The following is a 57,671-nucleotide window of genomic DNA, read 5'->3' on the forward strand; positions in this document are numbered from 1 at the left end:
CGCAGGTCGACTGGTCGGCCGGTGCGGTGCGGTTGCTCACCGAGACCCGCCCCTGGCACCCGCAGACCGACCGGCGACGGCGCGCGGGCGTGTCCTCATTCGGGTTCTCCGGCACCAACGCCCACCTGATTCTGGAAGAACCCCCGACCACCGAACCCACTGACCGCCCGACCACTCAGGCGGGCCCGATCCCGTGGCTCATCTCCGCCCGCAGCGACGACGCCCTGCGCGCACAGGCAACCCGACTCACCGACCACCTCGACCGACGCCCCACGGCCAACCCCGTCGACGTCGGTCACACCCTCGCGACGCACCGCGCCGCACTGCCGTACCGGGCTGTGTCGCTCGGCGCCGACCACCGCGCCGCCCTCGACGCGCTCGCGGCCGGCACCTCGACGGCCGGCCTGGTCGTCGGCGAGGTCTCCGACGGCAAGCTCGCGTTCGTCTTCTCCGGTCAGGGATCACAGCGACCCGGCATGGGCCTGGAACTGGCCGAGACCTACCCGGTCTTCGCCGAGGCATTCGACGCGGCCTGCGCCGAACTCGACATCCACCTGGACCGCCCGCTGCGCGACGTGATCACCGACGGCGTCGAGCTCGACCAGACCCTCTACACCCAGACGGCGCTGTTCGCCTACGAGGTCGCCCTCTACCGCCTGGTCGAGTCGTTCGGGGTCACCCCGGACCACCTGGTGGGGCACTCGATCGGTGAGATCGCCGCCGCGCACGTCGCCGGGGTGCTGTCCCTCGCCGACGCGACGACGTTGGTCGCGGCCCGAGGACGCCTGATGCAGGAGCTGCCGGCCGGTGGTGTCATGGTCGCCGTACGGGCCACCGAGGCCGAGGTGCTGCCACTGCTGACCGAGGGCGTGGACATCGCCGCGATCAACGGACCCCGCTCGGTGGTGCTGTCCGGGGTGGAAGGCGAGGTCGCCGCGGTTGCCGCCCACTTCGAGAAGTCCAAGCGGCTGCGGGTCAGCCACGCCTTCCACTCCTTGCTGATGGAGCCGATGCTGGGCGCCTTCGCCCAGGTGGCCGGCGGACTGACCTACCACCCGCCGCGCATCCCGGTCGTCTCCAACATCACCGGACAGGTCGCGACGGCGCAGGACGCGGACTACTGGGTGCGGCACGTCCGCGAGGCGGTGCGCTTCGCCGACGGCATTGCGACGCTGGAGGCCGACGGCGTCACCACCTTCCTCGAAATCGGCCCGGACGGCGTACTCGCCGCCATGGGAGCGGACTGCGTGACCGGGGCGGTGCTCGTCCCCCTTCAGCGCGCGACCCCCGACCAGGTGCTGACCTTCCTCACCGGCCTGGCCCGAGCCTTCGTTCGCGGTGTCCCGGTGGACTGGGCGCAGTGCTACCCCGGCGGTCGCCTCATCGACCTGCCCACCTACGCCTTCCGGCACCGCGACTACTGGCCGAGCGCCACCCTGGCCGACGTCTTCTCCGGCGTCGACGGCGGGGCATCCGGCGCCAGCGTGCACGACGACGACTTCTGGGCAGCCGTCCAGGACGGCGACCTGGACCGGCTCGGCATCACCGTGGACAGCGCCGGTGATCTGCTCCCGGCCCTGGTCGAGTGGCACCGCAAGCGCCAGGACGGCCACCTCCTCGACGACCGGCGCTACCGCGTCGAGTGGCGCTCGGCGACCGGGGACGCAGCGGCAGCCCTGACCGGCTCCTGGCTGGTCATCGGCCCCACCGGCACCGGCGCGGGCATCACCACCACCCTGGCGGGCGCCGGAGCGGACGTCATCAGCGTCGAACTGGCCCCGACCGCCGACCGGGCTGTCATCGCCGCCGTCCTCAACGACCTGCCGGAGGACCTGACCGGCGTCGTCTCACTCTTCGCCCTGGAGACCGGGCTCACCGACCCGGCCGAACTCACCCTCGCCCTGGTGCAGGAACTGGTGCGGGCTGGCGTTGTCGCTCCGCTGTGGGTGGTGACCACCGGCGGTGCACCCGTGGGCCGCGCCGACGCCGTCACCCCGGAAGCGTCGGCGGTCTGGGGTGTGGGTCGCGTGGTGGGTCTGGAGATGCCGCATCTGTGGGGTGGTCTGGTCGATGTCCCCGCCGGCTGGGATACGCGGGTGGGTGCCCGACTGGTGCGGGTGTTGGCCGGTGGCTTTGGTGCCGAGGATCAGGTGGCGGTGCGGTCCTCGGGTGTGTACGTGCGGCGGTTGGTCCGTTCGGCCGCCGTGACCGGTGAGCAGCCGGGGTGGACGCCCTCGGGCACGGTCCTGGTGACCGGTGGCACGGGCTCGCTGGGTGGTCGGGTCGCGGTCTGGGCCGCCGAGCAGGGTGCCGAGCACCTCGTGCTGGTGTCGCGGCGAGGTCCGCAGGCTGCCGGCGCGGCGGACGTCGTCGCCGCCGTCGAGGCGGCCGGAGCGCGTGCCACGGTCGCCGCCTGTGACATGGCCGATCGGGACGCGGTCGCCGCGCTGTTGCAGAACCTGGACACACCGGTGCGAGCCGTGGTGCACGCCGCAGGTGTGGAGCGGACGGCGTTGCTGACGGAACTCACGCCCCAGGTGTGGGACGAGGTGGTCAGTGGGAAGGTCGCGGGTGCGGTTCATCTGGATGAGCTGCTGGGTGATGACCTGGACGCGTTCGTGGTGTTCTCGTCGATCTCCGGTATTTGGGGTTCGGGTGGTCAGGGTGCCTATGCGGCGGCGAATGCGTTCCTGGACGGTCTGATCGCGGCGCGTCGGGCTCGTGGTGTGGTGGGTACGGCGCTGTCCTGGGGTCCGTGGGCTGGCGGCGGGATGGTCGCCGCGGCCGGCGATGACGTGCAGTTGCGTCGTCGGGGGTTGCCGCCGATGCCGGCGGAGTTGGCGATGGCCGCGTTCGCGCAGGTGGTGGGCTCGGGGGAGCGGGCGGTCACGATCGCCGACGTCGAGTGGGAGCGGTTCGGCGCGTCGTTCACCTCGGCCCGGTCGCGTCCGTTGCTCGATGAGGTGTACACCCCGGTCGAGGACGTGACCGCAGCGCAGAGCACCTTCCTCGACGGGCTCAGTGCCACCGAACGCGCGAAGCGACTCCTCGACGTGGTCCGCACCGAGGCGGCCGCGGTCCTCGGGTTGGGTGGCGTCGCCGACATCGGCACCGACCGACCCTTCCGCGAACTCGGCTTCGACTCACTCACCGCGGTGGAGTTGCGGAATCGGTTGGTCACCACGACCGGTCTGCAGTTGCCGTCCAGCGTCGTCTTCGACTACCCGAACGCCGCAACGCTCGCCGGCCACCTGGCCGCCCTGCTCGGCTCCGACGACGGTGCCACCGCGGAAACGCGGGTGACGGCCGCCGCCAACGAACCGATCGCCATCGTCGGCATGGCCTGCCGCTACCCCGGTGGGGTCGGTTCGCCGGAGGACCTGTGGCGACTGGTCGACACCGGCACCGATGCCGTTTCGAGTCTGCCCGCCGACCGAGGCTGGGACCTGGACGCCCTCTACGACGCCGACCCCGACGCCCGCGGCACCTCGTACGCCGCAGCCGGCGGCTTCCTCGACGGCGTGGCCGACTTCGACGCCCGGTTCTTCGGCATCTCGCCCCGCGAGGCGCTCGCCATGGACCCGCAGCAGCGCCTGCTGCTGGAGACGTCCTGGGAGGCGGTGGAGCGGGCCGGCATCGACCCGGTCGCCCTGCGCGGCACCCACACCGGCGTCTTCACCGGCACCAACAGCCACGACTACCCGACCCTGCTGATGGCGGCGCCGGACGCCGTGGAGGGCTACCTGGCCACCGGCAACGCCGCAAGCGTCATCTCCGGCCGGGTGTCCTACGCGCTGGGTCTGGAAGGGCCGTCCGTCTCCGTGGACACCGCCTGCTCGTCGTCGCTCGTCGCGTTGCACCTGGCCGCGCAGGCACTGCGGTCCGGTGAGTGCGATCTCGCCCTCGCCGGCGGCGCGATCGTGATGGCCACACCGGGCACGTTCACCGAGTTCTCCCGCCAGCGTGGCCTCGCCGCCGACGGCCGGTGCAAGTCGTTCGCCGCGGGCGCCGACGGCACCGGCTGGGCCGAGGGCGTGGGCGTCCTGCTGGTGGAACGCCTCTCCGACGCCCGACGCAACGGCCACCAGGTCCTCGCCCTGGTCCGCGGCAGCGCAATCAACCAGGACGGCGCCTCCAACGGCCTGACCGCCCCGAACGGCCCCGCGCAACAACGGGTGATCCGGGCGGCTCTCGCCGCCGCCGACCTCACGACCGCCGACGTCGACGCGGTGGAGGCACACGGCACCGGCACCGTGCTCGGCGACCCGATCGAGGCACAGGCGCTGCTCGCCACCTACGGCCAGGACCGCCCGAAGGACCAGCCGCTCTGGCTCGGCTCGATCAAGTCGAACATCGGCCACTCGCAGGCCGCCGCTGGCGTCGCCGGGATCATCAAGATGGTCGAGGCGATGCGACACGAGACCCTCCCGCGAACCCTGCACGTGGACGAGCCGACCCCGCACGTGGACTGGTCCGCCGGCTCGGTGGAACTCCTCACCGAAGCGCGACCGTGGCCGGCCGTCGACCACCCGCGCCGCGCCGCCATCTCCTCGTTCGGCATGTCCGGCACCAACGCTCACGTGATCATCGAGGAGCCACCTGCCGTCGACGCCGCTCCGCCGGCCCGGCACCGGCCGCAGGCGGGCATCGTGCCGTGGACGCTCTCCGCACGCAGCCCCGGCGCGCTGCGCGACCAGGCCGCGCGCCTGCTGACCTGGGTCACCGGCGGGGAGCAGCCGGACGTGATCGACGTCGGGCACTCGCTGGCCACCACCCGCGCGGCGCTGACCGAACGCCTGGTGGTTCTCGGCCCCCAGCACGGCGACGCCCTGGCGGCGGCAGCGGCCGGTAAGCCGGCCGCCGGCCTGGTGACCGGCGAGATCTCCGACGGCAAGCTGGCTTTCGTCTTCTCCGGTCAGGGTTCGCAGCGGCCCGGCATGGGCCTGGACCTGGTCGAGGCCTTCCCGGTGTACGCGGACGCGTTCGACGCGGCCTGCGCCGAGCTGGACCTCCACCTCGACCGGCCGATCCGCGACGTGATCGCCGACGACGCGGAGGCCCTGGATCAGACGGTCCACACGCAGGCGGCGCTGTTCGCGGTCGAGGTGGCGTTGTTCCGCCTGGTCGAGTCGTTCGGTGTCACCCCGGATTACCTGGTGGGGCATTCGATCGGTGAGATCGCCGCCGCGCACGTTTCCGGGGTGCTGTCCCTGGCCGACGCGGCGAAGCTGGTCGCCGCCCGAGGCCGCCTGATGCAGGCCCTGCCGTCCGCTGGCGTGATGGTGGCGGTTCGCGCCACCGAGGCCGAGGTGCTGCCGCTGCTGACCGACGGGGTATCGGTCGCGGCGATCAACGGTCCCCGCTCGGTTGTGCTGTCCGGCACGGAGGACGAGGTGTCCGCTGTCGCCGCCCACTTCGAGAAGTCCAAGCGTCTGCGGGTCAGTCACGCGTTCCACTCGGTGCTGATGGAGCCGATGCTCGCCGACTTCGCACAGGTCGCCGAAGCGTTGACCTACGCGCAGCCCCGGATCCCGGTGGTGTCCAACGTGACCGGGCAGATCGCCGGGATGCAGGACGCCGGCTACTGGGTGCGGCACGTGCGGGAGGCCGTCCGGTTCGCCGACGGCATCGCCACCCTGGAGGGCCTGGGGGTCAGCACCTTTGTGGAGATCGGCCCCGACGGGGTCCTGTCCGCCATGGGCGCTGACTGCGTCACCGACGCGGTGTTCGTACCCGTGCAACGCTCTGACCGTGACCAACCGACCGCCCTGCTCACCGCCCTGGCCCAGGTCTTCGTGCGCGGCGTCGCGGTCGACTGGACCCGGTGCTACCCCGGCGCGCGGCGCGTCGACCTGCCCACCTACGCCTTCCAGCACGAGCGCTACTGGCCGGACACCGTGCGGCCCACCGCCCGCGGCGAGCACCCCACCGACGCCCGCTTCTGGGACGCCGTCGAACGCGCCGACCTCGACCTGATCGCCGGTGACCTCGACAATGCGGCCCGCGAGGCGCTCGACGCCGCCCTGCCGGTCCTCTCCACCTGGCGGCAGCGCAGCAGGCAGCACGACACCGTCCGCAACTGGCGCTACCGGGTCACCTGGAAGCCGTTCACCTCCGGGGCGACACCCGCCCTCACCGGCACCTGGCTGCTGGTGTCGCCAACCGACGACACGCGATGGGTGCGCACCGCCCTGGAGGAGCACGGCGCGCACGTCATCACCACGACCGTCGACGACACCCTCGCCGATCGGGGCGTGCTCACCGACCAGCTCTGGCAGATCGTCTCGGAGACCCCCGACCTGGCCGGTGTCGTCTCCCTCCAGGCCCTCGGCGACGACGGCACCGACCCCGCACTGTCGACGTTGCGCCTGCTGCAGGCGCTCGGCGACAGCGGCGGTGCGGGCGCCCCACTCTGGTGCCTGACCCGGGGTGCGGTCACCGTCGACCGCACCGACCCGCTGCGGCGGCCGTCGCAGGCGACCGTCTGGGGCTTCGGCCGGGCCGTCGCCCTCGACCACCCACGGCGTTGGGGAGGGCTCGTCGACCTGCCCGAGCAGATCGAGGAGCGTACCGCCGGGGACCTGGTCGCGATCCTCGCCGCCGGCGGCGAGGACCAGGTGGCCATCCGCCGCACCGGTACGCACGGACGCCGCCTCGTGCGGGTCACCTCCGACGCCGACGGCACCTCCTGGCAGCCGACCGGCACCGTCCTGATCACCGGCGGCACCGGCGGTCTCGGCGCGCACGTCGCCCGCTGGGCCGCCCGGTCCGGCGCGGAACACCTGGTCCTGACCAGCCGGCGCGGAACGGCGGCGCCCGGCGCCGCGGAACTCTCCGCCGAACTGCAGAGCCTCGGCGCCCGGGTGACCATCGCGGCGGTCGACGTCACCGACCGGTCCACGGTCGCCGACCTGCTCCTCGAAGTACACGCCGATCCCACCCCGCTGCGGGCCGTCGTGCACGCGGCCGGCGTCGACCACCCCACCTCGCTGGACGACTGCACCGCCGAGGAGTTCGCGGCGGTCACCCGCGTGAAGGTGGACGGCGCGACGCACCTCGACGAGCTGCTCGCCGGCCACGACCTCGACGCGTTCGTGTTGTTCTCCTCGATCGCCGGGATCTGGGGCAGCGGCGGTCAGAGCGGCTACGCGGCGGCCAACTCCTACCTGGACGCTCTCGCCGAGCACCGGCGCGCCACCGGGCTCCCGGCCACCGCGGTCTCCTGGGGGCCCTGGGCCGGGGCGGGCATGGCCGACGACCCCGCGGTCGAGGACCGCCTGCGCCGACGCGGACTGCTGCCACTCGACCCGGAGGCGGCGATCGCGGCCCTGGCCCGGGTGGTCGGCGGCACCGACGCCACCACCACTGTCGCCGACGTCGACTGGGCGAAGTTCACCCCGGCGTACACCATGGCCCGGCACAGCAGCCTGCTCGCCGACCTGCCGGAGGCCCGCGACGCCCTGGCCGGGGCGGAGGGCGACGGCCCGCAGGCGGGCACCGACACGGTGACGGCACTGCGCGACCACCTCACGGCCCTGGGCGAGCAGGACCGGGAGAAGCACCTGCTGGAACTGGTACGCACGGCGGCGGCGACAGTGCTCGGCCACTCCTCGGCGGACAGCATCCCGCCGACCCGGGCGTTCCGGGAACTCGGCTTCGACTCGCTCGCCGCCGTCGAGGTCCGCAACCACCTGGGCCGGGAAACCGGCCTCAAACTGCCCGCCACGCTGGTCTTCGACCGGCCCACCGCGACCGTGCTCGCGCGGTACCTCAAGAACGAACTCCTGCCCGACACCGCGACGATCCTGCCCACCGCGGCCGAACTCGACCGGCTCGAACTGGCGCTGACCAGCCGCGACGGCGACGACAGCGGCCGAGCCCGCATCGTCCTGCGCCTGCAGAGCCTGCTGGCGAAGCTGAACACCGGCGGGGCCGAGACCGACGGCGTCCCGGACGCCCTCGCCGACGCCTCCGACGACGAGTTGTTTGACCTGGTCGACAACGACCTCGGTCTGTAACGCCGGACATCCTGCCCCGCCGGCCCGATCAAGGAGCGTTCTGATGGCGGACGAACTACGCCTGCGCGAATCCCTCAAAAAGGTGATCAACGAACTGCAGCGCACCCGCGACCAGGTGCGCGACCTCGAAGCCGCGGACCGCGAGCCGATCGCGATCGTCGGGATGGCCTGCCGCTACCCGGGCGGGATCAGCACCCCGGCGGACCTCTGGCGGATCGTCGCCGACGGCGCCGACGTGGTCTCGGGGCTGCCCGACGACCGTGGCTGGGACCTGGCCGCCCTGGCCGGCGACCCGGACGACCGTGGCTCGTCGCACACCGCGCAGGGCGGCTTCGTCGACGCCGTCGCCGACTTCGACGCCGCGTTCTTCGGGATCAGCCCTCGCGAGGCCCTGGCGATGGACCCGCAGCAGCGGCTCCTGCTGGAGGTGTCGTGGGAGGCCATCGAGCGGGCCGGCATCGACCCGGCGTCGCTGTCCGGGTCGCGGACCGGTGTGTTCGCGGGCACCAACTCACACGACTACTCGACGCTGCTGATGGGCGCCGCCGACGACGGCCTCGACGGTTACCTGGCCACCGGCAACGCGGCCAGCGTCGCGTCCGGGCGGGTCGCCTACACGCTGGGCCTGGAAGGGCCGGCGGTCACCGTCGACACGGCCTGCTCGTCGTCGCTGGTGGCACTGCACCTGGCCGCACAGGCACTGCGACGTGGTGAGTGCACCCTCGCGCTGGCCGGCGGCGCGGTCGTGATGGCCACCCCCGGCACGTTCGTCGAGTTCTCCCGCCAGGGCGGCCTCGCCGGTGACGGCCGGTGCAAGGCGTTCGCCGCCGCCGCCGACGGCACCGGCTGGGCCGAGGGCGCCGGCATGCTGCTGGTGGAGCGACTCTCCGACGCGGTCCGCAACGGGCACCGGGTGCTCGCCGTGGTCCGGGGCACCGCGGTCAACCAGGACGGCGCCTCGAACGGACTGACCGCGCCCAACGGGCCCGCTCAGGAACGGGTGATCCTCCAGGCGCTCGCCGCCGCCGGGCTCTCCGCGGCCGACGTGGACATGGTGGAGGCGCACGGCACCGGCACCACCCTCGGTGACCCGATCGAGGCGCAGGCGCTGCTGGCGACCTACGGTCAGGAGCGGGCCGCCGACCAGCCGCTGTGGCTCGGCTCGATCAAGTCGAACATGGGTCACGCGCAGGCCGCCGCCGGTGTCGCCGGCATCATCAAGGTCGTCCACGCCATGCGGCACGAGACGATGCCCCGCACCCTGCACGTCGACGAGCCGACGCCCGACGTGGACTGGTCGGCGGGCGCGGTGGAGCTGCTCGTGGACGCGCGGCCGTGGCCGGCGGGGGAGCGCCCGCGCCGGGCCGGGGTGTCGTCGTTCGGCATGTCCGGCACCAACGCCCACGTGATCATCGAGGAGCCGCCCGCCGCGCCGACTGTCGCACCGGTAGAGGTGACGGGGTCGGTTGCGCCGTGGCTGCTGTCGGGGCGTACGGCAGCGGCGGTCGCTGATCAGGCCGCGCGGTTGTCGACAGTGGCGGCGGACGCGTCGTCGGTGGCGTACTCGTTGCTGTCGTCCCGGTCGGTGTTCGATCACCGGGCGGTGGTGCTGGGTCCGGACGTTGCCGGTGGCGTGCAGGCGCTGGCGGATGGTGTCCCGTCGGGCTCGGTGGTTTCCGGCGCGGCGGCTCCCGACTCCGGTGTGGTGTTCGTCTTCCCGGGTCAGGGTTCGCAGTGGGTGGGCATGGCCGTGGGGTTGTTGGATGCGGAGCCGGTGTTCGCGGCTCGGATTGCGGAGTGCGCGGCGGCGTTGGATCCGTTCGTGGACTGGAATCTGTTGGAGGTGTTGCGCTCCGACGATCCGTTGGAGCGGGTGGATGTGGTGCAGCCGGTGTTGTGGGCGGTGCACGTGTCTCTGGCGGAGGTGTGGCGGGCCAGGGGTGTGATGCCGGATGCGGTGATCGGTCATTCGCAGGGGGAGATCGCTGCGGCTTGTGTGGCCGGGGTGCTGTCGCTCAGTGACGCGGCGAGGGTCGTGGCGTTGCGTAGCCAAGCGCTGCTCGCGTTGTCGGGCACTGGTGGGATGGTGTCGGTCAACGCCGGCCTGGACGTGGTCACCCCGTTGTTGACCGAGGGTGTGAGCGTCGCGGTGGTCAACGGTCCGACCAGCGTCGCCGTCGCGGGTGCGGACCTGGATGCGTTCCTGGCGGCTGCGGAGGCGGCCGGGGTGCGGGCGAAGCGGGTGAAGGTGGATTACGCCTCGCACTGCGCTCTGGTCGAGCCGGTGGAGGCGGAGCTGGCCCGTGTCCTGGACGGGGTGCAACCGCTGGCCGGCGCGGTGCCCGTGTTCTCCACGGTGGAGGACGGCGGTCAGATGGACGCTGGCTACTGGTATCGGAACCTGCGTCAGCCGGTGCGCCTCGACCTGGCCGTCGAGGCGGCGCAGGCGGCCGGGCACCGGATCTTCATCGAGGTCTCCGCGCACCCGGTGTTGACCGGTGCGATCGCCGACACCGCCGAGGTGGCCACGGTGGGCACGTTGCGTCGTGGTGAGGGCGGGCCCGAGCAGCTGCTCCGGTCGCTGGCCGAGGCGTGGGTGCGCGGCGCACCCGTCGACTGGCACACCGTCATCCAGGCAGCCCCCGTCGTGGAAATGCCCACGTACGCCTTCCAGCACCAGCGCTACTGGCCGCGCCCCAGCACCCGGCCGCACGGCGACGCCTCGGCCTTCGGCCTGGCCCCCGTCACCCACCCGGTCCTCGGCGCGGCCCTCGGACTCGCCGGGGCCGACGGCACGATCTTCGCCGGGCGGCTCTCCCTCACCACGCACCCGTGGCTCGCCGACCACCGCGTCTCCGGCCGCCTGGTGGTCCCCGGCACCGCCCTGCTCGACCTGGCCATCCGGATCGGCGACCAGCTCGGCTGCGCGATCGTCGCCGACCTCACCCTGGAACGGCCGCTGATCGTGCCCGACCAGGCCGGTCTGGCACTACAGGCGGTGGTCGACGCCGCCGGGGACGGGCCGGACCGCACGTTCACCCTCTACGCTCGGCCGGACACCGCCGACGCCGAACAGCAGTGGACCCGGCACGCGACAGGTCTGCTCAGCACCACCCGACCGGAAGCCCCGGAGCCTCTCCCGGTCTGGCCGCCCGCCGGCGCGCAGCCCGTGCCGGTGGACAGCTTCTACCCCGACCTGGAAGCCCGTGGCTACGGCTACGGACCGGCGTTCCAGGGACTGCGGGCGATCTGGCGCTCCGACGACGACGTGTACGCCGAGGTCGCGCTGCCCCGGGGGACCGACGCCGACGCGTACGGGCTGCACCCCGCGCTGCTCGACGCGGCACTGCACCCGATCGGCCTGGCCCTCGGACCGGCCGGCCCGGAACAGGGCGGGCTGCTGCCGTTCTCCTGGACCGACGTGGACCTGTTCGCGACCGGCGCGGAGGTGCTGCGCGTCCGGCTGCGTCCGCTGGGCGCCGACACCGTCTCGGTGCTCGCCGCCGACCAGACCGGGAGCCCGGTCCTGTCGATCGCCTCGCTCGTGCTGCGCCCGATCGCCGCAGGCGCCCTGGAAGCGGCCGACGACCCGGCCCGGGACTCTTTGTTCCGTCTCGACTGGACCCCGCTGACCCTTCCCGCCGACAGTGCTCCGGCCCTCGTCGCGATCCTCGGCGCCGACGAGATCGGCGTGTCCGCTGCCCTCGCGGAGGCCGGGCACGACGTCGTGGCGTACGCCGATGTCGCCGACGACGCGAGCCGGCGCCCCGACCTGGTCATCGCGCCCCGCGGCCCGGGCGGCATCGCGGGTGCCGTCGCCACGGCCGCGACCAGCGCGACGCACTCCTTCCTCGCCCTGTTGCAGGACTGGCTCGCCGGCCCGGACGCCCGGCTCGTGGTGGTGACCCGCCATGCCGTGTCGACCGGCCCCGAGGACCCGATCGAGGACCTGGTGCACGCTCCCCTGTGGGGTCTGGTCCGCGCCGCGCAGGCGGAGAACCCGGACCGGCTCCAACTTGCCGACGTGGACGGCGATGCCGCCTCGGCGGCCGCGCTGGTCACCGCGACCGGCACCGGGGAACCGCAGGTCGCGCTGCGGGGTGGCACCGCGCACGCGCTGCGCCTGGCCCGCGCCGCGACCACCTCGGCCCTGGTCCTGCCGGACGGCGACGAGCCGTGGCGCCTCGACGTACGCGAGCGGGGCACCTTCGACAACCTGGAGCTGCTGCCCTGCCCGGAGATCGGCTGGGACCTGCCGGACGGTCACGTGCGCGTCCGCATCCACGCCAGTGGCCTGAACTTCCGGGACGTGGTGCTGACCCTCGGCATGGTTCCCGACCAGCAGGTGCTCGGCAACGAGGCGGCCGGTGAGATCGTCGAGGTGGGGCCGGGTGTGAGCGGCTACGCCGTCGGCGACCGGGTGATGGGCCTCTTCTCCGGCTCGATGGCACCGATCGGCGTCACCGACCACCGGATGATCGCCAAGGTCCCCGACGACTGGTCGTACCCGGTCGCCGCCACCGTGCCGGTCGCGTTCCTCACCGCCTACTACGGCCTGGTCGACGCCGGCCACCTGCGCGCCGGGCAGTCGGTGCTGGTGCACGCCGCGACCGGCGGCGTCGGAATGGCCGCCGTCCAACTCGCCCGGCACTTCGGCGCCGACGTGTTCGGCACCGCCAGCCCCGGCAAGTGGGACGTGCTGCGCGCCAACGGCTTCGCCGACGACCGGATCGCCTCGTCGCGCAGCCTCGACTTCGAGCAGCGCATCCTCGCGGCAACCGACGGTCGCGGCGTCGACGTGGTCCTCGACTCCCTGGCCGGTGAGTTCATCGACGCGTCGCTGCGGCTGCTGCCCCGCGGCGGCCGGTTCGTCGAGATGGGCAAGACCGACATCCGCAACGCCGACACCGTGGCCGCCGAGCACCCCGGCGTCGGCTACCAGGCGTTCGACCTCATCGAGGCCGGCGGCGAGCGGATCCGCGAGATCTGGACCGACCTGATCGCACTCTTCGCGGCCGGGCACCTGCGCCCGATGCCGCTGCGCACCTGGGACCTGCGTCGCGCGCCGGAGGCGTTCCGCTTCCTCAGCCAGGCCCGGCACATCGGCAAGATCGCCCTCACCCTGCCACCCCGGCCGAACCCCGAGGGCACCGTGCTGATCACCGGCGGCACCGGCACGCTCGGCGCGCTGATGGCCCGGCACTTCGCCCGACAGGGCCGCCGGCACCTGCTGCTCACCAGCCGGCGCGGTCCGCAGGCTCCCGGCGCCGCCGAGCTGTGCGCGGAACTCGCCGAGCTGGGTGCCCAGGCCCAGGTCGTCGCCTGCGACACCGCTGACCGGGAAGCTCTGGCCGGGCTGCTCGCCGGCATTCCGGTGGAGCACCCGCTCAGCACTGTGGTGCACGCGGCCGGCGTCCTCGCCGACGGTGTGGTCGGCTCGCTGACACCGGAGCGCCTGGACGAGGTGATGCGGCCCAAGGTGGACGCCGCCTGGCATCTGCACGAGCTGACCCGCTCGGCGCCGGTCGCCGAGTTCGTCCTCTTCTCCGCCGGCGCCGGCACGTTCGGCGGCGCCGGGCAGGCCAACTACGCGGCGGCGAACACGTTCCTCGACGCCCTCGCCCAGCACCGGCGCGACCAGGGACTACCCGCGGTGGCGCTGGCCTGGGGCCTGTGGGCCGACGCCAGTGGAATGACCGGTCACCTGGACGCGACCGACCACGCCCGGATGGCCCGCGGTGGGATGGCCCCGCTCACCGCCGGGCAGGGGCTCGCCCTGCTGGACGCGGCACTACGGCACGACGAGGCGATCCTGGTCCCGGCGAACATCGACACCGGGATCCTGCGCGGGCAGGGCGGCGCGGTGGCGCCACTGCTGCGTGGCCTGGTGCGGGCCCCGGCCCGCCGGGCAGCGGCCGCCGCCGCCGAGACCGGCGACGACCTGGGTCGGCGGCTGGCCGGGCTGGGCGCGGCGGACCAGCAGCGGATCCTGCTCGATCTGGTACGCGGGCACGCCACAGTGGTCCTCGGCCGCCCCGCCTCGGAGCCGATCGAAGCCACCCGCGCCTTCAAGGAACTCGGCTTCGACTCGCTGACCGCCGTCGAGCTGCGTAACCGGCTCAACGGCGCGACCGGGCTGCGGCTGCCCGCCACGCTCGTCTTCGACTACCCGAACGCCCAGGCGCTCGCCGAGCACCTGGGCAAGGAACTCACCACCGGCGCCGAGCCGGACGGCAACGCCGTGCACGTCGCGTTCGACCGGCTGACCGGCGCCATCTCGGCGCTGGACGCCGAGGCGCTGGCCGGCACCGGCATCACGGCCCGGCTGCGGGAACTTCTCGCCGCCGTGGAACCGGCCTCGGTCGTGCCCGCCGCGGCGACGTCCGACGACGCCGACCTCGACAGCGCCTCCGCCGAGGACATCTTCGACCTGATCGACAACGAACTCGAATTCCCGTGATCCACCACTTCCGTCCTAGGGGAGGGCCGAACGATGGCCGATGAGCAGCAGCTTCTCGACTACCTCAAGAAGGTCACCGCTGATCTGCGGCGCACCAAGCGTCAGCTGCAGGCCGTCGAGTCACGCGACCAGGAGCCCATCGCGATCGTCGCGATGAGCTGCCGCTTCCCGGGCGGTGTGAACAGCCCGGAACAGCTGTGGCGGATGCTCGCCGACGGCCGGGACGGCATCACCGAGTTCCCCGCCGACCGGGGATGGAACGTGGAGGAGCTCTACGACCCCGACCCGGAGCACCGCGGCACCACGTACACCAGGCATGGCGGGTTCATCGACGACGTCGGCGAGTTCGACGCCGCGTTCTTCGGGATCTCGCCGCGCGAGGCGCTCACCATGGACCCGCAGCAGCGACTGCTGCTCGAGTCGGCGTGGGAGACCTTCGAACGCGCCGGGATCGACCCGCTGTCGCTGCGCGGCACCAGCACCGGTGTCTACGCGGGCGTCACCATGCAGGACTACAGCGCCCGGGTGCTGATGAGCGCGCCGGACGCCATCGAGGGGCAGTTGCTCACCGGCAGCTCGACCAGCGTGGTGTCCGGGCGGATCGCGTACTCCCTCGGCCTGGAGGGGCCGGCCGTCACGATCGACACCGCCTGCTCGTCGTCGCTGGTCGCCGTGCACCTGGCCGCCCAGGCGCTGCGCCGCGACGAGTGTTCCCTGGCCCTCGCCGGTGGCGTCGCGATCATGTCGACGCCGACCCCGTTCGTGGAGTTCAGCCGGCAGCGTGGCCTGGCCCGCGACGGCCGCTGCAAGCCCTTCGCCGCGTCCGCCGACGGCACCGGCTGGGCCGAGGGCGTCGGCCTGGTGCTGCTGGAGAAGCTCTCCGACGCGCAGCGCCGGGGCCACCCGGTCATCGCTGTGGTCCGCGGCAGCGCCCTCAACCAGGACGGCGCGTCCAACGGTCTCACCGCCCCGAACGGCCCCGCCCAGCAGCGCATGATCCGTCAGGCGCTCGCCGACGCGAAGCTGACCGCAGCGCAGGTCGACGTGGTCGAGACCCACGGCACCGGCACCACCCTCGGCGACCCGATCGAGGCACAGGCCCTGATCGCCACCTACGGCAAGCAGCGCGCCGCCGAGCGGCCCCTGCTGATCGGATCGGTCAAGTCGAACATCGGCCACACCCAGGCCGCCGCCGGCATTGCCGGCATGATGAAGATGGCTTTGGCCATCCAGCACGGCGTGGTCCCGCCCACCCTGCACGTCGACGAGCCCACACCGCAGGTCGACTGGTCGGCGGGAACTGTCGCGTTGGCCACCGAACGCCTGCCGTGGCCGGACACCGGGCTGCCCCGGCGCGGTGGTGTGTCGGCCTTCGGGGTCAGCGGCACCAACGCGCACGTGATCCTGGAGGAGGCCCCCGCCCCGTCGTCGGAGCCGGTGACCCCGGCGCCGGCCGGAGCGGCCCTGCCCTGGGTGCTGTCCGGGCGTACCGAGGCGGCGTTGCGCGACCAGGCCAGCCGCCTCGCCACCCACCTGGACACCGCCGGACCCGTCGATCCGGCGGACGTCGGTTTCTCCCTGGCCACCACCCGTGCCGCCCTGGAACACCGGGCCGTGCTGGTCGGCCGCGACCTGGCGAGCCTGCGCCAGCGCCTCGACGCGCTCGCCGACCAGGGGCCGGACACCGCGGACGCGTACGCCTCCCGGGGTGAGGCGACCGGCGCGGTGCTGGTCTTCCCCGGCCAGGGCTCCCAGTGGGTGGGGATGGCCGCCGAGCTGATGGAGACCGCGCCGGTGTTCGCCGCGCGGATCGAGCAGTGCGCCGCGGCTCTGCGGCCGCACACCGAGTGGTCCCTGCTCGACGTGCTGCGCTCCACCGACCCGGCCGTGCTGAAGCCTGTCGACGTGGTGCAGCCCGCGCTCTGGGCGGTCATGGTCTCGCTCGCCGAGCTGTGGCGCTCGTACGGTGTCACCCCGGCCGCGGTCGTCGGCCACTCCCAGGGCGAGATCGCGGCCGCGGTCGTCGCCGGCGCACTGTCCCTGGAGGACGGCGCGAAGGTCGTCGCACTGCGCAGCCAGGCCCTGTCGGCGCTGTCCGGGCTCGGCGGCATGGTCTCGGTCGCGGCTCCCGCCGAGGCGGTGCGGCGACGGCTGGAGACCTACCCCGGTCGGATCAGCGTCGCCGCGGTCAACGGGCCGGCGTCGGTGGTCGTGGCCGGCGACGCGGACGCCCTGGACGAGCTGCTCGCCGAGTGCGAGCGCGACGGCGTACGAGCCCGGCGGATCAACGTGGACTACGCCTCGCACTCCGCCCACGTGGAGCGGATCCGCGACGCCGTGCTGGCCGCCCTGGAAGGGCTCACGCCCGGCCCGGCGGCCATCCCGTTCTACTCCACTGTCACCGGTGAGCCGCTGGACACCACGATGCTGGACGGCGACTACTGGTTCCGCAACCTGCGCCAGCAGGTCCTCTTCGCGCAGACCGTGGAACGCCTGCGCGCCGACGGGCACACCGTCTTCATCGAGTGCAGCCCGCACCCCGTCCTGACCGGCGGGCTCACCGAACTGCTCGGCGGCACTGACGACGACGCCGCCGCGGTCATCGGCAGTCTGCGCCGGGACGAGGGCGGCCTCGACCGTTTCACCCGGTCACTGGCCGAGGCCCACGTGCACGGCGTCCGACTGGACTGGCCGGCGGTGTTCCCCGGCGCGCGTACCGTCGCCCTGCCCACCTACCCGTTCCAGCACCAGCGCTTCTGGCTGGAGGTGGAGTTCGGCGCCGCCGACCCGAGCACCGGCACCGGCAGCGGCACCCCGGCCGAGGCCGGCTTCTGGGCGGCCGTGGACCGCGCCGACGTCGACGCGCTCACCGCCACCCTCGGGGTCGGAGGTGAGGTGGTCGAGCCGATCCTGCCCAGCCTCACCTCGTGGCACCGGGGCAGTCGCGACCAGGCGACCGTCGACTCCTGGCGGTACCACATCGCGTGGCGCCCGCACCCGGGAGGCGCCGACGGCGCCCCCGCCGGCACCTGGCTGGTCCTGGTGCCCGCCGGGCGGCGCGACGACGACCGGGTCACCGCGGCCCTCGACGCCCTCGGCCAGCACGCCGCCGGGGTCATCGCCGTCGAGGTCGACACCCGCACCGCCGACCGGGACTCGCTGGCCGACACCCTGCGCGGCGCGCAGCCCGGAGGCATCCTCTCCCTGCTCGCCCTGGACGAGCAACCGCTGCCGGACCACCCGGACGTGCCGGCCGGCTTCGCCGCCACTGTCGCGCTCACCCAGGCACTCGGGATCGCCGACCTCGGTGCGCCCCTGTGGTGCGCCACCTCGGGGGCGGTGTCGGTCGGTCGTACCGACCCGGTCACCAACCCGGCCCAGGCCCTGGTCTGGGGCTTCGGGCGGGTCGCCGCGCTGGAGCACCCGGACCGGTGGGGTGGGCTCGTCGACGTCCCGGCCGAACTGGACGACCGCACCCGACGACTGCTCGCCACAGTCGTCTCCGGCGCCACCGGCGAGGACCAGGTTGCACTGCGCAGCAGCGGCGTCTTCGGCCGCCGCCTGGTCCGCGCGCCGCTCGCCGAGACGACCCCGACCCGCCGCTGGAACCCCGAGGGCACCGTCCTGATCACCGGCGGCACCGGCGCGCTGGGTGGCCACATCGCCCGCTGGCTGGCCCGCTCCGGAGCCGGGCACCTGCTGCTGCTCAGCCGCCGTGGACCGGACGCGCCGGGCGCCGCCGACCTCGCCGCCGAACTCACCGGACTGGGCACCACGGTCTCCGTGGTGGCCTGCGACGCCGGCGACCGGGACGCGCTGGCCCGGGTCCTCGCGGACGTGCCGGCCGCGCACCCGTTGACCGCCGTCGTGCACACCGCCGCCGCCATCGACGACACCGTCGTCGACGCCCTCGACGTCGACCGGATGTCGCGTGCCCTGCACGCCAAGATGACCGCCGCGACAAACCTGGACGAGCTGACCCGTGAGCTGGACCTCGCCGTCTTCATGCTCTGCTCGTCGGTGGCCGGCACCCTCGCCAGCTCCGGCGTGGGCAACTACGCCCCGGCCAACGCCTACCTCGACGCGCTCGCCCAGCAGCGTCGCGCCACCGGCCGGCACGCCCTCTCGGTGGCCTGGGGCGCCTGGGACGGCGGCGGCCTCGCCGACGGCCGATTCGGCGACCTGCTCGACCGGCACGGGATGCCCGGCATGCAACCAGCGCTCGCCATCGAGGCGCTGCGCGGCGCGGTCGACCACGACGAGACGTACCTGACCATCGCCGACATCGCCTGGGAGCGGTACTTCGTCGCCTTCACCGCCACCCGGGCGGCCCCGCTGCTCGACGTGGTGCCCGAGGTGCGGGAACTGCTGTCGCGCGCCGCGACGACCGCGGCCGACGACCCGGCCGCGACACCCACCAACGGGTACGCCCGGCAGCTCGCCGGCCAGTCCGAGGCGGACCAGCGGCGCACGCTGCTCGACCTGGTCCGCGCCCAGGTGGCCGCGGTGCTCAGCTACCCGTCACCGGAGGCGGTCGAGCCGCGCCGCACCTTCCAGGAACTCGGCTTCGACTCGGTGACCGGCGTCGAGCTGCGCAACCGGCTGGCCCGCGCCACCGGCCTGCGCCTGCCGGCCACCATGGTCTTCGACCACCCGTCGCCGCACGCCCTCAGCGCCCGTCTGCGGGAACAGCTAGTGGACACCGACCCGGGACCAGCCACCCCGACCCCGACGACCCCGGTGGCGGTCGACGAGCCGATCGCCATCGTCGGCATGAGCTGCCGCTACCCGGGCGGCGTCGGCTCGCCGGAGGACCTGTGGCGGCTGGTCAGCGCGGACGGCGACGGCATGGGCGCGTTTCCTACGGATCGGGGCTGGGATTTAGGGGTGTTGTTCGATCCCGATCCCGACAACGCTGGGACCACATACACCCGGAATGGCGGGTTCCTCTACGACGTAGGTGAGTTCGATGCCGAATTCTTTGGTGTCAATCCGCGTGAGGCATTAGCGATGGATCCTCAGCAGCGGCTGTTGTTGGAAGCCTCGTGGGAGGCCGTCGAGCGCGCCGGAATCGACCCGGCGGCACTCGCCGGTTCGCGTACGGGCGTCTTCGCCGGCACCAACGGCTCCGACTATTCGGCCGTGCTGTTCGGCGCCTCCGAAGGCTTGGAGGGCTACCTGGCCACCGGCAACGCCGGCGCGGTCCTGTCCGGCCGGGTGTCCTACGTCCTGGGCCTGGAGGGCCCTGCGGTCACCGTCGACACGGCCTGCTCGTCGTCGCTGGTGGCGCTGCATCTCGCTGCGCAGGCCCTGCGCAGCGGCGAGTGCGATCTCGCCCTGGCCGGTGGTGTGACAGTGATGGCCACCCCGTCGTTGTTCGTCGGTTTCTCCCGTCAGCGGGGCCTGGCCGCCGACGGGCGCTGCAAGGCCTTCGCGGGTGCCGCCGACGGCACCGGATTCTCCGAGGGCGTCGGAATGCTTCTCGTGGAGAGGCTTTCCGACGCGCGCCGAAACGGTCACCGCGTACTCGCTGTGGTCCGCGGTTCCGCTGTCAATCAGGACGGTGCCTCGAATGGTCTGACCGCGCCGAACGGGCCCTCCCAACAACGCGTCATCCGGGCCGCTCTCGCCAATTCCGGATTGTCCGCCGCGGATGTCGACGTGGTCGAGGCGCACGGCACCGGCACCCGGCTCGGCGACCCGATCGAGGCCCAGGCGCTGCTCGCCACCTACGGTCAGGAACGTCCCGCCGACCAGCCGCTGTGGCTCGGGTCGGTCAAGTCGAACATCGGGCACACCCAGGCCGCCGCCGGTGTCGCCGGCATCATCAAGATGGTCGAGGCGCTGCGCCACGGGACCCTGCCGCGGACGTTGCACGTGGACGAGCCGACGCCGCAGGTGGACTGGTCCGACGGCGCGGTGGAGCTGCTCACCGAGGCGCGGCCGTGGAGTGCGGGCGAGCGCCCGCGTCGGGCCGGTGTCTCCTCGTTCGGCGTCTCCGGCACCAACGCCCACGTGATCATCGAGGAAGCGCCGACCGTGGACGCCGACGAGGTCACCGCGACGACGTCGGACGTGCCGTGGCTGCTGACCGGGCGCACCGCGAAGGCGATCGCCGACCAGGCCCAGCGGCTCGCCGCGCTGGACGCCGCACCCGGAGAGGTGGCCTACTCGCTGGCCGCGACCCGCTCGGCGTTCAGCCAGCGGGCCGTCGTGCTCGGCCCGGACCACGCGCCCGGTCTGGACGCCCTGGTCGACGGTCTGCCGTCGAGCACAGTCATCTCCGGGTCGACGTACCCCGACGCGGAGGTCGTCTTCGTCTTCCCCGGCCAGGGTTCACAGTGGATCGGCATGGCGGTGGGCCTGCTCGACGCCGAGCCGGTCTTCGCGGCCCGGATCGCCGAGTGCGCCGCGGCCCTGGACGCGTTCGTCGACTGGAACCTGCTCGACGTCCTGCGCTCCGACGACCCGCGGTGGCTGGAGCGGGTGGACGTCGTGCAGCCCGTCCTCTGGGCGGTCAACGTCGCCCTCGCCGACGTCTGGCGGGCCAGGGGTGTCGTACCGGACGCGGTGATCGGTCACTCGCAGGGTGAGATCGCGGCGGCCTGTGTCGCCGGGGTCCTCTCCCTCGGCGACGCCGCAAAGGTGGTCGCGCTGCGCAGCAGGGCGCTGCTGACGATCGCCGGCACGGGCGGCATGGTCTCGGTCAACGCCGGCCTGGACGTGGTCACCAGGTTGCTTCCCGACGGCGTGAGCGTCGCGGCCGTCAACGGCCCCACCAGCGTGGTCGTCGCCGGGGTTCCGGAAAGCCTCGACGTCTTCCTGGCCGTCGCGGAGGCAGCCGGCGTACGCGCCAGGCGGGTGAAGGTCGACTACGCCTCGCACTGCGCCCTGGTCGAGCCGGTCGAGGCCGAGCTGGCCCGACTGCTCGACGGTGTCACGCCGCTGGCCGGCGAGGTGCCGGTGTTCTCCTCCGTTCAGGACGGCGCCACGATGGACGCCGCCTACTGGTACCGCAACCTACGCCAGCCGGTGCGCCTGGACCTGGCCGTCGAGGCCGCGTACGCCGCCGGTCACCGGATCTTCATCGAGGTCAGCGCCCACCCGGTGCTCACCGGCGCGATCGCCGACACTGTGGACGCGGCCACGATCGGCACCCTGCGCCGCGACGCCGGTGGCACCGACCAGGTCGTACGGTCGCTGGCCGAGGCCTGGGTGCAGGGAGCCCCGGTTGACTGGAGCACCGTCATCCCGGCCACCCGGGTCGTCGACCTGCCCACCTACCCGTTCCAGCACCAGCGCTACTGGCCCTCTGGCGGAGGCGCGATGAGCGCCATCGACCCGGTGGACAGCGAGTTCTGGAAGGCCGTCGAGGACGGCGACCTCAGCCCACTGGGCATCACCGGCGACGGCGGCGACCTGCTGCCCGCACTCGCCACCTGGCGGCGCGCCCGCAGGGAGAGGGACACCACCGACACCTGGCGCCACACCGTCGGCTGGACCCCCATCCCGGACGCCGGCACACCGCCCCGGCTCGACGGCACCTGGCTGCTCGTCGTACCGGACACCACCGACCAGCACCGGATCGCCACCGACTGCGCCGCCGCCCTGCGCGAGCACGGCGCGGAGGTCCTGGAGATCGCACCCGCCACCACCGAGCGCGCCGAGCTGGCCAGTTTGCTCAACCGGCTCTCCGACATCGACATCCCGCTCGCCGGCGTCCTGTCGCTGCTCGCGCTCGACCAACGTCCGGATCGAGAGAACCCGCAGATCACCACCGGGACGACCGCCACGCTGACGCTGCTGCAGACGCTCGGCGACATCGGTTCCCCGGCGAAACTGTGGTGCGTCACCCGTGGGGCGGTTGCCGTCGCCCCCGGCGAGGACGTGCCGCATCCGGCCCAGGCGATGCTCTGGGGCCTTGGACCCGTACTCGAGGCCGAGGACCCGCAGCGCTTCGGCGGGCTGATCGATCTGCCCGACACTCTCGACCCGGTGGCCGGAACCCGGCTCGCCGTCACCCTTCGCGGCGAGCCGGGTTCAACCGGCGAGAACCAGGTGGCCATCCGGTCCGCGGGGGCGGTCGCCCGCCGCCTGCGACCGGCGCCGCTCAACGCCCCGGCACCGACGACCGGATGGGCACCGACCGGCACCACACTGATCACCGGTGGCACCGGCGCGATCGGCGCACACGTGGCCCGCTGGCTGGCCGGACGTGGCGCCGAGCACCTGGTGCTCACCAGCCGCCGGGGCCCGGACGCCCCCGGCGCCGGTGACCTGCGCACCGAGTTGGAACAGCTCGGCGCCCGGGTGACCATCGCCGCCTGCGACGTCGCCGACCGCGACGCGGTACGCGGACTGCTCGACGGCATCGACGACCTGACCGCCGTCTTCCACCTCGCGGGGACCCGCGACTCGGGCCTGCTGACCGGACTCACCGGTGCGCGTCTGGCCGCCGTCGCCGCCGGCCGGGCGACCGGCGCCCGTCACCTGCACGAGCTGACCCGCGATCACGACCTGACCGCGTTCGTGCTGTTCTCGGCGCTCGCCGGGACTCTCGGCAGCACCGGGCAGGGCGCGTACGCCGCCACGAACGCGTACCTCGACGCCCTGGCTGACCGGCGCACCGCCGCCGGCCTTCCCGCCACCTCGATCGCCTGGAGCGGATGGGCGCAGAGCGAGGCCACCGACGGCCCCGCGACCACCCCGCTGCCCACCCCGGCCGCCCTGACCGCGCTGGGTCAGGTCCTCGACCACGCCGACACCCGGATCGTGGTGGCCGACATCGCCTGGGACCGCTTCACCGAACAGCACCCGGCCGGCCCGCCGCGCCTGGTCAGCGACCTGCCTGCGGTGCGTGCCGCGGTGGCCGCCGGCACCGGCGACCCGTCGAGCGCGCCCTGGCTGCGCCGGATCGACGGTCTGGACCCGGCCGAGCGGGACGCCGTCCTGCTCGACCTGGTCCGCGCCCAGGCGGCCTCGGTGCTCGGCCACCCGGACAGCACGGCGGTCGAGCCGGACCGGGCGTTCAAGGAACTGGGCTTCGACTCGCTGACGGCGGTGCAGCTGCGCAACCAGATCAGCGTGGTGACCGGCGTCAAGCTCCCGGCGACGCTGGCCTTCGACCACCCCAACGCCCGGGCCCTCACCGCACACCTGGTGGGCCGGATCGTCGGTGACTCGGCTGCCGAGCTGCCGCTGTTGGCCGAGGTGGACCGGCTCGCCGGGCTGATCGCCGGGCGAACCCTCGACAAGGGCGCGCGGTCGCAGCTCACCGCGCGGCTCCAGACACTCCTGGCCGACCTGCACGGAACCACCGAACACAGCGGCGACACCGTCACCGAGAAGCTCCAGTCGGCCAGCGCCGACGAGATCTTCGACTTCATCGACACGCAACTTTCGGTGTCCTGACCGAACGATGCGCGCATCCGGAGGGGTTGGCAAGCGATGCTGACTGAAGACAAGCTCCTCGACTATCTGAAGCGGGTCACCGCCGACCTGCACCAGACGCGGCAACGGCTGCGCGAGGTCGAGGCGGGCGAGCAGGAGCCCATCGCCATCATCGGCATGGGCTGCCGCTTCCCCGGCGACGTGCGTGCCCCCGAGGACCTGTGGCAACTGCTGCTCGACGGACGCGACGCGATGGCCGAGTTCCCGGACGACCGGGGCTGGGACCTGGACGCGCTGTTCGGCGACGGCGCGGCGGGCACCTCCGCCGCCCGCCAGGCCGGCTTCGTCTACGACGCGGCCGACTTCGACGCGGCCTTCTTCGGCATCTCGCCGCGCGAGGCCACCGCAATGGACCCGCAGCAGCGGATGCTGCTGGAGGTCACCTGGGAGGCCCTGGAGGACGCCGGGATCGACCCGTCGACGTTGAAGGGCAGCCAGACCGGTGTCTTCGCCGGCACCGCCGGTCAGGACTACGGCACGCTGCTGCTGGGCGCCTCCGAAGGACTGGAAGGGCACCTGCTCACCGGCAACGCCGCCGCTGTCGTCTCCGGGCGGGTCTCGTACTGCCTCGGGCTGGAGGGCCCGGCGGTCACCGTCGACACCGCGTGCTCGTCGTCGCTGGTGGCGCTGCACCTCGCCGCACAGGCCCTACGCCAGCAGGAATGCGGGCTCGCGCTGGCCGGAGGCGCCACCGTGATGGCCACCCCCGGCGCGTTCCTGGAGTTCTCCCGCCAGGGCGGGCTGTCCGGCGACGGGCGGTGCAAGGCGTTCGCCGCCGCGGCCGACGGCACCGGCTGGGCGGAGGGCGCCGGCGTGCTCGTCCTGGAGCGGCTCAGTGACGCGCAACGCAACGGCCACCCGATCCTCGCCGTGATCCGCGGCTCGGCGGTCAACCAGGACGGCGCATCCAACGGGCTCAGCGCGCCGAACGGCCCGGCGCAGCAGCGCGTCATCCAACGGGCACTGGCCAACGCCGGCCTCACCCCGGCACAGATCGACACGGTCGAGGCGCACGGCACCGGCACCAGCCTCGGCGACCCCATCGAGGCGCAGGCCCTCATCGCCACCTACGGGAAGGACCGCGACCCGGAGCGTCCGCTGTGGCTCGGCTCGATCAAGTCCAACCTCGGGCACACGCAGGCCGCCGCCGGGGTCGCCGGCATCATCAAGATGGTCCTGGCGATGCGCGCCGGTGTCCTGCCGCAGACGCTGCACGTCGACGAGCCGACCCCGCAGGTCGACTGGTCCGAGGGCGCCGTCGAGCTGCTCACCAGCCGGCGGCCGTGGCCGCGGACCGGGGAGCCCCGCCGCTCGGCGGTCTCCTCCTTCGGGGTCAGCGGCACCAACGTGCACGTCGTCCTCGAACAGGCCCCGGAGGTAGCGGACGACACCGCGCCCGCACCGGCGGTCAGCTCGACGCCGGACGGACCGTGGTTGCTGTCCGGGCGTACCGAACGGGCACTGCGGGCGCAGGCGGCGAAACTGCTCGCCCGGGTGGCCGGCGACGACCGGGTCGACCTGCGCGACCTGGCGTACGCCCTGACGACCGCCCGCGGCACGTTCGACCACCGGGCTGTGCTCCTGCCCGGTGACCGCGCCGACCTGGTGCACCGGCTCGCGGCGCTGGCGGAGGGGCGCCTCGACACCGGAGTGCTCGTCGGCCAGCGGGGGACAGCGCGTACCGCCTTTCTCTTCTCCGGTCAGGGCTCCCAGCGCGCCGGCATGGGCACCGAGCTGGCCGCCGCGTACCCCGCCTTCGCGGCGGCGTTCGACGAGGTCTGCGACGCGCTCCAGCCGCACCTGGAGCAGCCGCTGCGCCAGGTGATCGCGGAGAACCCGGACGGCCTGCTGGACCAGACCGCCTACACCCAGGCCGGTCTCTTCGCCGTCGAGGTGGCGTTGTACCGGCTGATCGAGTCCTGGGGCATCGTCCCCGACCACCTGATCGGTCACTCCGTCGGTGAGCTGGCCGCGGCGCATGTCGCCGGGGTGCTGTCCCTGGCCGACGCCGCGACCCTGGTCGCCGCTCGCGGCACGCTGATGCAGGCGCTGCCCTCGGGCGGGGCGATGATCGCGGTTCGGGCCACCGAGGCCGAGGTGCTGCCGCTGCTGACCGAGGGCGTGTCGATCGCGGCGGTCAACGGCCCGCGCTCCATCGTGCTCTCCGGCCGGCAGGACGCGGTCGAGGCCGTCGCCGCGCACTTCGGCAAGGCCAAGCGGCTGACCGTGAGCCACGCCTTCCACTCGGCGCTGATGGAGCCGATGCTCGACGACTTCCGCCGGGTCGCCGAGAGCATCACCTATCACGAACCGCGAATCCCGATCGTCTCCAACGTCACCGGCCGGCTCGACGAGCGACAGGACGCCGCCTACTGGGTGCGGCACGTCCGGGACGCGGTCCGCTTCGCCGACGGCATCACCGCGCTGGCGGACGCCGGCGTCACCACCCTGCTGGAGATCGGCCCGGGCGGCGTCCTCACCGCTCTGGCCGAGGACTGCCTGACCGACGGTCAGGTGGTGGTCGCCGCGCTGCGCAAGGACCGCCCCGAACCGGTTGCCCTGCTCGCCGCGGTCGGCCGCCTGCACGTGCACGGTGTGTCCCCGGACTGGCGTGCCGTGCTCCCCGCCGGCCGGCCGGTGCACCTGCCCACCTACGCCTTCCAACACGAGCGCTACTGGCCGGACACCTCCCGCCGATGGACCGGCGACCTGACCAACGTGGGCGTACGCCCGGCCGGGCACCCGCTGCTCGGCGCGGCCGTCGCGCTCGCCGACGGCGGCGGCTTCCTCTACACCGGCCGTCTCAGCCTGGAGCAGCACTCCTGGCTCGCCGACCACGCCGTGCAGGGCACCGTGCTGGTGCCCGGCACCGGTTTCGTGGAACTCGCGCTGCGCGCCGGTGAGCAGGTCGGCTGCGGTCATCTGCGGGAACTCACCCTCCAGGCGCCGCTGGTGCTGGCCGAGCGCGGCGACACCGAACTTCAGGTGTGGGTCGGCCCGGCCGAGGACGACGGCTCCCGCGCGGTGACCGTCCACTCCCGAGCGGTCGACGTCACCGACCCGGACAAGCCGTGGACCTGCCACGCCGCCGGGACGGTCCAGGCCGCCGAGGCGTCCACCGCCGACTGGCGGGACTTCACCAACTGGCCGCCGGCCGGGGCACACCCCGCCGACCTGACCGGCTTCTACGACAGGCTCGCCGCGCAGGGCTTCACCTACGGACCCGCGTTCCAGGCGCTCCAGCGGGCCTGGGTGGCCGGCGAGTACGCGTACGCCGAGGTGCGTATCCCGGACGGCAGCGGCACCGACCCGGCGGACTTCGGTCTGCACCCGGCGCTGCTCGACGCGGCCATGCACGCCACCGGCCTGCTGCCGGCCCGCACGACCGAGCAGGGCAACCGGCTCCCGTTCGCCTGGAACGACGTCGCCCTGCACTCGGCCGGCGCCACCGACCTGCGGGTCCGGGTGCGGATCGCGGAGAACGCCGACGTGAGCGTCGCCGTCGCGGACGCCACCGGCGCGCCGGTCGCCGAGGTGCGGGTGCTCACGCTGCGGCCCATCTCCGCCGAACAACTCGCCACCACCGACGACACGCTCTTCCACGTCGACTGGCCGGCCGTCACGACCACCGCCGTCGACCCGGGCCGGATCGTGATCCTCGGCGACGATCTGCCCGAACTCGACGCTCGCGGCGTCGACCGCTACCCGGACCTCGCGGCCCTCGGTGTCGCTGTGGCCGGTGGGGCGGACCGCCCGGACCTGGTCCTGGCCGACTGCTCCGGGACGGACCCGGACCCGCGATCCACCCACACCACCACCATCGCCGCGCTGGTCACCGCGCAGCACTGGCTGGACGACCCGGCCTTCGACGGGGCCCGGCTGGTCCTGGTCACCCACGGGGCGATCGCCGCCGGCCCGGACGAGGACGTCACCGACCTGTCCGCCGCCCCGGTCTGGGGCCTGATCCGCTCGGCCCAGTCGGAGAACCCGGAGCGCTTCGTCCTGGCCGACCTGGACGCGCACCCGGAGAGCGCGGGCCGGCTGATCGAGGCGGTCACCTCCGGCGAACCGCAGGTCGCCGTCCGGCGCGGCACGGTACGGGTGCCCCGGCTGGCCCGGCTCGCCCCGGCCCGCGAGCCGCACCGCTCGCTCGACCCGGACGGCACCGTCCTGATCACCGGTGCCACCGGCACCCTGGGCGGCCTGCTCGCCCGGCACCTCGTCACCCTGCACGGCGCGCGGCACCTGCTGCTCACCAGTCGCCGGGGCGGCGCCGCCGAAGGCACCGCCGAGCTGTGCGCCGAACTGACCAGGCTGGGCGCCGCGGTGACCCTGGAGGCCTGCGACACCGCCGACCGGGACGCGGTCGCCGCGCTGCTCGCCTCGGTGCCCGCCGAGCATCCCCTGACCGCCGTGGTGCACGTCGCCGGGGTCTCCGACGACGGCGTGGTCAGCGCGCTCACCCCGGACCGGGTCGGCGCGGTGCTGCGGCCCAAGGTCGATGCGGCCCACCACCTGCACGAGCTGACCCGGGACGCGGACCTGAGCGCGTTCGTCCTGTTCTCCTCGCTCGCCGCGACCCTCGGCGGTGGCGGTCAGGGCAACTACGCGGCGGCGAACGCCTACCTGGACGCGCTCGCCCAGCACCGGCGGGCCGCCGGGCTGCCCGCGGTGTCGCTGGTCTGGGGCCTGTGGGACGCCCGCAGCGGCATGTCCGAGCACCTGGACGACACCCACTTCTCCCGCATCGCCCGCGGCGGCATCGTCTCGATGCCGTCCGACGACGCGCTCGCGCTCTTCGACAGGGCGATCGCCGCCTCCGTACCGGTGGTCGCGCCGGCCCGGCTGGACTTCGCCGCGCTGCGCGCTCAGGCCGTCCAGGGCGGCGTCCCGGTGCTGCTGCGCGGTCTGGTCCGGCTGCCGGGTGGCAGGCCGGGCACCAAGACCCGCGCCGGCAACGCGTTCCTCACCCACCTCGCCGCCCTCGCCGAGGCGGACCGGGAGCGCGCACTGCTCGATCTCGTACGCGGACAGGCAGCCGCCGTCCTGGGCCACTCCGGTCCGGCGGCCGTCCCGCCGCAGCAACCCCTCTCCGAACTCGGCGTCGACTCGCTGACCGCCGTGGAGATCCGCAACCAGTTGGGCGGTGCGACCGGGCTGCGCCTGCCGGCCACTCTCATCTTCGACTACCCGACCCCGCAGGCTCTCGCCGGATACCTGCACGACCAGCTGATCGGCATCGAGGCACCGGCACCGGCGAGCCCCGAGGCCGCGCCGATCGCCGCGGACGAGCCGATCGCCATCGTGGGCATGGCCTGCCGCTACCCCGGCGGTGTGCGCACGCCCGAGGACCTGTGGCACCTGGTCGACCTGGGCAGCGACGGGATCACCGGGGTCCCGGAGGACCGGGGCTGGGACATCGCGGGTCTCTACGACCCGGACGCGGACCGACCGGGCGGCTTCTACGTCCGGGAGGGCGGCTTCCTCGACGGGGCCACCGACTTCGACGCCGCGTTCTTCGGGATCAGCCCCCGCGAGGCCGTCGCCATGGACCCGCAGCAGCGGGTGCTCCTGGAGGTCTCCTGGGAGGCGATCGAGCGGGCCGGCATCGACCCGGTGTCGTTGCGCGGCAGCCGGACCGGCGTGTTCGCCGGCACCAGCGGCCAGGACTACGGCGGCGTGCTCGGCCGTGACCCGTCCAGCGTGGGCGGTTTCGGCCTGACCAGTACCACCGCCAGCGTCATCTCCGGTCGTGTCTCGTACGCGCTCGGGTTGGAGGGGCCGTCGCTGTCGGTGGACACCGCCTGCTCCTCGTCGCTGGTCGCCCTGCACCTCGCGGCCCAGGCGCTGCGGCAGGGGGAGTGCTCCCTCGCGCTGGTCGGTGGCGTGATGGTGATGGCGACCCCGGCCGCGTTCGTCGCGTTCAGCCAGCAGCGCGGGCTGGCCCCGGACGGTCGGTGCAAGTCGTTCGCCGGGTCCGCCGACGGGATCGGCTGGGCCGAGGGCGCCGGCGTCCTGGTGGTCGAACGGCTCTCCGACGCGCGGCGCAACGGCCACCAGGTCCTCGCCGTGGTCCGGGGCAGCGCGATCAACCAGGACGGCGCCTCCAACGGGCTGACCGCCCCGAACGGCCCCTCTCAGCAGCGCGTCATCCGGGCCGCCCTGGCCAACGCGGGCCTGGGCGCCGCCGACGTCGACGTGGTCGAGGCGCACGGCACCGGGACGGTGCTGGGCGACCCGATCGAGGCACAGGCGCTGCTCGCCACCTACGGTCAGGCCCGGCCCGCCGACCGGCCGCTGCGGCTCGGGTCGATCAAGTCGAACATCGGGCACGCGCAGGCCGCCGCCGGCGTCGCCGGGATCATCAAGATGGTCGCGGCGATCCGCAACGAGACGATGCCGCGCACCCTGCACGTGGACGAGCCCACCCCCGAGGTGGACTGGTCGGCCGGCGCGGTCGAGCTGCTCACCGACGCCCGGCCGTGGGAGGCGTACGGGCGTCCGCGCCGGGCCGGCGTCTCGTCGTTCGGTGTCTCCGGCACCAACGCGCACGTGATCATCGAGGAGGCGCCGGCAGCGCCGGTCGACGAGCCGGCCGTGGTGTCGCAGGACGTGCCGTGGGTGCTGTCCGGGCGTACCGCCAAGGCTGTCGCCGACCAGGCCCGCCGGCTCACCGACCTTGGTTCGGCCCCGGCCGAGATCGCTCACTCGCTGGTGGCCCGATCCCAGTTCCTCCAGCGGGCGGTGGTGCTCGGTCCGGATCACCGCGGTGGCCTCGTGGCCTTGGCCGACGGGTTGCCGTCCAGCACTGTGGTTTCCGGTGCCGCGCGCTCGGCCGGTGTGGTGTTCGTGTTCCCGGGTCAGGGTTCGCAGTGGGTCGGTATGGCCACTGAGTTGTTGGATGCGGAGCCGGTGTTCGCGGCGCGGATCGCGGAGTGCGCGGCGGCGCTGGATCCGTTCGTGGACTGGAATCTGTTGGAGGTGTTGCGCTCGGACGATCCGTTGGAGCGGGTGGATGTGGTGCAGCCGGTCCTGTGGGCGGTGCACGTGTCTCTCGCGGAGGTGTGGCGGGCGAAGGGTGTGACTCCGGATGCGGTGATCGGTCATTCGCAGGGGGAGATCGCGGCGGCCTGTGTGGCCGGGGTGCTGTCGCTCAGTGACGCGGCGAGGGTCGTGGCGTTGCGGAGCAAGGCTCTGCTGTCGATCGCGGGCACTGGTGGGATGGTGTCGGTCAACGCCGGCCTGGACGTGGTCACCCCGTTGTTGACCGACGGTGTGAGTGTTGCGGTGGTCAATGGTCCGACGAGTGTCGCCGTGGCCGGTGCCGATCTGGATGCGTTCCTGGCGGCTGCGGAGGCGGCCGGGGTGCGGGCCAGGCGGGTCAAGGTCGATTACGCCTCACACTGCGCTCTGGTCGAGCCGGTGGAAGCGGAACTGGCCCGTGTCCTCGACGGTGTGCGAGCGCAGCCCGGTGCGGTGCCGGTGTTCTCCACGCTGGAGGACGGCGGCGTGATGGACGCCGGCTACTGGTATCAGAATCTGCGTCAACCGGTGCGTCTCGACCTGGCCGTCGAGGCGGCGCAGGCGGCCGGGCACCGGATCTTCATCGAGGTCAGCGCGCACCCGGTGCTCACCGGCGCGATCGCCGACACCGCCGACGTTCCCGCCGTCGGCACGCTACGCCGAGGCGAAGGTGGCCCCCGGCAGGTGGTGCGGGCCCTCGCCGAGGCCTGGGTGCAGGGCGCCCCAGTCGACTGGAGCACCGTCGTCCCGCCGACCCGGACCGTCGACCTGCCCACCTACCCGTTCCAGCACCAGCGGTTCTGGGTCGACGAGGTCAACCTCCCGGTCACCGCCGACATCGCCACCGCCGGACTCAGCGCCGCCAACCACCCGATGCTCGGCGCCGCCATCCCGCTGCTCGACTCCGACGGGGTCCTCTTCACCGGCCTGCTCTCCGTCGAGGCCCACCCATGGCTCGGCGAGCACAAGGTGATGGGCGCCAACGTCATGCCCGGCACCGCCTTCGTCGAACTGGCCCTGCACGTCGCCAACCAGACCGGATGCCGGCGGCTGGAAGAACTCACCCTGCTCACCCCGCTGATCGTGCCCGAGCGCGGCGCCCGCCAACTACAGCTCTGGGTGGGCCCACCGGACGGCAACGGCCGGCGTGCCTTCAACGTCCGCTCCCGCTCCGACGACGGAGAGCCCGCCGACGCGCTCAGCCCCACCGGCTGGATCCACCACGCCACCGGCGCGATCAGCACCGCCGCCGATCCGGCCGCACCGACCGACCTCACCACCTGGCCACCGCCCGGCGCCCGGCCGGTCGACCTCACCGAGTTCTACGAGGCCGTCAGCCGGACCGCGTTCGACTACGGACCGATGTTCCAGGGCCTGCGCGCCGCCTGGGTCACCGAGGACGACGTCTACGCGGAACTGTCCCTGCCCGAGTCGGGCAGGGCCGCCGCAGGCGCGTACGGCATGCACCCGGCCCTGCTCGACGCCGGGCTCCAGGCCATGTCGCTCAACAACTTCCTGACCCGGATGGGCGACGGTGAACCCGCCGAACGGAGCCGCCTGCCGTTCGTCTGGAGTGGCATCTCGCTGCACGCCACCGGCTCCTCCAGCTTCCGGATCCGGCTCAAGCCGGCCGGCGCCGTCGGTGTCTCGTTCACCGTCGCCGACAGCACCGGCGCCCCGGTCGCCGAGATCGACTCGCTGATCATGCGGCCGGTCTCGGCGGACCGGCTGGCCAGTGCCCGTGGCGGCGACCACGAGTCGCTGTACCGGCTGGACTGGACTCCGGTGCTGCCCGCAACCGCGCCGGCTACCGCCGTTGTCGGCGCCGACCCGTACCAGCTCACCGGTGTCGCCGGGACCGGGTACCCGGACCTGGCCGCGCTGGCGAACGCGCCGGCCGTACCCGAGCTGGTCTTCGTGACGCTCGAAGCGGATCCACTGCGGACGGCCGAACCCGGCGTCGGCGCCCGGCACAGCACCACGCTCGCGCTCGACCTGGTGCAGCGATGGCTCGCGGAGCCGGCCTTCGGCGCGTCGCGCTTGGTCGTCGTCACCCGCGGCGCGGTCGCGGCGAACACCGACGATGCGGCCGGTGACCTGGCCGCGGCCGCCGCGTGGGGCCTGATCCGCACCGCCCAGGCCGAGAACCCGGACCGGTTCGTCCTGCTCGACCTCGACGACGATCCCACCTCACTCGCGGTGGCCGTCCCGGCGGTCGCCTCCGGCGAGCCGCAGGTGGTCGTCCGCGCCGGCCGTCCGCTGGCACCACGCCTGGCGCCGGTCCCGGTCGCCCCGGAACCGCGCGCGGACATCACGCCCGGCGACCCGGACGGCACCGTGCTGATCAACGGCGGCACCGGCACCCTCGGCGGGTTGCTCGCCCGGCATCTCGTCACCGAGCACGGCGCCCGGCGGCTGGTGCTGACCGGACGTCGCGGACGCTCCGCCGACGGGGTGGACGACCTGGTCACCGACCTGACCGACCTTGGCGCCGAGGTCACAGTGGAGGCCTGCGATGCCACCGACCGGGACGCCCTCGCGGCGGTCCTGGACCGGATACCGGCTGACTGGCCACTGACCGTCGTGCACGCTGCGGGCGCACTCGACGACGGTGTCGTCACCGCGCTGACCCCGGAGCGCATCGACGCCGTACTGGCGCCGAAGACCGACGCCGCGTGGAACCTGCACGTGCTGACCCGGGACCGCAAGATCGCCCGGTTCGTGCTCTTCTCCTCGGCGGCCGGCGTGCTGGGCGGCGCGGGGCAGGGCAACTACGCGGCGGCAAACGCCTTCCTGGATGAGCTGGCCCGCCACCGCAGGGCGCTCGGCCTGCCCGCCGAATCCCTGGCCTGGGGCCTGTGGGAGCAGGCCAGCGGCATGACCGGGCACCTGGACGGTGCCGACCTGCGCCGGGTGGCGCGCGGCGGGGTCCGGCGACTGCCGACCGCCCGGGCGCTCGCCCTGTTCGACACGGCAGGTGTGCTGGACGAGCCGTTGCTGATCCCCGCCGACCTGGACCTGGCCGGGCTGCGCAACCAGCCGGTGGAGACAGTGCCGGCGCTGCTGCGCGGACTCGTCCGTGGCGCCACCCGGCCGGTCGCCGAACCGGCCGGTGGCCCGTCGGTCGTGGGCCTGGCCCAGCGGCTCGCCGGTCTCGCCGACGAGGACGCCGACGCCCTGGTCCTCCAGGTGGTACGCGCCAACGTCGCCGCTGTCCTCGGCTACCCGAGCCCGGACGAGGTGGACCCGACCCTGCCGTTCAAGGAGCTGGGCTTCGACTCGCTGACCGCCGTCGAGCTGCGCAACCGGCTCAACGTCGCGACCGGCCTGCGGCTGCGCGCCACCCTCGTCTTCGACTACCCGAACGCCCACTCGCTCGCCGCGTACCTGCGGGCGCAGGTGGTGCCGGACGAGGTCGGGGCGGCCGAGCCGCTGCTGGCCGAGTTGAGTCGGATCGAAGCCGCCGTGGCCACGCTGCCCGGCGACGGACCGGTCCGCGAGCAGGTGACCAGTCGCCTGCGGGACCTGCTGGCCGGGCTGGAGCCCACCGGCGCCGCGGACGTGGCGCAGGACCTCGAGTCGGCCACCGACGACGAAATGTTCGAGTTCATCACCCGAGAGTTCGGAGTGTCGTGATGGCAGACGACGAGAAGCTTCGCCATTTCCTCAAGAAGGTCACCACCAGCCTTCAGGAGACCCGGCAGCAGCTGCACGAGGCCGAGAACCGTGACCGGGAGCCGATCGCGATCGTCTCGATGAGCTGCCGGTTCCCCGGAGGCGTACGCGGGCCGGAAGACCTCTGGCAGATGCTGGTCGGCGGGCGCGACGCGCTCGGCCCGCTCCCCGCCGACCGTGGCTGGGACCTGGAGTCGCTCTACAGCCCGGACGCGGACGCACCCGGCCAGAGCTACGTCCGGGAGGGCTCGTTCCTGACCGACGCCGCCGACTTCGACGCCGCGTTCTTCGGGATCAGCCCGCACGAGGCGCTCGCCATGGACCCACAGCAGCGGCTGCTGCTGGAGGCGTCCTGGGAGGCGATCGAGCGGGCCGGTGTCAACCCGCAGAGCCTGCGCGGCAGCCAGACCGGCGTGTTCGTCGGCATCACCCAGCAGAACTACGGCACCGCGCTGCACGAGGCGCCCGAGGGCGTCGACATGTACCTCGGCACCGGCACCACCACCAGCGTCGCGTCCGGCCGGATCGCGTACAGCCTGGGCTTCGGTGGCCCGGCCGTCACGGTGGACACGGCCTGCTCGTCGTCGCTGGTCGCGATGCACTGGGCGGTCCAGTCGCTGCGGTCGCGCGAGTGTGACCTGGCCCTGGTCGGCGGCGTCACGATCATGGCGGCGCCGGGTGCGTTCATCCTGTTCAGCAGGCAGAAGGGGCTGGCCGCGGACGGCCGGTGCAAGCCCTTCGCCGAGGCCGCCGACGGCACCGCCTGGGGAGAGGGCGTCGGCATCATCATGGCCGAGCGGCTCTCCGACGCGCAGCGCAACGGCCACCCGATCCTGGCGATCGTGCGCGGCAGCGCGACCAACCAGGACGGTGCCTCCAACGGCCTGACCGCGCCGAACGGGCCGGCCCAGGAGCGGGTCATCCGCGCCGCGCTCGCCAACGCTCGGCTCACCCCGGACCAGGTCGACACCGTCGAGTCACATGGCACCGGCACCACCCTCGGCGACCCGATCGAGGCGCAGGCGCTGCTGGAGACGTACGGCCGGGGCCGTCCGGCGGAGCACCCGCTCTGGATCACCTCGGTCAAGTCGAACATCGGGCACACCCAGTCGGCGGCCGGCATCGCCGGGCTGATCAAGGCGGTGCTCTCCATCCAGCACGGGGTCCTGCCGAAGACACTCAACGTCGACGCGCCCACCTCGCACGTGGACTGGTCGGCGGGCGCCGCGCAGGTGCTCACCGAGACGATCCCGTGGCCGGAGACCGGGCACCCGCGCCGGGCCGGGGTGTCGTCGTTCGGCGTCTCCGGCACGAACGGGCACATCATCCTGGAGCAGCCACCGGCCGAGCCCCCTGTCGATGCCACCGACGGCAGCGACGGCCAGCTCGCCGCGTGGCCGATCTCGGCACGTACCGAGGCCGGCCTCGTCGAGCAGGCCCGGCGCCTGCACGACCACCTGACCCGGCACCCCTCGCTCACACCGACGGACGTCGGCCACTCGTTGTGGAAGACCCGGGCCACCTTCGACCACCGCGCCGTCGTCGTCGGCTCCAACCGCAGGGAGATGCTGCAGATCCTCGCCGAGTTCCCCGACGGCAGCGCCCCCCGGGCCGACCGGCAGCTCGGCGGCAGGCCACTCTTCGTCTTCCCCGGCCAGGGCTCGCAGTGGCTCGGCATGGCGACCGAACTGCTCGACCAGGAGCCGGTCTTCGCCGCCCGGATCGCCGAGTGTGCCGCCGCCCTCGACCCGTACGTCGACTGGTCGCTGCTCGACGTGCTGCGCTCCACCGACCCGGCCGCGTTGAACCGGGTCGACGTGGTGCAGCCCGCGCTCTGGGCGGTGATGGTGTCGCTCGCCGAAACCTGGATCTCCCGTGGCGTACGACCCGGCGCGGTCATCGGCCACTCCCAGGGCGAGATCGCCGCCGCCTGTGTGGCCGGCGCGCTGTCGCTGACCGACGCCGCCAAGGTGGTCGCCCTGCGCAGCCGCGCGCTGCTGGCCCTGTCCGGCACCGGCGGCATGGTGTCGGTCAACGCCCCGCTCTCGGCGGTAGAACCGCTGCTCACCGACGGCATCGCCGTCGCCGCCGTGAACGGCCCGTCCAGCGTGGTCGTGGCCGGCGCCGACGTCGCAGGCTTCCTGGCCGCGGCCCAGGCGGCCGGTGTCCGCGCCCGGCAGGTCCAGGTGGACTACGCCTCGCACTGCGCCCAGGTCGAGCCGATCGAGGACGAGCTGGCCCGGCTCCTGGACGGGATCACGCCGACCGCCGGCACCGTCCCGATCATCTCCACGGTCACCGGCGAGCCGATCGACGGCTCCGCGATGAACGCCGGCTACTGGTACGACAACCTGCGCAACCCGGTCCGCCTCGACCGGGCGGTCCGCACCGCCCTGGGCGCCGGTCACGCCCTGATCGTCGAGATCAGCCCGCACCCGGTGCTGATCGCCGGGCTCACCGGCCTCGCCGAGGAGGCCGGCGGCGACGCCGTGGTCCTCGGCACGCTGCGCCGCGGCGACGGGGGGCTCCGCCGGTTCACCCAGTCGCTGGCCGCGGCGTACGTGCACGGTGCCGCTGTCGACTTCGCGACGGTCCAGCCGCAGGGGCGCATCGTGCCGCTGCCGACCTTCGCCTTCCAGCGCCGGCCGTACTGGCTGGGCGGCCAGCGGCCTCCGGCTCCCGCCGCCGCGGCCCCGGGCACCGACGACGCGGTCTTCTGGAACGCCGTCGAGCGGCAGGACGCGAACGTGCTCGCCGAGACCATCGGCGCCGACCCGGCCGCCGTGGGGGACCTGCTCCCGGCGTTGTCGTCGTGGCGGCGGCAGCGGCAGACCGGCTCGATGCTGGACAGTTGGCGCTACCGCGACGAGTGGGTACGCGTCCCCGACCAGCCGGCACGTCTCACCGGCACCTGGCTGGTCGCCGTACCGGCTGGTCTCGACTCCCCGCTGCCCGCCCAGGTCAGCGGAGCCCTGCGGGCCGGCGGCGCGCAGGTGGTGCCGCTGGAGATCGACTCGGTCGACGTCCAGCGCACCGCCCTGGCCGCCCAGCTCACCCTGGCGCTCGACGCGGCCGGCTGCGACCGCCCCGACGGGGTGCTGTCCCTGCTCGCCCTGGACGAGCGGGTCCTCGACGGGCACCGCTCCACTCCGCGCGGCTTCGCCGGCACCGTCGTACTGGTGCAGGCCCTCGGCGACCTCGGCGTCGGCGCCCCGCTCTGGTGCGCGTCGCACGGCGCGGTCGGCACCGGGCCGGGCGACCCCCTGGCCAACCCGGTCCAGGCGCTGCTCTGGGGCTTCGGCCGGGTGGCCGCGCTCGAACACCCGGAACGCTGGGGTGGCCTCGTCGACCTGCCCGGGACGCTCGACGAGCGCGGCTCCGGCCTGCTCTGCGCCCTGCTCTCCGGCGCGACCGGCGAGGACCAGGCCGCGATCCGTCCGCCCGGCCTTCTCGGTCGGCGCCTGATGCGCGCCCCGGTCGGCGACCGCAGCCCGGCGCGGAGCTGGCAGCCGCGCGGCACCACCCTCATCCTGGGTGGCACCGGCGGCCTCGGGTCCCAACTGGCCCGCTGGCTGGCCGAGCACGGCGCCGAGCACCTGCTGCTGGTCAGCCGCCGAGGCCCGGACGCGCCCGGCGCGGACCGGCTGCGCGACGACCTCACCGCGCTGGGCGCGACAGTCACAGTGGCCGCCTGCGACGCCGCCGACCGGGACGCCTTGGCCGCGCTGATCGACGCGATCCCCGCGAAGACACCGCTGACCACTGTGGTGCACAGCGCCGCCGTCCTCGACGACTGCGTGATCGACGCGCTGGAGACACACCGCGTCGACGGTGTCCTGCGCGCCAAGGTCGACTCGGCCCGCCACCTGCACGAGCTGACCCGGGGCCTGGACCTGGACGCGTTCATCACGTTCTCCTCGTTCGCCGGCACGGTGGCCAGCTCCGGCGTCGGCAACTACGCCCCCGCCAACGCCTACCTGGATGCCCTGGTGCAGCACCGCCGGTCGCTCGGCCTGCCGGGCACCGCGATCGCCTGGGGCGCCTGGGGTGGCGGTGGCATGGCCGACGGCGAGTTCGGTGAGCTGCTGACCCGCCACGGCGTCGCCGAGATGGCACCCGAGCTGGCGATCACCACGCTGCGCCAGGCGGTGGAGCACGGCGAGCCGTTCCTCACCGTCGCCGACATCCGGTGGGAGCGGTTCTTCGTCGCGGTCACCGCGACCCGGCCCAGCCCGCTGGTCAGCGCGATCCCGGAGGCACAGCAGGTGCTCGCGGCCATCGCCCGCGACGGGGACGGCGCCGGCGAGAGTGCCACGGCGCGCCTGGCGGGCCTGCCGCCCGCCGAGCGGGCCAAGGTCCTGCTGGAGACGGTACGCGCGCAGGTGGCCACTGTGCTCGGTTACGCCTCGGCCGACGAGGTGCCGCCGAAGAAGGCGTTCCAGGAGCTCGGCTTCGACTCGGTGACCGCCGTGGAGCTGCGCAACCGCCTGGGCGCCGCCACCGGCCTGCGGCTGCCCGTCACGCTCGTCTTCGACTATCCGAACCCGGTCACGCTCGCCGCCTTCCTGGACAGCCTGTGCGGCGGCGCCGACGACAGTTCCGCGCTGGACGACCTGGACCGGCTGGAAGCGGCCCTGGACGGCCTCGAACCGGACGACGTCACGTACGTCCGGCTGATGACCCGCATGCAGGCGCTCGTCGCCGACTGGAAGCACGGCCGCGCCGAGCCGGTGGAGACCGCGGGCGACGCCCTGGCCGACGCCACCGACGAGGAGATGTTCGAACTCCTCGGCAAGAAGTTCGGCATCGCCTGACCCGCACGCTCACAAGGGGAGACCACCGATGGCCAACGAAGAGCGGTTGCGCTACTTCCTCAAGCGGGTCACCGCCGACCTGGAAACCGCCCAGGAGCGTATCCGGCACCTGGAGGTACGCGCCGACGAACCGATCGCGATCATCGGTGTGGGCTGCCGGTTCCCCGGTGGCGTGGACTCCCCGGAGTCACTGTGGAACCTGGTTGCGGCGGACGGCGACGGCATCACGCCGTTCCCGGCCGACCGGGGCTGGGACACCGAGGCGCTGTTCGACCCCGACCCGGACAACCCCGGGACGTCGTACGCCGCCGAGGGCGGGTTCCTCAGCGGGGCGGGTGACTTCGACGCCGGCTTCTTCGGCATCAGCCCGCGCGAGGCACTGGCGATGGACCCGGCGCAGCGGCTCCTGCTGGAGGTGTCGTGGGAGGCCATCGAGCGGGCCGGCATCGACCCGGCGTCGCTGTCCGGGTCGCCGACCGGCGTGTTCGCGGGCACCAACGGCTCGGACTACGCGGCGATGCTGATGGGTGCGTCCGAGGGCCTGGAGGGTTACCTCGCTACCGGCAACGCGGGTGCGGTGATCTCCGGCCGGGTGTCGTACTCGCTGGGCCTGGAGGGGCCGGCGGTCACCGTCGACACGGCCTGCTCGTCGTCGCTGGTCGCGCTGCACCTGGCGGCGCAGGCGCTGCGGGCCGGTGAGTGCTCGCTCGCGCTGGCCGGCGGTGTGACAGTGATGGCGACCCCGTCGCTGTTCGTCGGCTTCTCCCGTCAGCGCGGCCTGGCCGCCGACGGCCGTTGCAAGGCCTTCGCCGGTGCCGCCGACGGCACCGGCTTCGCCGAGGGCGCCGGTGTGCTGCTGTTGGAGCGGCTGTCCGAGGCCCAGCGCAACGGGCATCCGGTGCTCGCCGTGGTACGCGGCAGCGCTGTCAACCAGGACGGCGCGTCGAACGGGCTGACCGCCCCGAACGGGCCGTCGCAGCAGCGGGTGATCCAGGCGGCGCTGGTCGACGCCCGGCTCTCGGCGGCGGACGTCGACGTGGTGGAGGCGCACGGGACCGGCACCCGGCTGGGTGACCCGATCGAGGCGCAGGCACTGCTGGCCACCTACGGCCGGGAGCGCCCGGCGGACCAGCCGTTGTGGTTGGGGTCGGTGAAGTCGAACATCGGGCACACACAGGCCGCCGCCGGCGTCGCCGGGATCATCAAGATGGTCGAGGCGCTGCGTCATGAGACGTTGCCGCGGACCCTGCACGTGGACGAGCCGACGCCGCAGGTGGACTGGTCCGACGGTGCGGTGGAGCTGCTGACGGCACCGCGCCCGTGGGCGGCGGGGGAGCGTCCCCGCCGGGCCGGGGTGTCGTCGTTCGGGGTGTCCGGCACGAACGCCCACGTGATCATCGAGGAGGCACCGGCCGCGCCGGTCGACGAGCCGGTCGGGACGGCGCCGGATGTGCCGTGGCTGTTGTCGGCGGCGGCGCCGGAGGCGCTGCGCGGGCAGGCGGATCGGTTGTCGCGGGTGACGGCGGATCCGGGCGCGGTGGCGTACTCGCTGCTGTCCACCCGGTCGGTGCTGAGCCACCGGGCGGTCGTGCTCGGCCCGGACCACTCCGCCGGCCTGTCCGCCCTCCGGGACGGCCTGCCGTCGGCTTCGGTGGTCTCCGGTTCGGCCCACCCGGACTCGGGCGTGGTGTTCGTGTTCCCGGGTCAGGGTTCGCAGTGGGTCGGCATGGCTGCGGGGCTGTTGGATGCGGAGCCGGTGTTCGCGGCGCGGATCGCGGAGTGCGCGGCGGCTTTGGATCCGTTCGTGGACTGGAATCTGTTGGAGGTGTTGCGCTCGGACGATCCGTTGGAGCGGGTGGACGTGGTGCAACCGGTGTTGTGGGCGGTGCACGTGTCCCTGGCGGAGGTGTGGCGGGCCAAGGGTGTGACCCCGGACGCGGTGATCGGCCACTCGCAGGGGGAAATCGCGGCGGCCTGTGTGGCCGGGGTGCTGTCGCTCAGCGATGCGGCGAGGGTCGTGGCGTTGCGGAGCAAGGCGCTGCTGTCGATTGCGGGCAGTGGTGGGATGGTGTCGGTCAACGCCGGTCTGGACGTGGTCACCCCGTTGTTGACCGAGGGTGTGAGCGTCGCGGTGGTCAATGGTCCGACCAGTGTCGCCGTGGCGGGTGCTGACCTGGATGCGTTCCTGGCTGCTGCGGAGGCGGCCGGGGTGCGGGCGAAGCGGGTGAAGGTGGATTACGCCTCGCACTGCGATCTGGTCGAGCCCGTGGAAGGGGAACTGGCGCGTCTGCTCGACGGGGTGCAACCTCAGCCCGGTGCGGTGCCCGTGTTCTCCACGGTGGAGGACGGCGGTCAGATGGACGCCGGCTACTGGTATCGCAATCTGCGTCAGCCGGTGCGCCTCGATCTGGCCGTCGAGGCGGCGCAGGCGGCCGGGCACCGGATCTTCATTGAGGTCAGCGCGCACCCGGTGCTGGCCGGTGCGATCGAGGCCACCACCATCGGCACGCTGCGCCGTGACGCGGGCGGCCCCCAGCAGGTCGTACGGTCGTTGGCCGAGGCGTGGGTGCGGGGCGCGCCGGTCGACTGGAGCACCATCATCGCGGCCACCCGGGTCGTGGACCTGCCGACGTACCCGTTCCAGCACGAGCGTTACTGGCCCACCCGTGGCAGCGCGATCAGCGCGGCCGACCCGGTGGACAGCGAGTTCTGGCAGGCGGTCGAGAACGGTGACCTCACCCCGCTGGGCATCACCGGCGACGGTGGCGAGCTGCTGCCCGCCCTCACCGCCTGGCGCCGCCGCAAGCGCGAGCACCACACCCTCGACGACTGGCGGTACCGGGTCACCTGGCAGAGCAGGACCACCCCGACCGAGAACACCCTCACCGGCACCTGGCTGGTCCTGCGCCCAACCGGCGAACCCTGGTCGGACGCCGCCGAGGACGCCCTCGCGCAGGCCGGCGCCCGGGTCGTACCGGTGGCCATCGCTCCCGGCCCGATCGACCGGAGCGCCCTCACCGACGCGGTCAACGCCTCCATCGGCGCGACACCCGTCGACGGAGTGCTGTCCCTGTTCTCCCTGCCCGCCGCCGAGGCCGCTGGCGCGGTGCACGACGCGTCCACAGTGCTGCACGGTCTCGCGGACGCGGGCGTCACCGCCCCGCTCTGGCTCGCCACCCGCTCCGGAGTCCGGGTCGGCCGTTCCGACGCCGCCCCGGCACCCACGCAGGCAGCGCTCTGGGGCTTCGGCCGGGTCGTCGCACTGGAAGAGCCGCACCGCTGGGGTGGCCTGATCGACCTGCCGGCGCAGCCCGACCCCCGGTCGGCCGCCCGGCTCGTCGCGGCACTCACCGCCGGCGACGACGAGGACCAGTTCGCCGTCCGCGCCTCGGGCCTCTACACCCGCCGGCTGACCCGCGCCCCGCAGGGCGCCACCCCCGGGTGGTCGCCGTCGGGCACCGCACTGGTCACCGGCGGCACCGGCGCGATCGGCGCGCACACGGCCCGCTGGCTGGCCCGCAACGGCGCCGAACACCTGGTGCTCACCAGCCGCCGAGGCCCGGACGCCCCCGGCGCCGACGACCTGCGCGCCGAGTTGGAGCAGGCCGGCGCCCGCGTCACCATCACCGCCTGCGACATCGTCGACCGGGACGCCCTGCGCACCCTGATCGACGGCCTGCCGGACCTGACCTCCGTCTTCCACACCGCCGCCGTCCTGGACGACGGCACGCTCGGCAGCCTCGACCGGGACCGGATCGAGCGGGTGCTCGCCCCGAAGGCCGTCGCCGCCCAGCACCTGCACGACCTCACCCGGGACCGGGACCTCACCGCGTTCGTGCTGTTCTCGTCGCTGTCCGGCACCCTCGGCAACGCCGGGCAGGGCGCGTACGCCGCCGCGAACGCGTACCTCGACGCCCTGGCCGAGCAGCGGGCCACCGCCGGCCTGCCGGCCACCTCGATCGCCTGGGGCCGCTGGGGCGACGGAGGCCTCGCCGAGGAAGCCGTACGCCGGGAGCGGCTCAGCCGGGGCGGCCTGGGCGCGATGGACCCGGCGCTGGCCCTCACCGGCCTCGCCAGCGCGATCGGCGCCGGTGAGCCGGCCCTCGCCCTGACCGACGTGGACTGGGAGCGGTTCGCCCCCACCTTCACCGCGGTACGCCCCAACCCCACCCTCGCCACCCTCTGGGAAGCCGCCGGGAGCACCGGCACCGACCCGTCCGGCGATCTGACCCGGCGGCTGCTGTCGATGACCGCCCGGGACCGCTCCGCAGCCCTGGTCGAGCTGGTCCGCGGGCACGCCGCGGCGGTCCTCGGCCACTCCGGCGCGGACGGCGTGGAACCGGAGCGCGCCTTCCGTGACCTCGGGTTCGACTCGCTCACCGCTGTCGAACTGCGCAACGCGCTCGGCGCGGCCATCGGCCTGCGGCTGCCCGCCACCCTGATCTTCGACCATCCGACCGCCCTCGCCCTCGGCTCCCACCTCGGCGGTCTGCTCGCCGGAGGGACCGACGGTGACGCCGAGCCGGATGCCGGCCCGGACGCCTCCACCGCCGCCGACCAGGACGACCCGATCGTCGTGGTGGGCATGTCGTGCCGCTTCCCCGGCGGCGCGGACAACCCCGACCAGCTGTGGCAGCTCGTGCACGACGAGGTGGACGCGATCTCCACGTTCCCCGCCGACCGCGGCTGGGACGTCGACAGCGTCTACGACGCCGACCCGGACAACGCCGGCACCAGCTACGTGCGCGAGGGCGGCTTCCTCTACGGCGCCGCCGCGTTCGATCCCGAGTTCTTCGGCATCTCCCCGCGTGAGGCCCTGGCCATGGACCCGCAGCAGCGGCTCCTGCTGGAGACCGCCTGGGAGGCCTTCGAGCACGCCGGCATCGACCCGTCGACCGCCCGCGGCGAGCAGGTCGGCGTCTTCGTCGGCTCGAACGGCCAGGACTACGGCGCGCTGCTCTACGGCTCCACGGAGGGCGTCGAGGGGCACACCATGACCGGCAACGCCGGCAGTGTCGCGTCCGGCCGGATCTCCTACGCGCTCGGTCTGGAGGGACCGGCCGTCACCATCGACACCGCCTGCTCGTCGTCCCTGGTCGCGCTGCACCTCGCCGCCCAGTCCCTGCGCCAGGGCGAGTGCCGCCAGGCGCTGGCCGGCGGCGTCACGGTGATGGCCACCCCGGGCCGGTTCGTCGAGTTCAGCCGCCAGCGCGGGCTCGCCGCCGACGGCCGCTGCAAGGCGTTCGCCGACGGCGCCGACGGCACCGGCTGGGGCGAGGGCGCGGGCATGCTGCTGCTTGAGCGCCGATCCGCGGCGCTGGCCGCGGGTCACCAGATCCTCGCCACGGTACGCGGTAGCGCGATCAACCAGGACGGCGCGTCGAACGGGTTGACCGCCCCCAATGGCCCCGCCCAGCAACGGGTGATCCGGGCTGCGCTCGCCGACGCGGGCCTGCGACCCTCCGAGGTGGACCTGGTGGAGGCGCACGGCACCGGCACCCGGCTCGGCGATCCGATCGAGGCCCAGGCGCTGCTCGCCACGTACGGGCAGCACCGACCGGCGGACCGCCCGCTGCGGCTCGGCTCGATCAAGTCGAACATCGGCCACACCCAGGCCGCAGCCGGTGTCGCCGGTGTGATCAAGGTGATCCAGGCGATGCGGTACGGGGTGCTGCCCCGGACGCTGCACGTGGACCAGCCGAGCGCCGAGGTGGACTGGGAGTCCGGTGCGGTAGCGCTGCTCGACCGGTCCCTGCCGTGGGAGGGTGCCGGGCCGCGCCGGGCCGCCGTGTCGTCGTTCGGCATCAGCGGCACCAACGCCCACGTCGTGCTGGAGGGCGACCCGGCCCCGGCGACCGCCGCCCCCGTCACGAACCCGCAGCGCCCCGCCACGTGGCTGCTCAGCTCGCGGACCGAGGAGGGGTTGCGCGACCAGGCCGGGCGGTTGCTCGGCCACCTGGACGAGCACCCGGGGCTGGACCCGTACGACGTCGGTTTCTCCCTCGCCACCACCCGTACCCAGCACCGGCACCGGGCCGCGGTGTTCGGCCGTGCCGAGCTGGCGGCGGTGGCCGCCGGATCACCGGCTCCGATCACCGGTTCGGTGGTGCGGGGCAGGACGGCGTTCGTGTTCTCCGGGCAGGGGTCGCAGCGCCCGGGCATGGGCCTGGAACTCGCCGCCACGTACCCCGTGTTCGCCGAGGCGTTCGACGCGGCCTGCGCCGAGCTGGATCTGCATCTGGACCGGCCGCTGCGTGCGGTGATCGCCGACGGCGGTGAGCTGGACCAGACGGTCTACACGCAGGCCGCGTTGTTCGCTGTCGAGGTCGCGCTGTACCGCCTGGTGGGTGCCACCCCCGACTATCTGGTGGGGCACTCGATCGGTGAGATCGCCGCCGCGCATGTCGCCGGGGTGTTGTCGCTGGCCGACGCGGCGAAGCTGGTTGCCGCGCGGGGTCGCCTGATGCAGGCGTTGCCCGCCGGTGGCGTGATGGTCGCGGTGCGGGCCACCGAGGCGGAGGTGCTGCCGCTGTTGGTCGACGGGGTGTCCGTGGCGGCGGTCAATGGTCCTCGCTCCGTGGTGCTGTCCGGTGCCGCCGACGAGGTGGCATCCGTGGCCGCCCAGTTCGAGAAGTCGAAGCGGCTCACGGTGAGCCACGCGTTCCACTCGGTGTTGATGGAGCCGATGCTGGTGGAGTTCGCACAGGTTGCGGAGACGTTGACCTACGCGTCTCCGCGGATTCCGGTCGTCTCGAACGTGACGGGGCAGGTTGGTGAGACGCAGGACGCGGCGTACTGGGTGCGGCACGTGCGGGAGGCGGTTCGCTTCGCCGACGGCATCGCCACCCTGGAAGGCCTGGGTGTCGCCACGTTCGTGGAGATCGGCCCGGACGGTGTGCTGTCGGCGATGGGCGCGGACTGCGTGACCGACGCGGTCTTCGTGCCGGTGCAACGCGTCGACCGGGACCAGCCCACCGCCCTGCGCACCGCGCTCGCCCAGCTTCACGTCCGGGGCGTCGCGGTGGACTGGGCCGCTCTGCACCCCGGAGCGCGTCGGGTCGACCTGCCCACCTACGCGTTCCAACGGCAGCACTACTGGCCCGGTACGGTCTCCTGGGCCCGGCCCACCGCCGACAACGACGAGCACCTGTGGGACCGCATCGAGCGCGCGGACCTCGACGGCATCGGCGCCGAACTCGCCCTGCCGCCGGACGCCACCCTTCCGGCGGTCGTCCGGGCACTCTCCGACTGGCGGCGGCAGGCCCGGCGCAGCTCCACGATCGACGGGTGGCGCTACGGCGTACGCTGGCGGCCCCTGTCCTCGACCGGGACGCCCACCCTGACCGGCACCTGGCTGCTGGTCAGCACCCCGGAGCACCCCACGGCGGAACTCGCCGCCGTGCTGCGCCGACACGGCGCGGCGACCGGAACCGTCACGCTGACGCCGGCCGACCTGACCCGGGCCGGCACCGCCGCGCGGCTCGGCGCGGCCCTCGACGAACACGGCCCGGTGCAGGGCATCCTGTCCCTGCTCGCCCTCGACCAGGAGCCGCACCCCACGCACCCGATCCTCACCAGGGGCGTCGCCGGCACGGTGACGCTGGTCCAGGCCCTCGACCAGCTCGGCGCCACCGCTCCGGTGTGGAGCGTGACCCGCGGCGCCGTCGCGATCGGCGGCTCGGAGCGGGTCGCCGCGCCCGCCCAGGCGCAGGTCTGGGGCCTCGGCCGGGTCGCCGCCCTGGAACAGCCCCGGCTGTGGGCCGGTCTGGTCGACCTGCCACCCCTGCTCGACGACCGCGCCGGCTCACGGCTCTGCGCCGTGCTCGCTGGTGCCGGCGCCGGAGGCGGTGAGGACCAGGTGGCGGTCCGCGCCTCGGCGATCTTCGGTCGCCGACTGGTCCGCCACCCGCGCAGCACGACACCGGGCCCGCAGTGGCGCCCGCGTGGCACGGTCCTGATCACCGGTGGCACCGGAGCGCTCGGCGGGCGGGTCGCGCGCCTGCTCGCCGAACGAGGAGCCGAGCACCTGCTCCTGCTCAGCCGCCGGGGCGCCGACGCACCCGGGGTGGCCGACCTGACCGGCGAGCTGACCGCGCTCGGCGCCCGGGTCACCGTCGAGGCCTGTGACGTCGCCGACCGGGACGCGCTGGCCGGGGTGCTCGACCGCGTCCCCGCCGACCTGCCGCTGACCGCTGTGGTGCACGCCGCCGGCATCGGCACCCCCGGATCGCTGCGGGACACCGATCTGGACGAGTTCGCCTCCGTGGTCCGCGCCAAGATCGCCGGTGCGGTGCACCTGGACGCGCTGCTCGGCGAACGGCCGCTCGACGCGTTCGTGCTCTTCTCCTCGATCGCGGGGATCTGGGGCAGCGGCGGCCAGGGTGCGTACGCGGCCGCCAACGCGTACCTCGATGCCCTCGCCGAGGCCCGGCGGGGTCGCGGCCTCGCCGGTACCGCAGTGGCCTGGGGTCCGTGGGGCGACGGTGGCATGGCCGAAGGGCCAGCCCAGGAGCAGTTGCGCCGCCGTGGCCTGCCGGTGATGAACCCGGAGTCGGCGATCGAGGCGCTGGCCGCCGCCGTCGACGACCGCGAGGTGGCGCTCGCCGTCGCCGACGTCGACTGGGCCCGGTTCGCGTTGCCGTTCCAGGCGGTCCGCTCCGGCCGGCTGCTGGACGAGATCGACGAGGCGCGGGCGGCGCTCACCGCCGCCGCGCCGGGCGCCGAGAGCGCGGCCGACGCCGACGCGTTGCGCCGCAGTCTGACCGGCCTGCCGGCAGCCGAGCGGGAACGGGTCGTGCTCGACCTGATCCGCAAGAACGCGGCCACCGTGCTGGGGCACACCGCCCCCGGCGGCGTCGACGTCGACCGCGGGTTCCTGGAACTCGGCTTCGACTCGCTGACCGGGGTCGAGCTGCGCAACGCGCTCTCCGCCGAACTCGGCCTGCCGTTGCCCGCGACGCTGATCTTCGACTACCCGTCACCGCTGGTCCTGGCCGAGCACGTCCTCGACCAGTTGGCCGGCCCGGAGGCGGGCGGGGACCCGGAGGAGCAGCAGGTCCGACAGGTCCTGTCCCGGATCCCGGTGGAGCGGTTGCGCGCGGCCGGCCTGCTGGACACCCTGCTCGGCCTGGCACAGACCGGGCCGGAGGCGCCGGATGCGCCGCCGGCCACCGATGACGACGGTGAGGACCTGGCCGAGCTCGACGTCAGCGAGCTGGTCCGCCTCGCCCTCGACGGCACCGAGAGCTGACGGGGAGTAAACGATGGCCACGAGTTACGACGAGGTGGTGGCGGCGCTGCGTGCGGCGCTCGCCGACAACAAGCGGCTGAAGCAGCGCACCGCCGTCCCGGCGGCCCCGCCCGCGCCCGAGCCGATCGCGATCGTCTCGATGGGCTGCCGGCTGCCCGGCGGGATCCGCGGCCCCGAGCAGCTCTGGGACCTGGTGACCGACGGGCGGGACGCGATCGGCGAGTTCCCGCCCGACCGGGGCTGGGACCTGGGTGCCCTGTCCGAGCTCAGCACCGCCGGCGCCGGCGCGTTCCTCTACGACGCGGGTGACTTCGATCCCGGCTTCTTCGGTATCTCGCCGCGCGAGGCGATCGCCATGGACCCGCAGCAGCGGCTGCTCCTGGAGACCGCGTGGGAGACCTTCGAGCGGGCCGGAATCGACCGGGCCACCGCCCGGGGCAGCCGCACCGGCGTCTTCGCCGGCACCAACAACCAGGACTACACCGGCGTGCTGGTCGCCGCCCTGGCGCAGGGCTTCGACGGGCACCTCGGCACCGGCAACTCGGCGAGCGTGGTCTCCGGGCGGATCTCGTACACGTTCGGCCTGGAGGGGCCGGCGCTCACAGTGGACACCGCCTGCTCGTCGTCGCTGGTCGCAGTGCATCTCGCCGCCCAGTCCCTGCGCGACGGCGAGTGCAGTCTGGCCCTGGCCGGTGGCGTCGCGGTGATGGCCACCCCATCGGTGTTCGTCGAGTTCTCCCGGCAGGGTGGGCTCGCCACCAACGGCCGCTGCAAGTCGTTCGCCGCCGCCGCCGACGGCACCGGTTGGGGCGAGGGCGCCGCGATGGTGCTGCTGGAACGGCTGTCCGACGCCCGCCGCAACGGCCATCCGGTGCTCGCCGTGCTGCGCGGCAGCGCTGTCAACCAGGACGGCGCGTCCAGTGGCCTGACCGCCCCGAACGGCCCCGCCCAGCAGCGGGTGATCCGGACCGCGCTGGCCAACGCCCGGCTCACCGCGGCCGACGTCGACGTGGTGGAGGCGCACGGCACCGGCACCCGGCTCGGTGACCCGATCGAGGCGCAGGCGCTGCTGGCCACCTACGGTCAGGACCGTCCGGCCGACCAGCCGGTGTGGCTCGGCTCGATCAAGTCCAACATCGGCCACACCCAGGCCGCCGCCGGGGTCACCGGCATCATCAAGATGGTCCAGGCGATGCGCCACGGCGTGCTGCCGGCCACCCTGCACGTCGATCGGCCCACCCCGCAGGTGGACTGGTCCGCCGGCGCCGTCGAACTGCTCACCTCGGCGCGCCCGTGGCCCGCCACGGGTCGGCCGCGTCGCGCCGCCGTCTCCTCGTTCGGGGTCAGCGGCACCAACGCCCACGTGATCCTCGAACAGCCCGCGGAGGAAGAGGACCGGCTCGCCACCCCGGGGACCCGTGCGACGCACGACGTCCTGGCCTGGCCGGTGTCGGCCCGCGAGCCCGCCGGGCTCCGGGCCCAGGCGGCGCAACTGCTCGACCACCTGAGGGAGCACCCCGGCCTGGACCCGGCCGACGTGGCCGGCTCGCTCGCTGTCACCCGGTCGCACTTCGAGTACCGGGCGGTGGCGGTCGGCACCGGAACGGACAGCCTGACCGCTGCGCTGACCCGGATCGCCGACGGGACCGACCCGGGCGACCTCGCGACCGCCCGGCCGCAGGTGGCCTTCGTCTTCTCCGGTCAGGGCGCCCAGCGGGCCGGTACGGGCCGGGACCTGTACGCCACCTTCCCGGTGTACGCCGAGGCGTTCGACGCGGTGTGCGCCGAACTCGACGTCCATCTGGACCGGCCGATCCGGGAGGTGATCCTCGACGACGATGCGGCGCTGGAGCGGACCGGGTACGCCCAGGCGGCGCTGTTCGCCGTCGAGGTCGCGCTGTACCGCCTGGTCACATCGTTCGGAGTGGTCCCGGATCAGCTCATCGGCCACTCCACCGGGGAGATCGCGGCGGCGCACGTGGCCGGGGTGCTGTCGCTGCCCGACGCGGCGGCGCTCGTCGCGGCACGGGGGCGGCTCATCCAGGCACTCCCGGCCGGTGGCGTGATGGTCGCGGTCCGGGCGACTGAGTCGGAGGTCCGCGAGGCGCTCGCCGGCCACGAGGCGGTGGTGTCCGTCGCCGCGGCGAACGGGCCGAAGTTGGTGGTGGTGGCCGGCGCGGCGGAGGCTGTCGAGCAGGTCGTCGCCCGGTTCGGCAAGACCCGGACGCTGGACGTGGGTCACGCTCTGCACTCGCCGCTGATGGCGCCGATGACCGCGGACTTCGCCCAGGCCATCGGCGGGCTGACCCACGCGCCCGCCCGCATCCCGGTCATCTCCACGGTCACCGGCGACGTCGCCGAGTTCGGCACCGACTACTGGGTGGACCAGATCCGCGCCACCGTGCGCTTCGCGGACGGCATCCGGGCTCTGCACGAGCGGGGCGTCAGCGCCTACCTGGAGATCGGCCCGGACGCGGTGCTCACCCCACTGGGCGCCGACTGCGTCGAGGGCGCCGACCGGGACAACGCCCCGCTGTTCGTCGCCGCCCAGTCACGCGACGGGGTCGAGGCCCTGGTCACCGCGCTCGCCCGACTGCACTGCCGGGGCGTACGACTGGACTGGGCGGCGCTGCTGCCCGGGACCACACGGGTCGACCTGCCCACCTACCCGTTCCAGCGGCAGCACTACTGGCCGGCGCTGGAGCCGGTCGCCATGCCGACCGCCGCGGCACCCGCCGAGCAGCCGCCGGCCGTCTCGTCGGCGCCGGTCCTGTCGCGGGACTCCGCGTTCGAGGAGGTCCGCGACCTCATCCGGCAGGAGACCGCCGAGATGCTCGGCTACTCCGGCATCGAGTCCATCCGGCCCGGGCGAGACTTCCTCGAACTCGGCGTCGACTCGGTGATCGCGCAGGAGATCCGCCACCGTCTCAGCGCCGCCACCGGTCTCACCCTGGCCCCCGGTCTGCTCTTCGCACACCAGGACCCGGACCGGCTGGCCCGGCACCTGATGGCGGAGATGGCCGGGACGACGGCGGCCTCGCCCGCCCCCACGCTGGACGTGATGTTCCGGCAGGCGCGGCACCGCGACGACCTGCACGAGTTCACGACACTGCTGATGCGTCTGGCCGGGTACCGGCCGAGCTTCACCGCAGCCGACGTGGACGAGGGGCGGGTGGCCGTACCCGCTCTGGCGCGCCTGGCCGAGGACGGCGGCGGCCCACGGATCATCGCCTGCTGCACCACCTCGCTGATGGCCGGGCCGCAGGAGTACGCCCGGCTGGCCGGCGCCCTGCGCGGCCGGTACCAGATCTCCGCCCTGGTCAACCCCGGTTACCAGGAGGACGAGCCGGCCCCCGCCGACCTGGCCGCCGCGCTGCGCCTCCAGGTCCGAGCGATCCGCGCGGACGTCGGCGCCGAGCCGTTCATCCTGCTCGGACACTCGGCCGGCGGCCTGGTCGCCAACGCCCTCGCCGCCGAGCTGGAGGCCGAGGGCGTCGGTCCGACCGCCGTGGTGCTGCTCGACTCCTACCCGCCGGCCGACGCGGTGCTCGGCCGGTGGATACCCGAACTGCTCGACGGCCTGGACCTGGACGACGCCGGCGTGGCCGATCAGCGGTATCTCGCCTGGGCGTCGTACGTGCGTCACTACGGCGACTTCGAGCCGCTGCCCACCAGCGCACCGACCCTGCTGGTCCGCGCCGGTGAGCCCCTCGGCACGGTGCCGGACGACCGCGACTGGCGGCCGTCCTGGCAGCACCCGCACACCGTGGCCGACGCCACCGGCAACCACTTCACCATGGTCGGCGACCAGGTCGACCGCACCGCGCAGACAGTGCACGACTGGCTGACCGCGACCCTCTGACCTGACTTTCGTGAACGGAGACCCGACATGACCATCACGACGACCAGCACTGTCGACACCAGCCTGTGGCTGCGCCGGTTCCACCCGAAGCCGGACGCGCCGGTGCGTCTGGTCTGCCTACCGCACGCCGGCGGCTCGGCCAGTTACTATCACCCGGTCTCGCGCGCCCTGACCGGCGTCGAGGTGTTCGCGGTGCAGTACCCCGGCCGGCAGGACCGTCGCGCCGAGCCCTGCATCGACACCGTTCACGGCCTGGCCGCCAGGGTCGCCGAGCAGGTCGCCACGCTCGCCGACCGCCCGATCGCCCTGTTCGGCCACAGCATGGGCGCCTCGGTCGCCTTCGAGGTGGCCCGGCTCCTCGAGGAGGACGGCATCGTCCTGAAGCACCTGTTCGCCTCCGGGCGGCGTGCGCCCTCGCGGCACCGCGACGAGCACATCCACCAGCTGGGTGACAACGGCCTGATCGCGGAGATGCGCCGGCTCAACGGCACCGAGGGCAAGCTGCTCGACGACGACGAGCTGATCCGCATGATCATCGGGGCGATCCGCAACGACTACAAGGCCGCGGAGACCTATGTGTACCGACCCGGCCCGCCGCTGTCCTGCCCGATCACGGTGATGACCGGCGATTCGGACCCGAAGGTCACCGTGGACGAGGCCGACTCCTGGCGGACGCACACGACCGGCCCCTACGCCATGAAAGTTTATAGGGGTGGTCACTTCTACCTGAACAACCACCAGACGGACATACTGGAGACCATTGTGGATCGCCTGACGGCAGGCTGACGGCAAGGCGGCCGACCAGTCCGAGACTTCCGGAGGTACCAGTGACAACCCCGACACCCACGCCGGCTCTGCGGCTCATCGGGCTGTCCAAGGCATTCGGTGACAAGCGTGCCGTCGATCACGTCGATCTGGAGGTTCCGGGCGGCTCGTTCTTCGGGCTGGTCGGTCCCAACGGGGCCGGCAAGACCACATCGCTGTCCATGGCGGTCGGGCTGCTGCGCCCCGACAGCGGTCGCGCCGAGATCTTCGGCGTGGACGTCTGGGCCGACCCGGTCCGAGCCAAGGAACTGATCGGCGTCCTGCCCGACGGCCTCGGCATGCCCGAGCGGCTCACCGGCCGGGAGGTGCTCAGCTACCTGGGTCTGCTGCGGGGCATGGAGCCCGAGGCGGTCGCCAAGCGCAGCCAGGAGCTGCTGGAGGTCCTCGAACTCGACCGGGCCGACAGCACCCTGGTCCTCGAATACTCGACCGGCATGCGCAAGAAGATCGGCCTGGCCACGGCCCTGCTGCACGCACCGAAGCTGCTGGTGCTCGACGAGCCTCTGGAGGCCGTCGACCCCGTCTCGGCGGCGACGATCAAGGTGATCCTCCAGCGCTTCGTCGCCGCCGGCGGCTCGGTGGTCTTCTCCAGTCACGTCATGCCGGTCGTCGAGCAGCTCTGCGACCACGTCGCGGTCGTCACCGACGGCCGGGTGGTCGCCTCCGGCCCGCTCGACGAGGTCCGCGGCGGCAGCTCCCTGGAGAACCGGTTCGTCGACCTGGTCGGCGGCCAGCCGGTGAGCGCGGGGGAGCTGTCATGGTTGGCATCCTGATCCGGATGAAGCTGGCCGTTCTGCGGCACTCGATGACCGGGCAGCGTGCCGCCGACATGATCGGTGGCGGCGTGCTGGGCCTGGTCCTCGCCGGCGGCACGATCTGGCTGGCCCTGCACGACTGGCCGGTCGACGGCCTGCCGCTGGACCTGGTCGGCGCGGCGTTCGCCATCTGGATGATCGGCTGGCTGTTCGGCCCGGTGCTGTTCGGTGGGGGCGACGAGACGCTGCGCCCGGAGCACCTGGCCCTGCTGCCGATCCCGCCGCGCCGGCTCGCCACCGGTCTGCTCGCCGTCGCGTTCGTCGGCGTCGCCCCGGTGGTCAGCCTGGTGGCCTTCACCGCGCTGATCGTCGTCGCTCTCCCGGTCGGTGGTGCCGCCGCCCTGATCGCGGTGCCGGTGGTCTTCCTCCAACTGCTGTTCGTGGTGCTCGCCTCCCGGTTCGTCACCGCCGCGCTCAGCACGCTGATGCGCGCCAAGATCGGTGCGGTCCTGGCCGCCGTGATCAGCGGCGGCATCCTGGCGCTCACGCACACCGGGTGGGTGCTCAAACCCACCATCCAGCACGCCCTCACCGCCGGTTTCCCGGAGAACCTGGCGGACTGGGTGCGCCGCCTGCCGTCCGGCTGGGGCATCGTCGCGGTGGAGGCCGCCGGCCGTGGTGACTGGCTGCTCGCCCTCGCCGCGCCGGCCGGTCTCGCCGTACTCAGCGTGCTGGCCATGCTCGGTTGGTCCGCGCTGCTGGTCCGCCGGCTCAGCCACCGGGGCGCAAGCGGCCGCCCGGCCCGTGGCCGCACCGCCGCGCAGCAGATCCGCGGTGGCGGCGTGCGAGCCGTCGTCGGTCGTGAGCTGCGCACCGCGTCCCGGGACCTGATGCGCTTTCACTACCTGGTCTTCTCCCTGGTCTACGCGCTGGCGTTCTGCCTGCTGCCGCTCCTGGTCGACCTGCCGATCTTCGTGCCGTTCATCGGTGTCGCGTTCGGCATCTGGGCCGCGGCCATCTCCGCCAACCTGTACGGCGAGGACGGCACGGTGATCTGGCAGACAGTGCTCACCCCCGGGGCCGCCCGCAAGGACGTCCGCGGTCGTCAGCTCGCCTGGTTGGTGCTGACCGCCCCCGCGGTCGTGGTTCTCAGCGTCGTGCCGACGGTGCTCAGTGGGCAGACGTGGGCCTGGCCGTGGCTGGCCGCCCTGGTGCCGGCCCTCATCGGCGGCGGCGCCGGCGTCATCGTGCTGATCTCGGTGCTGCGCCCGGTGCCGATGACCGACCCGCACAAGCGCAGCGGCAACCTCCTGGAGAACGGCACCGACTTCACCCAGGTGCTGCTCATGCTGGTGCTGGTCGCCGCCACCGCGGCCCCCGCCTATCTCGCCGTCCGTTACGGCCCGGAGTGGGCGGGCGCCGGGGTCGGCCTGGTCACCGGCATCCTGCTGGCCTGGCTGCTCGGCGATCTGGCCGCCAAGCACCTGGAAGCGACCGGCCCCGACCTGCTCGCCACCATGCGGGCCTCCACCTCCCGCAAGAGCAACCTCAGTGGCGACGTCGACTGGGACCAGATCACCGCCTCCCTCGGCGGGGTGGATCTCGGCGAGAGCCGCCTCGGCATCGACAAGGCGTCGCCGGCTCGACGCGCCGTCATCTACGTGTGCTTCACCGTCTGCTGGGTCCCGCTGGTCGCACAGGGCGTCGTTCCGGCCTTCCTGAAATACAGCGACCCCGACCGCGACTCCTGGTTCGTGGCCCGCCTCGTCCCCGAGGCGCTGCACTGGCCGGTCGTCGGCGTCATGGTCGTGCTCGGCCTGGGTCTCATCGCCGTCGGCTTCCACCAGCTGCGGGTGGCCCGTGCGGAGAGCCGCCAGGCCACTGTGGACCGGGCCGGCCACGCTCCGGTGGTGACCCGCCAACCCGAGAAGGTGGACGAGCTGAACCACTGACCGGAAGGAAAAGGGGCTCGGCCACCGTGGTGGCCGAGCCCTTTCGTCCGTCTGGAGCGTCACCAGGTGATGGGCAGCTCGCGTACGCCGTAGATCAGGGACTCGGAGCGCAGCGGAACGTCCTCGATCGACCCGTGCAGGCGCAGGCCGGGGAAGCGGGTGAACAGGGCCCGCAGGGCGATCCTGAGTTCCGCGCGGGCCAGCTGCTGGCCGATGCAGAGGTGCACGCCGTGGCCGAAGGCGAGGTGCTGGTTGCCGGTCCGGGTCACGTCGAGGACGCCGGGATCGGCATAGCGGGACGGGTCGCGGTTGGCGGCGGACAGCGAGAGGCTGACGCTCTCGCCGGCGCGGATGAGCTGCCCGCCCACCGGCACGTCCTCGGTGGCGAGGCGGGTCACGCCGAACTGGAAGGTCGGCAGATAGCGGAGCAGCTCCTCGACGGCGTCCGGGACCCGGTCCAGGTCGGCGCACAGGACGGCCAGCTGCTCGGGGTTGCTGAGCAGCGCGAACACGCCGAGGCTGAGCTGGTTGGCGGTGGTCTCGTGGCCGCCGACGAGCAGCAGCATGGCGATGCTGGTCAGTTCCTCGTCGGTGAGCGGGTCGTCGTCCGAGTCGTGGATCAGGCCGGAGATCAGGGCGCCGTCCGGCTCGTCGTGTTTGGTGGCGACCAGGGCGGCCAGATACTGGCGCAGGTTCCAGGCGGACATCCCGATCTCCATCGGGGTGGCGTCGGTGCGCAGCATCGCCGCGGTCAGCGTCTGGAACTGGGCGCGCTCGGCGTAGGGGACGCCGAGCAGCTCGCAGATGACCAGCGAGGGGATCGGCAGGGCGAAGTCCCGGACCAGGTCGGCAGGCGCGCCGGCGGCCTCGATCGCGTCGAGGCGCTCGGTCACGATCTCCGCGATCCGCGGCTCCAGGGCGCGGACCCGGCGCATCGTGAACTGGCCCATCAGCATCTTGCGGTAGCGCGTGTGGTGCGGCGGGTCGACGTGGATGAAGAACGCCGGGTCCGGCGGAAGCTGCTTGGCCTCCTCCGGTATCACCTGGATCGGGTTGGACGCCTTGAGGATGTCCGCGCTGAACCGGTTGTCGGCGAGCACCGCGCGGACGTCCTCGGCCCGGGTGACCAGCCAGCCGACCGAACCGTCGGCCATGATCAGCGGACTCACCGGGTGCTCCTCGGCGCGCTGGAGGAGTTCGTCGGGTGGGGAGAACGGACACTTGCCGCGCTGTCGGGGCAGCGGAGTCGGCTCCCCGGTGCCCGATCCGGCCGGGGCGGGATGTTGCGTCGCACTGGTCATCGTCACCACTCATTTCCGCATGGACATTGTCTCCACGTTAGGTTGAACGTGCCGTCAGGAAATGCGCCCCGATCCGGATCGGGGGTCGATCCAGGGGAGTAGGGGTCCCGCCCGAATGGCCTTCCCCCGGGGTGCACTCGATCGCTTAGGGGTGTCCGGCCTCCTCTGACGCTCATTACCGTCCGAACCGAACGCGCCATCGGGTCGTGTGGACGAGTGGGGGCCGCGGATCGTCATGAAGAGCGAATCAGCATTCACCGATGGAAATGCGGAATTTGACGGCGTC

General features: G+C 73.4%; 11 protein-coding genes and 1 pseudogene (1 of these 12 running past the window's edge). 11 read left to right on the forward strand and 1 reads right to left on the reverse strand.

Going from position 1 to position 57,671, the window contains the following annotated elements:
* The 10 genes and pseudogenes from KBX34_RS07460 to KBX34_RS07505 all read left to right on the forward strand — a co-directional run.
* The coding region (locus KBX34_RS07460; protein WP_210924070.1) for a type I polyketide synthase at positions 1–8,018 on the forward strand (8,018 nt) is incomplete at its 5' end.
* An 82-nt stretch (positions 8,019–8,100) separates the two neighbouring features.
* A complete protein-coding gene (locus KBX34_RS07465; protein WP_374223667.1) occupies positions 8,101–14,478 on the forward strand; it encodes a type I polyketide synthase in 6,378 nt (2,125 codons plus the stop codon).
* A gap of 33 nt (positions 14,479–14,511) precedes the next feature.
* Positions 14,512–23,889 carry a type I polyketide synthase gene (locus tag KBX34_RS07470; protein WP_210924074.1) on the forward strand — a complete coding sequence of 3,126 codons (9,378 nt, stop codon included), beginning with the start codon at positions 14,512–14,514 and terminating at the stop codon, positions 23,887–23,889.
* Between the two features lie 36 nt (positions 23,890–23,925).
* Complete coding sequence (locus KBX34_RS07475) at positions 23,926–34,587, forward strand: type I polyketide synthase (RefSeq protein ID WP_210924076.1); 10,662 nt, start codon at positions 23,926–23,928, stop codon at positions 34,585–34,587.
* Positions 34,584–39,440 (forward strand): type I polyketide synthase, encoded by a 4,857-nt coding sequence (locus tag KBX34_RS07480; protein WP_374223665.1) that lies wholly within the window; start codon positions 34,584–34,586, stop codon positions 39,438–39,440. Before KBX34_RS07475 ends, KBX34_RS07480 begins: the two co-directional genes overlap by 4 nt.
* Positions 39,441–39,486: 46 nt before the next feature.
* A complete protein-coding gene (locus KBX34_RS07485) occupies positions 39,487–48,690 on the forward strand; it encodes a type I polyketide synthase (RefSeq protein ID WP_374223668.1) in 9,204 nt (3,067 codons plus the stop codon).
* Positions 48,691–48,703: 13 nt separating this feature from the next.
* Positions 48,704–52,552 (forward strand): annotated as a pseudogene (locus tag KBX34_RS07490) (type I polyketide synthase); the annotation flags it as partial.
* 27 nt (positions 52,553–52,579) lie between these two features.
* Positions 52,580–53,338, forward strand: a complete 759-nt coding sequence (locus KBX34_RS07495) for a thioesterase II family protein (protein WP_282102593.1) — start codon at positions 52,580–52,582, stop codon at positions 53,336–53,338.
* A gap of 41 nt (positions 53,339–53,379) precedes the next feature.
* Complete coding sequence (locus KBX34_RS07500) at positions 53,380–54,150, forward strand: ABC transporter ATP-binding protein (protein WP_210924083.1); 771 nt, start codon at positions 53,380–53,382, stop codon at positions 54,148–54,150.
* Positions 54,135–56,084 (forward strand): hypothetical protein, encoded by a 1,950-nt coding sequence (locus KBX34_RS07505; RefSeq protein WP_210924085.1) that lies wholly within the window; start codon positions 54,135–54,137, stop codon positions 56,082–56,084. The genes KBX34_RS07500 and KBX34_RS07505 overlap by 16 nt, the downstream gene beginning before the upstream one ends.
* A gap of 59 nt (positions 56,085–56,143) precedes the next feature.
* On the opposite strand, the gene KBX34_RS07510 is transcribed toward KBX34_RS07505, so the two are convergent.
* Complete coding sequence (locus tag KBX34_RS07510) at positions 56,144–57,385, reverse strand: cytochrome P450 (protein WP_210924087.1); 1,242 nt, start codon at positions 57,383–57,385, stop codon at positions 56,144–56,146.
* A 235-nt stretch (positions 57,386–57,620) separates the two neighbouring features.
* On the opposite strand from KBX34_RS07510, the gene KBX34_RS33980 reads away from it, so the two are divergent.
* Positions 57,621–57,671: the start of a type I polyketide synthase gene (locus tag KBX34_RS33980; protein ID WP_210924089.1), read on the forward strand. Its footprint extends 16,605 nt past the window's final position; 51 of the gene's 16,656 nt are visible here — the first part of the coding sequence; its start codon is at positions 57,621–57,623; its stop codon lies off the right edge, out of view.

Origin of the sequence: Micromonospora sp. M61 (assembly GCF_018070245.1) — a bacterium.
Lineage (GTDB): Bacteria > Actinomycetota > Actinomycetes > Mycobacteriales > Micromonosporaceae > Micromonospora > Micromonospora zamorensis.

Bases quoted from the DNA above. Each gene is read 5' to 3' on its own strand.
- KBX34_RS07470 (WP_210924074.1), top strand. From the start codon at position 14,512: ATGGCCGATGAGCAGCAGCTTCTCGACTACCTCAAGAAGGTCACCGCT.
- KBX34_RS07475 (WP_210924076.1), top strand. From the start codon at position 23,926: ATGCTGACTGAAGACAAGCTCCTCGACTATCTGAAGCGGGTCACCGCC.
- KBX34_RS07495 (WP_282102593.1), top strand. From the start codon at position 52,580: ATGACCATCACGACGACCAGCACTGTCGACACCAGCCTGTGGCTGCGC.
- KBX34_RS07505 (WP_210924085.1), top strand. From the start codon at position 54,135: ATGGTTGGCATCCTGATCCGGATGAAGCTGGCCGTTCTGCGGCACTCG.
- KBX34_RS07510 (WP_210924087.1), bottom strand. From the start codon at position 57,385: ATGACCAGTGCGACGCAACATCCCGCCCCGGCCGGATCGGGCACCGGG.